46 protein-coding genes and 1 riboswitch (2 of these 47 cut by a window edge) are annotated in these 57,671 nt (G+C 40.7%); of the genes, 15 read left to right on the top strand and 31 right to left on the bottom strand.

From position 1 onward, the window contains the following. A protein-coding gene (locus CBW18_RS12410) for a glycoside hydrolase family 2 protein (RefSeq protein ID WP_088301659.1) crosses the window boundary here: on the bottom strand, positions 1 to 814 show its 5' end (the start). It extends 1,007 nt beyond the left edge of the window; only the first 814 of its 1,821 coding nucleotides appear in the window; the start codon lies at positions 812 to 814; its stop codon lies beyond the left edge, outside the window. A gap of 397 nt (positions 815 to 1,211) precedes the next feature. Between CBW18_RS12410 and CBW18_RS12405 the strand changes: the two genes are divergently transcribed. Continuing rightward, on the top strand, positions 1,212 to 2,231 hold the full coding sequence (locus CBW18_RS12405; protein ID WP_088301658.1) for a LacI family DNA-binding transcriptional regulator: 1,020 nt from the start codon (positions 1,212 to 1,214) through the stop codon (positions 2,229 to 2,231). A gap of 29 nt (positions 2,232 to 2,260) precedes the next feature. On the opposite strand, the gene CBW18_RS12400 is transcribed toward CBW18_RS12405, so the two are convergent. The 6 genes from CBW18_RS12400 to CBW18_RS12375 all read right to left on the bottom strand — a co-directional run bounded on the left by CBW18_RS12400 (position 2,261) and on the right by CBW18_RS12375 (position 9,534). Further along, positions 2,261 to 4,051 carry a chloride channel protein gene (locus CBW18_RS12400; RefSeq protein WP_088301657.1) on the bottom strand — a complete coding sequence of 597 codons (1,791 nt, stop codon included), beginning with the start codon at positions 4,049 to 4,051 and terminating at the stop codon, positions 2,261 to 2,263. A 77-nt stretch (positions 4,052 to 4,128) separates the two neighbouring features. Beyond that, the gene (locus tag CBW18_RS12395; RefSeq protein ID WP_088301656.1) at positions 4,129 to 4,851 is read right to left on the bottom strand and encodes an RluA family pseudouridine synthase; all 723 of its coding nucleotides are present in this window, start codon (positions 4,849 to 4,851) and stop codon (positions 4,129 to 4,131) included. A gap of 837 nt (positions 4,852 to 5,688) precedes the next feature. Continuing rightward, positions 5,689 to 6,378, bottom strand: coding sequence for a response regulator transcription factor (locus CBW18_RS12390; RefSeq protein WP_088301655.1), 690 nt, complete (start codon positions 6,376 to 6,378; stop codon positions 5,689 to 5,691). Between the two features lie 103 nt (positions 6,379 to 6,481). Then, positions 6,482 to 7,594 (bottom strand): peroxiredoxin, encoded by a 1,113-nt coding sequence (locus CBW18_RS12385; RefSeq protein ID WP_088301654.1) that lies wholly within the window; start codon positions 7,592 to 7,594, stop codon positions 6,482 to 6,484. Next, positions 7,594 to 9,051, bottom strand: a complete 1,458-nt coding sequence (gene gatB / locus CBW18_RS12380) for an Asp-tRNA(Asn)/Glu-tRNA(Gln) amidotransferase subunit GatB (protein ID WP_088301653.1) — start codon at positions 9,049 to 9,051, stop codon at positions 7,594 to 7,596. The genes CBW18_RS12385 and gatB overlap by 1 nt, the downstream gene beginning before the upstream one ends. Positions 9,052 to 9,228: 177 nt before the next feature. After that, complete coding sequence (locus CBW18_RS12375; protein WP_088301652.1) at positions 9,229 to 9,534, bottom strand: hypothetical protein; 306 nt, start codon at positions 9,532 to 9,534, stop codon at positions 9,229 to 9,231. A gap of 162 nt (positions 9,535 to 9,696) precedes the next feature. On the opposite strand from CBW18_RS12375, the gene CBW18_RS12370 reads away from it, so the two are divergent. The 3 genes from CBW18_RS12370 to CBW18_RS12360 all read left to right on the top strand — a co-directional run bounded on the left by CBW18_RS12370 (position 9,697) and on the right by CBW18_RS12360 (position 12,208). Then, complete coding sequence (locus tag CBW18_RS12370; RefSeq protein WP_088301651.1) at positions 9,697 to 9,981, top strand: hypothetical protein; 285 nt, start codon at positions 9,697 to 9,699, stop codon at positions 9,979 to 9,981. A 200-nt stretch (positions 9,982 to 10,181) separates the two neighbouring features. Next, complete coding sequence (locus CBW18_RS12365) at positions 10,182 to 11,387, top strand: glycosyltransferase family 2 protein (protein ID WP_088301827.1); 1,206 nt, start codon at positions 10,182 to 10,184, stop codon at positions 11,385 to 11,387. 8 nt (positions 11,388 to 11,395) lie between these two features. Next, on the top strand, positions 11,396 to 12,208 hold the full coding sequence (locus CBW18_RS12360) for a glycosyltransferase family 2 protein (RefSeq protein WP_088301650.1): 813 nt from the start codon (positions 11,396 to 11,398) through the stop codon (positions 12,206 to 12,208). A 1-nt stretch (position 12,209) separates the two neighbouring features. Here CBW18_RS12360 and CBW18_RS12355 read toward each other — a convergent pair whose 3' ends face one another. The 11 genes from CBW18_RS12355 to CBW18_RS12305 form a co-directional block, all read right to left on the bottom strand. Further along, entirely contained in the window at positions 12,210 to 13,259 is a 1,050-nt protein-coding gene (locus CBW18_RS12355) for a glycosyltransferase (RefSeq protein ID WP_088301649.1), read from the bottom strand. A gap of 5 nt (positions 13,260 to 13,264) precedes the next feature. Next, positions 13,265 to 14,587, bottom strand: coding sequence for a bifunctional PIG-L family deacetylase/class I SAM-dependent methyltransferase (locus CBW18_RS12350; protein ID WP_088301648.1), 1,323 nt, complete (start codon positions 14,585 to 14,587; stop codon positions 13,265 to 13,267). After that, a complete protein-coding gene (locus CBW18_RS12345; RefSeq protein ID WP_088301647.1) occupies positions 14,577 to 15,722 on the bottom strand; it encodes an acyl-CoA dehydrogenase family protein in 1,146 nt (381 codons plus the stop codon). Before CBW18_RS12345 ends, CBW18_RS12350 begins: the two co-directional genes overlap by 11 nt. Then, a complete protein-coding gene (locus CBW18_RS12340; RefSeq protein WP_088301646.1) occupies positions 15,719 to 16,813 on the bottom strand; it encodes a glycosyltransferase in 1,095 nt (364 codons plus the stop codon). The genes CBW18_RS12345 and CBW18_RS12340 overlap by 4 nt, the downstream gene beginning before the upstream one ends. Before the next feature lie 678 nt (positions 16,814 to 17,491). Next, positions 17,492 to 18,007, bottom strand: coding sequence for a YMGG-like glycine zipper-containing protein (locus tag CBW18_RS12335; protein ID WP_088301645.1), 516 nt, complete (start codon positions 18,005 to 18,007; stop codon positions 17,492 to 17,494). 130 nt (positions 18,008 to 18,137) lie between these two features. Beyond that, positions 18,138 to 18,857, bottom strand: a complete 720-nt coding sequence (locus CBW18_RS12330; RefSeq protein ID WP_088301644.1) for a diphthine--ammonia ligase — start codon at positions 18,855 to 18,857, stop codon at positions 18,138 to 18,140. Beyond that, entirely contained in the window at positions 18,850 to 19,533 is a 684-nt protein-coding gene (locus tag CBW18_RS12325; RefSeq protein WP_088301643.1) for a Sir2 family NAD-dependent protein deacetylase, read from the bottom strand. The genes CBW18_RS12330 and CBW18_RS12325 overlap by 8 nt, the downstream gene beginning before the upstream one ends. An 8-nt stretch (positions 19,534 to 19,541) precedes the next feature. Further along, entirely contained in the window at positions 19,542 to 20,483 is a 942-nt protein-coding gene (locus CBW18_RS12320; protein WP_088301642.1) for an ABC transporter substrate-binding protein, read from the bottom strand. A gap of 140 nt (positions 20,484 to 20,623) precedes the next feature. Continuing rightward, positions 20,624 to 21,214 (bottom strand): DUF6580 family putative transport protein, encoded by a 591-nt coding sequence (locus CBW18_RS12315; protein WP_088301641.1) that lies wholly within the window; start codon positions 21,212 to 21,214, stop codon positions 20,624 to 20,626. A gap of 39 nt (positions 21,215 to 21,253) precedes the next feature. Next, the gene (locus CBW18_RS12310; RefSeq protein WP_088301640.1) at positions 21,254 to 23,131 is read right to left on the bottom strand and encodes a TonB-dependent siderophore receptor; all 1,878 of its coding nucleotides are present in this window, start codon (positions 23,129 to 23,131) and stop codon (positions 21,254 to 21,256) included. A 96-nt stretch (positions 23,132 to 23,227) separates the two neighbouring features. Next, positions 23,228 to 23,418, bottom strand: a riboswitch (cobalamin riboswitch). Positions 23,419 to 23,491: 73 nt separating this feature from the next. Then, on the bottom strand, positions 23,492 to 24,370 hold the full coding sequence (locus CBW18_RS12305) for a polyphosphate kinase 2 family protein (protein WP_088301639.1): 879 nt from the start codon (positions 24,368 to 24,370) through the stop codon (positions 23,492 to 23,494). A 143-nt stretch (positions 24,371 to 24,513) separates the two neighbouring features. On the opposite strand from CBW18_RS12305, the gene CBW18_RS12300 reads away from it, so the two are divergent. Together CBW18_RS12300 and CBW18_RS12295 are read left to right on the top strand one after the other, a co-directional pair. Then, complete coding sequence (locus tag CBW18_RS12300) at positions 24,514 to 26,961, top strand: transglycosylase domain-containing protein (protein WP_088301638.1); 2,448 nt, start codon at positions 24,514 to 24,516, stop codon at positions 26,959 to 26,961. 141 nt (positions 26,962 to 27,102) lie between these two features. Then, a complete protein-coding gene (locus CBW18_RS12295) occupies positions 27,103 to 30,276 on the top strand; it encodes a peptidase MA family metallohydrolase (protein ID WP_088301637.1) in 3,174 nt (1,057 codons plus the stop codon). 72 nt (positions 30,277 to 30,348) lie between these two features. On the opposite strand, the gene CBW18_RS12290 is transcribed toward CBW18_RS12295, so the two are convergent. After that, positions 30,349 to 30,699, bottom strand: coding sequence for a GIY-YIG nuclease family protein (locus CBW18_RS12290; RefSeq protein WP_088301636.1), 351 nt, complete (start codon positions 30,697 to 30,699; stop codon positions 30,349 to 30,351). A 131-nt stretch (positions 30,700 to 30,830) separates the two neighbouring features. On the opposite strand from CBW18_RS12290, the gene CBW18_RS12285 reads away from it, so the two are divergent. Together CBW18_RS12285 and CBW18_RS12280 are read left to right on the top strand one after the other, a co-directional pair. Next, a complete protein-coding gene (locus CBW18_RS12285; protein WP_088301635.1) occupies positions 30,831 to 31,607 on the top strand; it encodes a LexA family transcriptional regulator in 777 nt (258 codons plus the stop codon). A 76-nt stretch (positions 31,608 to 31,683) separates the two neighbouring features. Next, complete coding sequence (locus tag CBW18_RS12280) at positions 31,684 to 32,136, top strand: hypothetical protein (protein ID WP_088301634.1); 453 nt, start codon at positions 31,684 to 31,686, stop codon at positions 32,134 to 32,136. A 99-nt stretch (positions 32,137 to 32,235) separates the two neighbouring features. Here the strand turns inward: CBW18_RS12280 and CBW18_RS12275 are convergent, their stop codons facing one another. The 7 genes from CBW18_RS12275 to CBW18_RS12245 all read right to left on the bottom strand — a co-directional run bounded on the left by CBW18_RS12275 (position 32,236) and on the right by CBW18_RS12245 (position 43,491). Further along, a complete protein-coding gene (locus tag CBW18_RS12275; protein WP_088301633.1) occupies positions 32,236 to 32,928 on the bottom strand; it encodes a GDSL-type esterase/lipase family protein in 693 nt (230 codons plus the stop codon). Positions 32,929 to 32,951: 23 nt separating this feature from the next. Next, positions 32,952 to 33,857, bottom strand: coding sequence for a glycerophosphodiester phosphodiesterase family protein (locus CBW18_RS12270; RefSeq protein ID WP_088301632.1), 906 nt, complete (start codon positions 33,855 to 33,857; stop codon positions 32,952 to 32,954). Positions 33,858 to 33,916: 59 nt separating this feature from the next. Then, positions 33,917 to 35,326, bottom strand: coding sequence for a calcineurin-like phosphoesterase family protein (locus CBW18_RS12265; protein WP_088301631.1), 1,410 nt, complete (start codon positions 35,324 to 35,326; stop codon positions 33,917 to 33,919). A gap of 60 nt (positions 35,327 to 35,386) precedes the next feature. Further along, entirely contained in the window at positions 35,387 to 36,895 is a 1,509-nt protein-coding gene (locus CBW18_RS12260) for a DUF5689 domain-containing protein (protein ID WP_140418674.1), read from the bottom strand. A 13-nt stretch (positions 36,896 to 36,908) separates the two neighbouring features. Beyond that, a complete protein-coding gene (locus tag CBW18_RS12255; protein ID WP_088301629.1) occupies positions 36,909 to 38,477 on the bottom strand; it encodes a SusD/RagB family nutrient-binding outer membrane lipoprotein in 1,569 nt (522 codons plus the stop codon). Positions 38,478 to 38,488: 11 nt separating this feature from the next. Continuing rightward, complete coding sequence (locus CBW18_RS12250; RefSeq protein WP_088301826.1) at positions 38,489 to 41,662, bottom strand: SusC/RagA family TonB-linked outer membrane protein; 3,174 nt, start codon at positions 41,660 to 41,662, stop codon at positions 38,489 to 38,491. A 614-nt stretch (positions 41,663 to 42,276) separates the two neighbouring features. Then, positions 42,277 to 43,491 (bottom strand): sterol desaturase family protein, encoded by a 1,215-nt coding sequence (locus CBW18_RS12245; protein WP_088301628.1) that lies wholly within the window; start codon positions 43,489 to 43,491, stop codon positions 42,277 to 42,279. Between the two features lie 160 nt (positions 43,492 to 43,651). Between CBW18_RS12245 and CBW18_RS12240 the strand changes: the two genes are divergently transcribed. The 4 genes from CBW18_RS12240 (at position 43,652) to pgl (ending at position 48,280) form a co-directional block, all read left to right on the top strand. Further along, on the top strand, positions 43,652 to 44,410 hold the full coding sequence (locus CBW18_RS12240) for an ROK family protein (RefSeq protein ID WP_088301627.1): 759 nt from the start codon (positions 43,652 to 43,654) through the stop codon (positions 44,408 to 44,410). Positions 44,411 to 44,512: 102 nt separating this feature from the next. Next, the gene (gndA, locus tag CBW18_RS12235) at positions 44,513 to 45,928 is read left to right on the top strand and encodes an NADP-dependent phosphogluconate dehydrogenase (RefSeq protein WP_088301626.1); all 1,416 of its coding nucleotides are present in this window, start codon (positions 44,513 to 44,515) and stop codon (positions 45,926 to 45,928) included. A 28-nt stretch (positions 45,929 to 45,956) separates the two neighbouring features. Next, complete coding sequence (gene zwf / locus CBW18_RS12230; RefSeq protein WP_088301625.1) at positions 45,957 to 47,471, top strand: glucose-6-phosphate dehydrogenase; 1,515 nt, start codon at positions 45,957 to 45,959, stop codon at positions 47,469 to 47,471. An 83-nt stretch (positions 47,472 to 47,554) separates the two neighbouring features. Beyond that, complete coding sequence (gene pgl / locus CBW18_RS12225; RefSeq protein ID WP_088301624.1) at positions 47,555 to 48,280, top strand: 6-phosphogluconolactonase; 726 nt, start codon at positions 47,555 to 47,557, stop codon at positions 48,278 to 48,280. 78 nt (positions 48,281 to 48,358) lie between these two features. Here pgl and CBW18_RS12220 read toward each other — a convergent pair whose 3' ends face one another. The 3 genes from CBW18_RS12220 to CBW18_RS12210 all read right to left on the bottom strand — a co-directional run bounded on the left by CBW18_RS12220 (position 48,359) and on the right by CBW18_RS12210 (position 52,040). Beyond that, positions 48,359 to 49,249 (bottom strand): exopolyphosphatase, encoded by an 891-nt coding sequence (locus CBW18_RS12220; protein ID WP_088301623.1) that lies wholly within the window; start codon positions 49,247 to 49,249, stop codon positions 48,359 to 48,361. Next, positions 49,249 to 51,309 (bottom strand): polyphosphate kinase 1, encoded by a 2,061-nt coding sequence (gene ppk1 / locus CBW18_RS12215; protein ID WP_088301622.1) that lies wholly within the window; start codon positions 51,307 to 51,309, stop codon positions 49,249 to 49,251. The genes CBW18_RS12220 and ppk1 overlap by 1 nt, the downstream gene beginning before the upstream one ends. Positions 51,310 to 51,407: 98 nt before the next feature. Beyond that, a complete protein-coding gene (locus tag CBW18_RS12210) occupies positions 51,408 to 52,040 on the bottom strand; it encodes a hypothetical protein (RefSeq protein ID WP_088301621.1) in 633 nt (210 codons plus the stop codon). 75 nt (positions 52,041 to 52,115) lie between these two features. On the opposite strand from CBW18_RS12210, the gene CBW18_RS12205 reads away from it, so the two are divergent. From CBW18_RS12205 to CBW18_RS12195, 3 genes are all read left to right on the top strand, one after another. After that, positions 52,116 to 52,607 (top strand): YajQ family cyclic di-GMP-binding protein, encoded by a 492-nt coding sequence (locus CBW18_RS12205; RefSeq protein WP_088301825.1) that lies wholly within the window; start codon positions 52,116 to 52,118, stop codon positions 52,605 to 52,607. Positions 52,608 to 52,986: 379 nt separating this feature from the next. Then, a complete protein-coding gene (locus CBW18_RS12200; protein ID WP_088301620.1) occupies positions 52,987 to 53,583 on the top strand; it encodes a DUF4142 domain-containing protein in 597 nt (198 codons plus the stop codon). A 148-nt stretch (positions 53,584 to 53,731) separates the two neighbouring features. After that, complete coding sequence (locus CBW18_RS12195) at positions 53,732 to 55,345, top strand: S8 family peptidase (RefSeq protein WP_088301619.1); 1,614 nt, start codon at positions 53,732 to 53,734, stop codon at positions 55,343 to 55,345. A 95-nt stretch (positions 55,346 to 55,440) separates the two neighbouring features. On the opposite strand, the gene CBW18_RS12190 is transcribed toward CBW18_RS12195, so the two are convergent. Beyond that, on the bottom strand, positions 55,441 to 57,570 hold the full coding sequence (locus CBW18_RS12190; protein ID WP_088301618.1) for a xanthine dehydrogenase family protein molybdopterin-binding subunit: 2,130 nt from the start codon (positions 57,568 to 57,570) through the stop codon (positions 55,441 to 55,443). 2 nt (positions 57,571 to 57,572) lie between these two features. Beyond that, a protein-coding gene (locus tag CBW18_RS12185) for a xanthine dehydrogenase family protein subunit M (protein ID WP_088301617.1) crosses the window boundary here: on the bottom strand, positions 57,573 to 57,671 show its end. Its footprint extends 888 nt past the window's final position; 99 of the gene's 987 nt are visible here — the last part of the coding sequence; its start codon lies beyond the right edge, outside the window; the stop codon is at positions 57,573 to 57,575.

The following is a 57,671-nucleotide window of genomic DNA, read 5'->3' as shown; positions in this document are numbered from 1 at the left end:
AATTATTCCAGGTAAATTCATCATTGATTTTTCCTTCGGCATCAGTTTTATATTTCTTTTCAAGCTTTAATTCTGGGATAGACAGGGTAATGTCCTGCCCTGCTGTCGCGTCAGACAGTTTCATAGAGAAATTAAGCAGGTTATTATTTCCCTTTACAAGCTGGAGTTTATAGTCACTGATGAAATGATCCGGAAATTCGGCCAGATAAACATCGCGTGTAATTCCACCATAATTCCACCAGTCAGTATTCACCGTAGGGATTTCATCAGGCTTACGGATATTGTCAACTTTCAAAATTAGTGTATTTTCACCTGGCTTTAAACCAGCTGTAACATCAAACTGGAAAGGCGTAAAACCACCTTTATGGATGCCCAGCTTTTTACCATTCAGGTAAACATGTGCCTCATAGTTCACAGCTCCGAAGTACACATAATATTTTTTTCCCTTTTCTGGCTTAACATCAAATTTTCTGCGCAGCCAAACATTACCCTCGTAAAGGGATAATTGTTCTGATTGAGAATTCCAGTCTCCGGGAACATTCATCTGTGGCGAGAGGTCAAAATTATATTCTATTAATTCTGTTTTGTCTTTCTGTACCCGGTCATCATAATACCCTCCCGTTCCACTTTTAGATTCATCAAAAGGCTGATGACGGTAATCGTAATAACCGTTTTCATAGGGATCAACAATATAATTCCATTTACCATTTAAACTCTGGAATTTTCTGCCCTGGATGTTCTGGATAGCACTAACCTGGGCACTGGCGATAAATGAAAAGCAAACGAAAAGTATGATATAACCTGATCTAAGCATAATTATTTTTCTTTAATGTGTAATGAACTGATCCAAAACTAACAATTAATTAACAGACGGTGTTTCCAAAAGGCAGGTAATTTGAAGAAAATTTATGTTAAAAGACTTTAATCGATTATTTTTTCTGATATCACCATTCCACTTATTCCCCTGCAAATGATACATTATTATAGCTGATCAACTGCATGTATTACGTTGGAAAGATTCGGTTATGGATAAAGTTCCGGGCATAGAAAAGATAATGATCATAGGTTATTGTTTGCAGAACGAATTTAAAAAAGCTTCATACAGGATCTGATTAAAGTAGCATATAAATAAAGTAAATCGGTTTCCATCACCATTTCAAACGTTTGAAATAATTACAGATTTTGCTTAACTATGCGTAGAGATTTAAAAGATGATTCGCAACACACCCGTTACGCTGAAATTCCTGGCCGAAAAACTAAAAATGTCGGTATCTACCGTTTCTAAAGCACTGAACGATTATCCCACCATTAATGCCTATACCAAAAAGCGCGTTCAGGAAATGGCCAGGGAGCTGCACTTCACCCCAAACAAATCAGCCATTAATTTACAGGAAAGAAAATCACGGATCATTGGCATTATCCTGCCCAATCTTTTAGATCATTTTTTTACTAGAAGCATTTATGGTGTAGAGCAATTTGCCACCGCAAACGGCTATAACGTGATCATTAAACAAACCCACGATGAACTGGAAAAGGAAATTCAGGCTGCAGATATGCTGCTGAAAAGCCGGGTGGATGGATTAATTATTGCCATTTCTAAAAATACACAAGATTTTGCCCACCTGGGCCAGTTCGAAAACCTGGGTATACCTGTAGTTTATTATGCCAGAAATCCAAGTTTCAATTTAAGCTGTCATAAAGTGCTGGGCAATACTTTTCAGGGTTGTTATGAAGCCAGCCGTTTTTTAATCCAGCGGAAGCACCGGCAGATTGCCTACCTCGGCGGCCCTAAAATGATCAGTTTTACGCACGACCGCTTTAATGGATATATTCATGCCCTCAGAGATCATGACATCCCTTTTAATGCCGATCTGGTGGCCTATACGGATTTTGATCAGCAGAGTACGATAGCGGCTATACAGCAATTATTCTCGAATACCGATTATTTACCTACAGCCCTGGTGGCGTTTAAAGAATCCGTTTTGTTTGATGCAATTAAATACCTGCGCGCTGTAAATTATGCCCACCTTCGGAATATGGAATTTATAGGTTTTGGCAATCATGCCTTTATCAGTTACTTGGATATTCCGCCTGTTGCCTCTGTAGAAGAACAGCCGGAGGACGTGGGTGAAAATGCGGTGAAACTACTGCTTCAACTGATGAATAAAGAAATTGACCACTCAGAATACCAGAAGATCATGGTAGATTGCAGGTTGGTTGTTTATGAGTAGTAACAATAAGCCTGCCTGAAAACATTGAATTAACTCATGTAATCATTCTGCCGCATCAAGAGTGCCCTGTATTTATTAAAAATGGCGGTTTTAGAAACAAATCCCTTATAATGATTGGCCTCATCCGTTACCGGTAAAACCCACACATTATCTTGCTCCATTTTCTGTAAAACCACTTTTAAATCGTCATTTTCAATCACAGTATTTGGCGCTGCCTGCACCAGGTTGGTAGCCAGCAGATTTTCCTGATCCGGATGGTTAACCATTTGACTGAAAAGCTCTTCTATATAGATAATTCCTTTAAAATCTCCGGTTTCATCCGTCACTGCACAAATATTTTTATGCGACTGCACAATCTCGTTCATCTTTAAAGCAATCTGATCGTTCATCTGTAACTGGGGATACGTTTTTTCAATAAGGTATTTGAGTTTCATCTGGTTCAAAACCGTAGTGTCTTTATCCTCATGAGACAATAGTTCGCCTTTATCCGCCAGTACCTTAGTGTAAATAGAATGTTTTTGTGAACTGCGGTTTATGGCATAAGAAATGGCCGTAGTAATCATTAAAGGAACCATCAGGATGTATCCACCGGTAATTTCTGCAATCAGAAAAATGCCCGTTAACGGCGCATGCATAATAGAACCTAATGCAGCAGCCATACCCGCTACAATAAAATTAGATACATTTAAATGTGCCAGGCCCGAAAGATTTACCACGTAGGCGAAGATAAAACCGATTAATCCGCCCATAATTAAACTGGGCGCGAAGGTACCACCATTACCGCCGGCACCCAGCGTGATGAGGGTAGCCAGTGATTTCATAAAGATCGTAACCACCGTAAACAACACCACCATGGGCGGAATGGAATTGTAACTTTCAAAAATACTGTTGTTAATGACAGCCAGATAATCCCCCCTCAGCAGATTCTTCATCGTGATATATCCTTCTCCATACAAGGTGGGAAAAAGAAATACCAGAAAGCCAAGCATTAAACCACCCACCACTACTTTGGTGTAGGGGTGCTTAATTTTATAAAACAATCCCTTTACCGCATAATTCGCTTTTGTAAAATAGATGGAAAAAAGGCCAATTAAACCAGCCAGTAGCACATAATAAAATAATGCATTGATCTGCCAGCCTTCGGTTACCAGGAAAAATAATTGCTGGGTGTAAAAGATCCGGGCCACTACCGCTGCTGTAGCTGCTGAAAGTAAAAGCGGAATAAAAGCTGGGATGGTAAATTCTGGCAATAAAATTTCAATGGCGAAAACGATTCCGGCTACCGGACTGTTAAAAGCACCGGCAATACCTGCCGCGGCACCACAGGCTACCAGCATGGTGATCTCCCGGTAAGATAAGCCCAGAAAGCGACCAAGATTAGACCCTATTGATGCACCACTGGTTACAATGGGCGCTTCCAGACCTGTAGAACCTCCAAAACCCACTGTGATGGCCGCCGTGATAATTTGTGAATAAATATTATGTGCTTCTACCCGGCTTGATTTTTTGGAGATGGCGTAAAGTAAAGGGGTTAAACCCGTTTCAAATTTACTTTTACGAATGAAATATTTGATGTATAAAACCGTCAGAAAAATACCAATCATCGGAAAAATAAAATACAAGTAATATTTGTATTTCCAATGCCAGTCTGACTGGAGAAATTCTTCAATATGATGGGTTAAACTTTTAATTGCCGCTGCCGCAAGTCCGGCGAGAACACCAACAATTACGGCCAGTATAATGAGGAAGTTACGGTTTGATATTTTTGATTTTCGGTACTGATTAATGTTATCAAGGTAATTGACAAAGCGGATATACATTCTATTGAATTTTAATATAGAGCGAATGTTCCAAATGTAGGTAAAAGTGATTATCAGGTCAACTTTTAATGCATTATTTAAGCGTCAAATTTATCCAAAAGCTTGATAAGGGTAGCAAAATCTTTCGGATAGGGTGCCTCGATGGTAATATCCTGATCATCCAGGCCTTTAAATACCAGATGCCTCGCGTGTAAAGCAAAACGTTTCATTACCGGCTGCTCTTCTTCTCCTTTAGTGAGCTTATATCCGCGTTTGATGGAAGAGAGAAAAACAGGTTTTCCTTTGTACATCTCGTCACCTACAATGGCAGCCCTTTGCGTAGCCAGGTGAATCCTGATCTGGTGCATTCTTCCGGTAATGGGCTTGCATTCTACCAGGGTGTAGTGTTTATAATATTTTAAAGAATCAAATATGGTTTCTGCCCTTTTGCCTTCAGCCCGATCGATGGTTACGTTTTTGTTTCCATCATTCAGAATTGGTAAATCAACCAATAACTGATCGAAGATTACATGGCCATCTACTACTGCATGATACGTTTTATTGACTTTCCGTCTTTCAAACTGCATGGAAGCATGGCGGTACGCTTCCGGATTTTTCGCAATAATCAAAGCACCAGAGGTTTCCTTATCCAACCGGTGACAAACCTGTGCATCATCACTGTATTGTTTGGCCAGGCGTAAAACATTGGTTTCTCCTGAACCGCCCCTTTCATCAAGTGAAGCCAGGAATGGAGGTTTATTGATCACGATAAAATTATCGTCTTCGAATAGGATAAGGTCTTTAAAATTGGGATACTTCAAATTGTGTATTGGTTAATGCGCCGCAAAAATACAATTTTATTTTTTAATGCTTTAAACTCGTGAAAAGAAAGATTGCTTCACGCCATCGCTCAGCCCGCAACTTCAGTTCGCAATGACGGTTTACGGTGAATTCGTCATCGCGAGGCGGCTTTTTCAGCCGGCGAAGCAATCTGTTTTGTCGTTTTTACGATAGAGATTGCTTCACACCATCGCTCAGCCCGCAACTTCAGTTCGCAATGACGGTTTACGGTGATCGTCATTTTGAGACGGCTTTTTCAGCCGGCGAATCAATCTGTTTTGTCGTTTTACGATAAAGATTGCTTCACACCATCGCTCAGCCCGCAACTTCAGTTCGCAATGACGGTTTACGGTGAATTCGTCATCGCGAGGTGGCTTTTTCAGCCGGCGAAGCAATCTGTTTTGTCGTTTTTACGATAGAGATTGCTTCACACTACAGCTTAGTTCGCAATTACGAACTCCGTTGAATTCGTCATTGCGAGGCGGCTTTTTCAGCCGGCGAAGCAATCTGTTTTGTCAGTTTTACGATAAAGATTGCTTCACACCATCGCTCAGCCCGCAACTTCAGTTCGCAATGACGGTTTACGGTGATCGTCATTGCGAGACGGCTTTTTCAGCCGGCGAAGCAATCTGTTTTGTCGATTTACGATAGAGATTGCTTCACACTACCGCTTAGTTCGCAATGACGATAGCACTTGCCGTCATGTCCTATATATAAAAAACAGAAGCCGCAAACGCGCTGAATGTCATCTGCGAATTTGCGGCTTTTAATTTCGTTGTGGTCAGTCCCTGTTGCTGACTTCAGACGTGAATAACTATCTAAGAAAGTTCGAACTTGTAGCCCACGCCTTTTACGGTTGACACATAGGTTTCACCCAGTTTTTCCCTGAGTTTACGGATATGCACATCAATGGTTCTGTTGGTTACCACTACTGAATCTTCCCAGATATTTTTAAGGATAGATTCTCGGGTATACACTTTTCCCGGTTTAGAAGCCAGCAGATATAACAATTCAAATTCTTTCTTTGCCAGCACCACCTTGTTACCACCCTGAAATACCAGATAAGCTTCACGGTCGATTACTAGATCACCAATTTCCAGTTTGTTCTCTGAAATTTCTTCTGTGCCTGAATTTCTTCTGAGGATGGCATTAATGCGGCTGACTAAAGCACGTGGTTTAATCGGTTTGGCGATGTAATCATCTGCGCCAACATTAAAACCGGCTATTTCTGAGTACTCTTCACTCCTGGCGGTTAAAAACACCATAAATGTATTTTTAAATTCAGGAATAGCACGCATCAGGCGGCAGGCTTCAATGCCGTCCATCTTAGGCATCATGATATCCAGGATAATCAAATCAGGATGAACTTTCTTGGCTACCGTAATTCCTTCCTGACCATTTGAAGCTGTAAAAACCTGATAGCCTTCCTTTTTCAGGTTATATTCAATCAGTTCTACAATGTCTGGTTCATCATCAACAATTAATATTTTCTGACCTGGATTATTCATAGTTAAATATTTGTTACGAAAGTAGTATCTCTGATGTAACTCTTCGTTAAGCCTAAGTTAATAAATTGTTAACGACTTAAATTAGTTTAACATTGAATTTCTTTTAACGTAATGTTTTTCCTAAAAAAGCATCCAGTTCCTCTCCACGCAAGTTTTTAGCTGCAATTTTTCCTGAAGGATCAATTAAAAAGGAAGCCGGAATGGCCTGAACCTGGTATTTTTTGACCGTTTCGCCGTTAAAATCTTTCAATTCTGATACATGTGTCCACATTAAACCATCCGCTTTAACCGCACCCAGCCAGGCTGCTTTATCGGTATCCAGAGAAATGCCCAGGATGTCGAAATTTTTACCTTTGTATTTATTATACACCTTTACCACATTCGGGTTTTCCTGACGGCAAGGCTGGCACCATGAAGCCCAGAAATCCACCAACACGTATTTCCCCTTATAATCAGCTAAACTCACTGGTTTTCCATCAGCGGTATTAATGGTAAATGCCGGAGCAACCTGGCCAACCTGAACGGCCTTTAACAAAGCCATTTGTTTGATAAAGGCATCTACTGTAGCATTTCCTTTAATCTGGTCTTTAATTTCATCAGCGAAAGTAACCAGTTCTGCTTCAAATTCCTGCGGACTTAACGTATTCATGGCATAAAAACTGGCCAGCGTGCCTTTGTTATCCTTTGCAAATTTAAGGATGGAAGTATTTAGCTGGTTGATGTAAGATTCATACTGGGGTTTCATTTCTTCCAGTACAGCCGCCCTGTTTTGTGGTTGTTTGGCAACTTTTGCTTCAAAATCTGCCTGCAGCTTTTCTACCTGTTTCGCAAAATTATTCCGAAGTGCATTCAGTTCAGATAATTTTTCAACTTCATTGGCTCCTGAAATTTTGTAGGCCATTGTTTTATCAGCAAGGTCTGCTTCCAGTTTGATGTCATCTCCGTTTTTGGCAATCAGCATAAATTCATGATTGCCTATAGAAACCCTGAAAAAATCAACAGATGGTGTTTTTCTGATAAATTTGAATTCGCCTTTTTCTGATAGATTGGTTGAATCTATGGCCACCATCTGGCTGTTTTGCATGCCAAAGAGAAACACTTTTTTCTCAGTTCCGGGGTTCTTGAAGATACCATCAATAGTAAAACTATCCTTGGGTTTACATGCTGTGAAAGCAATTGCGATCAATATGATCAGGCTTAAGTTTTTCAATTTCATTATTTCAGTTTTTCTAATATTAATTCGTTGAGTTTTTTGGCATCCGCCCTGCCTTTTGCCAGTTTCATGACGTCGCCAACAAAAAGGCCCAAAACACCCTTTTTACCTTTTTTATAAGCTTCTACCTGTTGCGGGTATTTGTTCAATACTTCATCAATAAATCCATCAAGTTCGTTGCTGTTTTCACTGATCAGTAAGTTCAGGCGTTCTGCTAAAACAGCAACATCAACACCAGTACTTTCTTCAGCTGCCGGTAATAACTGCTGAATGGCAATTTGCTGGGTTAATTTTTTATCATCAACCAGATTGATGGCTTTCGCGAGCTGATCCGGCTTAATTTTATAGGCTCCAATGGCAATGCCCTTTTCACTTAAAACTGCTCTGATAGGGCCAATTAACCAATTAATCAGTGTTTTTTTGACCTTTACTTCGGGTAAGGTTTGATTAAAGTAATGAAGCAAATCCGTATCTTCTGCAAATAAAGTCGCATCAGCCTTGCTGATACCAAATTCAGCAATTAACTGAGTGGAGATCTCATTTGGCAAAGCTGGCATGGCGGCCTTAATTTCGGAAAGCCATTCATCAGAAATATAAATGGGTGACAGATCCGGATCAGCAAAATACCGGTAATCATTGGCTTCTTCTTTGGTGCGCATGGGTGATGTGGTACCTTTATCGGCATCAAAATTCAAAGTGCTCTGGATAATTTTTCCACCCTCACTGATCACCTCAACCTGTCTTCCAAATTCAAATTCCATGGCCCTGCGTACGTTTCGCATAGAATTCAGGTTTTTAACTTCACAACGTGTGCCAAAGCTACTGGTACCCTTTTCACGGATGGAAATATTCGCATCGCAACGCAGGCTGCCTTCTTCCATATTGCCGTCACTCACATTTAAATGCCGAACCAGTTTCCTGATTTCGCTCAGTAATGCAGATGCTTCTTCCGCACTGCGGATATCGGGCTCGGTGACAATTTCAATTAAAGGTACACCTGCACGGTTTAAATCAACCAGTGAATACTGGTCATCCTGATCGTGGATGCTTTTGCCTGCATCTTCTTCCAGATGAATGCGGTTAATACCAATTTTCTTTTTTGAACCATCATTTAATTCCACCTCCAAAAATCCGTTGATGCAAATGGGCTGATTATCCTGCGTAATCTGGTATCCCTTTGGCAAATCGGCATAGAAGTAGTTTTTACGGTCGAAATGATTCAGCTGGTTAACGGTACAGTTTAAGGCCAGGCCAATGCGTACAGCCTTTGCCACAACTTCTTTATTCAGCTTTGGCAAAGCACCTGGTAAAGCCAGGGATACGGTAGAAATATGTTGATTCGGTAAAGCCCCGAAAGATGCACTGTCAGCAGAAAATATCTTGGTATTGGTATTTAACTGAACATGTATTTCCAATCCTGAAACAAGCTCGTATCTGCTTTCGGGTGTCCCTAAACTCATATAAAATGATGCCTTTTAAATGTATGGTGATTGCAAATATAGCAAACAATGTGAAATAGAATGACCACAATTTAACTGAACCTCCTTTTAATCTTGACAGGAAAAACGGGTGAAGTGTTTTCTGTTTTGGCTTCTGGTTAAAAGCGTTTTAAAGATGTTATGCCGGGAAGGGTAAATTTACTGATCAGTATTAATCAGATTGGTTCGCCAGAGCATATAGCCGAGGCGACCACAACATGCCGCCACAAAATATTCCACATCGGTAGGCACATCATTTACGATGCGGTAACGTATTTTAAATTTAGGGTTATAACTGATATAAATTACCAGGTCATCCTTTGAGAAGCCACTTCCGGTTAATGCTTTAAGGTGTACTTCAGCAAGTTCCTTTGCGGCACGCTTTAAATGCTCATTCATGAGTTTAGCCAGGTGTTTAGCCGGAACAAAATCAGTCTCCGGGATGGCCAGCACAGTCACAGTCATGCCGCAAATTTATAGGGATAATCGACTTTTGCAAATGGCTGATGCTAAATTATTGAAATTGAGAGCTATTAATTTTGACACCCGGAAAGCAGATTACCCTTGACCATGGTCATCATTTTTACACTTCCAAAACTTTTTACTTTTAAAATTTGTTGCCTAAATATGAAATCTTTCAACCTTGAAGTCATTCTGGATGGTGAAAATACAAGTATCACCGTCAGCGAAGCAGATGGTATTTTTGAGATTATCCATGAGGGGCATATTGTTGCGGCATTGAGGCCTCCGGGCGAAGACTGGCAATTGCTTCCACTGGATGAATTGATTGAAAAGGTTTCTTTGTTCGAAAGTGATCTCGCCCCGCAAAGCCACCACATTGCCCTGCATTCGCCTGTTATCAATCAGATTATTGCCGAAATTGAAACCCGCTCACACCACAGCCTTCTATAACACAACCGGTCTATTCCAACTCAATCATCAGTGCACTTTCTGCATAACCAGGCTGAGCAATTTAATTTATTTTATTCCTGACAAGTTCATTTCCAGGCTTTAAGCACTACTTTGTTTATATACATGATGCGGGCGGACATAATTATAGAACTTTTGTTTCAATAATACTGTTCTCCTTGAAACATGTCTTAACCAGCATTATGATTCTATCCTTATCTAAAAAAAACGTTATTCTTTTCTCCACATCACCAGATCCCTTTTTGCGTTTATCAGTTATTGTTCCGGTTAAAAATGAGGAAGCTTGTATTGCCCATACATTGGATGCCATCCGTATGCAGGTTGATCCATCTGGAATTCCTGTTCCACCCGAATATTTTGAAGTTTTGGTGCTGGCCAATAATTGTACTGACCGTACTTTTGAAATCTGCCGGAATTATCAGCTTCAATACCCTGAACTGAGGTTGCATGTGGCAGCAATCACGCTGGAAGGTAAAGCGGCTCATATTGGCACAGCCAGGAGATTACTAATGGATGCCGCCTATCAACGGCTAACAGAAGTGGCCGGATACCGTGGCATCATTGTTTCTACAGATGGTGATAGCCAGGCTGATCCTCAGTGGCTATACCACATTATGGACGAAATGGAAAACGGTGCTGATGTTGTGGGCGGCAGAATTTTACCCAGAGATACACCACTTCAATCTAAATTGCACCACCTGCGTGATGTGACGTACCGCTTGTTTACAAGCCGGCTGGAATCCGTTCTTGATCCATGTATATCCAATCCATGGCCAAGGCACTTCCAATGCTATGGCCCAAGCCTGGCGGTTACTTGTGAAATGTATGATCGTTCGGGAAGGTTACCAGCCATCCCATACCTCGAAGATGAAGAATTCAGAAAACGTTTAAAAAGAATAGATGCCAAAATCAGGCATTCTCCAAAAGTGAAAATCTATACTTCCTCGAGGCTTAATGGCAGGGTGGAATTTGGATTTTCGGTACAATTACAACAATGGCAGGATATGAGTACCAAGGGAGAGCAACAGTTAGTGGAATCACTGGAAACACTGATTTTTAAACTAAGCACTAAAAATTCACTCCGGAAACTCTGGACAAGCCGCAAACAATGTCCTGCCTTCTATACGGAACTCAAGGAGATGGCTGCTGCACTGGCCATTGATTTTCATGCACTTAAAATGGCTGTACAAAACAATCAGTATTTTGAAAGCTTGTGGGAACAGATGGAGGAACATCTTTTATCTTCCGGACATCAGCAGATTATCATGGAACCTATTTCTAAGGCCATCAGTTCGGTGAGACAGTATTTTTCAAAAACCATTCTACAACCTATGCCTGCCCCTATGATCATCACTGAAGCAGATGATTTGCAGGGTATCGCCGTTTAAAGTGTTTTATGATATCTGTTTTAACCATTGTAAAAGGTCGGGCAAATGCATTGATCAACTTGCTTAAAGGATTGGAAATGAATACCGTTCTACCTGATGAAGTGGTAATTGTTTTTATGAACGAGCCGATCAGGAACATCCCGGCACTGCCCTTCCCGGTGCATTGCCATACTATCCTCAAAAATGGACAACTTCCCCTTGCTGCAGCCCGGAATTTGGCGGCAGAGAAAGCAAATGGCGATTTCCTCATCTTTTTAGATGTTGATTGTATTCCGGGTGCCACACTTATTGCCGACTATCAGCGACATCAAAACGCAACAACATTGTGGAGTGGAACAGTCAGGTATCTTCGTAAAGACGCTACTGAACAAGATGGTTTTTTAACGTCTATGGATTTTTGGAGCGATCCTGATCCGATTCGGGGTGAAATGAATGAGATACCTTATGCACTTTTCTGGTCTTTAAATTTTGCCTGTTCCAGATCCGTTTACCATCACATTGGCGGATTCGATGAAGGCTATGAAGGCTACGGTGCAGAGGATACTGATTTTTCCTTTACAGCCTCAGAAATGCATGTTCCGCTAAAACATATCCCTGCGATCGCCTACCACCAGTACCATGAAAGCTTTTCACCGCCGCTTAACCACCTCAAAGACATCGTTGGCAATGCTAACCGTTTCTATCAGAAATGGAAAAAATGGCCCATGGAAGGCTGGTTGAAGGCCTTCAGCGATTTAGGTTTAATAGAATGGCATCCAACCCGGATTATCCTGAAGCGGCAACCTGCTGAGCAGGAAATCATTGCTGCCTTAAAAAAATAAGTTAACCATATATTTTTTGGCCTACAGCCACAATTGCTTCTGCGGTACTTGCCAGTGCATTTTCCGCTATTATACCATCCCACTCAGGCTGTTGAGCCTGCAGCTGGTGCAAAACCTCGTTCCAGTTGGTTTCATAAAGCGATTCGGGTAAAATCATTATTACGCCGGGAACGGACTGGATGGCCCTGGCCTTATCCAATTGTTCATCAAACGGACGTGATTCCGGAATGGCAATAAAACGTTTATTCAGGCTGGCCATTTCCATTACGGTATTGTGACCGGTATTGCCAATTACCATGCTGCACTGCTCTAACAGCATTCCCGGTTCATCCTGATGTCCGTAATAGGTGACATGAGGCTGTAATATAGCTTTCCCGTCAATTTTTCCGATAATGTAAAAATTAAAATCATGGGCAGCATTGGTAAGGAATCCTATAAAATCCGCATCGATGGAGGTACCACCACTTCCTACAATGACAGCAACATGACGCGGCTTTTCTGCTGCAGAATTGCCTTTATCAAACCGCGAGAAACCACCAACATATTTGGTTTTATCTGTGATCCATTTTGCAGATTTGGGGGATATGGCAGCAGGAAAAGGAGCAATCAGTAGTTCAGCGCTCTGATAGGCCATCAGGTGTGGCAGGTCATCGCGAAGCCCGTGCTGACGCATCACAATGGTTGGAATACCTGCTAACCGGGCCAGCAGGGTCACCTCTACCGATACATCAACCACCAGCAATAAGGGATGGGCCGATTGAAAAAAGTTGGTCATCATGGCTGCCCGTTCGCTGATTCCTTTTATATTCAATGGCGCATAGTGAAAGGCATCAACTGCATTTCCATTACTATGGTATACATCATTTTGATCCGGCGTATCCATAGGAAGATGGATGACATTAGTCTCTTTAGGGAGTAAATGCTGGTAGGGTTTCAAATTACTACCAAGCAAAGTAATATGGAAACCATGGAGATGCCTGATGATTTGTGCGGTTCGGGTGAAGTGACCGGCACCATGATGGTGAACATAAAAAGCAAGGTTAAATTTCATAAAATCTATTCCTGCTTTTTGTACACATCCAGCCGGTAATCGGCAGTCCTGCTACCTTTCAAATGTCTGAGGTTAGCCTGGTCAAAACAATGGTGCACTTCATCGCCACTCAATGGATAATCAGCTACAAAATGTGTCCAGTGTACCAGTACCAGAATACCATCAGGTAATAATGAATTAAAAATAAGTTCCCTGGTGGCTAGAAGATCTTCTTTGGAGAGGTAATAGCCCACTTCACTCATGACAATGAGATCAAAACTTTCATCCGGAAAATCGGCCGGAATTCCACCTTGAATAAAGGCGACTGCTTTTTGATCTTCCATACGTTTTCTGGCTTTTTCCAGCGCAACCTCACTGATATCCATTGCGGTCAAATGGTCACATTTGGAGCTTAACATTTGTGTTAACACGCCGATGGAACAGCCAATCTCCAACGCTTTCTTGTATTGTCCATCCGGGATGGCCGATATGGTAGTCGCATATTTATGGCTTTCATATGCACTGGTTTCGAATGACCATGGATCTGAATGCGTGCTGTAAAGTGTTTCGAAGTAGTCTTTAGAAAGCGTGCCGGCCGGATTGATTTTGTTGCGCTGCATAAAATATTCTTTCCCGTTTAAAAAATTTCCCATCATTTCTGCTGTTAACCTAAATCCGGATGGATCATCATCAATGAGTTGGGTGGTTTGAGATTGATGCGCCTGAATGGCTTTCTCTTTTTTATGCAGATAACCATGGATGTCTAAAAACTTAAGTTCTCCGGCTTCCAGTTTCGGAATGTCACTTTCACTGGCATTTTCATAAAGCCAGATGGGATATTCCCAAATCAGGGGCTTATAATTGGCTACATTTTTTAACGCGGATAACAGCAATTGAAAGGTAGCGCGATGATCGCGGTGTGGATCAAGTTCGTAAGGAACTAAAATAAGTTGCGGAAGAAAATGAGAAAGATCAGCATGAAGCCTTTCAGATAAGGTCTCAAAACCGGGTTCACCTTTAGCCGGCATGGCAGAATCTTTACTTTGGTAACCTTTAAGCTGTTGCGGATCTATACCTAAACAATCCAGTGCAGTAATCATTTCTCCATACCGCAATGCAGCCAGCTGATCAGGCGGATAGGTAGCTGACCGGTGTGACTGGCTTCCATCAGTGGTGAGGATCACCCGCACTTCGGTACCTTGCTGAAGCAGCAATTGAATTAAACCACCACAAGCCAAAGATTCATCATCAGGATGTGGTGCTAAAATCAGGCATCTTTTGATCGTGAGGAGAAATTTTTCCTCTACGCCTGTTGCTGATGACCTGAAGGCTTTTTTGTCAAATATCATCGTCAAAAGAAAAATCGTTTTGTATAAAAAAATCGGCAGCCTTCAGTCTGGTGGCATCTGGTGCGGGCTGGCGCAGGTAGAATGTCAGGTCGCGGTGCAGGCGTTCCAGTTCAAAAGGTTCCATTAATCCTCTTGCACCTACACAACGGTTGCTCTCATCCATTATCTTTAAGCAGATTTCTTCAATGATCGTACGGGTCATATTGGCAAAAGCAATCAATGCATCATCATGTGTACCTGCTGCAACCCATCGATCATAATACTTACCTGCACGGTTCAACCACAATTGTCCGGTGGTGAGTTCACTCATCATATGGTACATGCGCATCTGCTGGAAAGGATCATCTGTGCGCTTCAACTGTTTTAAATAAGAAAGGGTATGCGCTGCAATGGCTTCGGCACCACCCAGATGTACGGCTGCAAAGCGAATGGCTCCGGCATTAAAATACGGCTGGGTTAAATAAGTACCTGGGCGAGCCAGTAAGTCCTCATCGTAAATGAGGTAATCGCTAAAATTTACTTTATAACTGCCAGATGCCTTCATGCCCAAAGGTTTCCAGCTATCATAGTCAATTCTATCCTGTGGCAAATCTTCCATATTGATGACCAGCAATTGCCAGCCTTTTTCACCATCTCGGTGAATATCTCCCGAAATCAGTGCACGGTTGATGATGGCAGCACCCGAACAGAAGGTTTTGCTTCCATGAACGCGAAATCCCGAATCAACTGCTTCAAGCGAAATGCCATCTGCAGCCTGGGTATTCCATATGCCAAACAACAGGCCTGCTTCTGCTTCTTTGTACCACCGTTCACGCTGTGCTTGTGCGGCATATAAATGGATCAGGTAAAGGGTGTTAATATGCCCTTCATAGATTCTTCCTACAGCTAAATTGGCTTTGCCCACGTCTTTCAGAAGACGCAGCAACTGGGGTGTTTTAGGCAGATTAAAATCCAGTTCATGACCAGGAAGCACAATGGATAGTGCCCCGCATTCATGCAGCCATTTAAATTCTGCTGCCGGACCATCAGGCTGATGCTCTGTAGCCGCGGCACTTTCCGCAATTCTTTTCAACACCTCATCAATGGAAGGCTTGCTGATTGCTGTATGAAATACTTCGGTTGTATCTGTGATCATATGGCTACCAGATTTTTCTTGATTTTGCCCTCAGCTACCGCTGCCAGCATATCTTCATATTTTTCAACCATTTTTTCAATATCAAACCGCTGCCTGGCATAATCACTCACCGTCTTTCTGTCTAGTTTCATGGCGTCTTGTATAGCAGTGGCCAAATCATCAACGGCAGGATAATCAACCAGGATACCGGTTCCTGTGGCTATAATTTCGGATAAAGCACCCATTTTAAAACCAGCTACCGGCGTACCACAGCTCAATGCTTCTGCAACCACTAAGCCAAATGGCTCCTGCCAGCACGGACTCACAATACATACACTTGCTCCTCCGATCAGGGCGTTTAATGATTTTTGGTCCTGCAGGCCTAATAGCGTTGTGCTTTCATCCAGCAGTATGGCTACCTTTTCCTTAAAATATTTCTGGTCCGCAATTCCACCGGCAATTTTCAGCGGAATGCCGGCTAGCTTTGCAGCCTGTATAGCCAAATGGAGGCCTTTATCCGGATGGATTCTTCCAAACCAAACGGCATATTTTTCTTCATTTGCTTCCGCATAAACCTTCCACTGATCCAGATCAATTCCGTTTTCAATCACCTCACAACTGGAAACAATATTGCTCCAGTTCGCTGCACTCTGCTTAGACACAGTAACGTATTGAATCACAGGATTTTTTTGTTCTGCCTTAATGGCCAGTTGCAGTTCGTAAAATGGTGGGGTATGCAAAACGGTTAACATCGGTGTGTTTAACAGATTGGCCATGGTAATCGGGATATAGTGCAGGCTGTTATTGAAAATGATGTCCAGGTTATAATCATCAATTTTCGACATCAAACCAAAATAGGCATGATGCTCAGCGATATATTCTGAAGGCAAATCCCTTTTTTTGATCCGCATCCCTGTTTGCTGATCATAATGTTCATCAGATAGAATCGGATCAACAGGAAGATTTTCATCAGAACTTGAACTGGCAAATAGGATCACATCGTGACCGCGAGATACCAGTCTACGGGTTATTTCATGTGTAAATACCTCCAGTCCACCTGCAAACGGGGCAATAATGGGGTGTTTTAAGTGAGCGATAATTCCGATCCTCATATGTTTTGGCAATGGTTAATGATATAGTTTCATTCATTAGACATTTTTTTAGGCATGAAGGTTTTATATTTCTGATACGGCACAACGGGTATTCGTAAAAAAATACTGTTAAATTTTCCCAGATCGTACTGCTTTTGGCAGAAAGAAGGTATCCGATCACTGAAAGAGGCGGTATTGACGGTTGGTACAAAGATGGAATCGGTAAGCAAGCCTATAGCTGCAATGGTTAAAAAACATACGCATTATGCAACAGTCACGCCAATACTCAAACTAAAATACGCGTGCCCATCCCCTACTTCAAAAATGCCATTTTCGGGGCATAATACAGTGGAAAATAAAAAAGCGACTTTAAGACACTTATAATTGATTTTGAATGATAAAATTTTCAGCCACTCAGGATATACTTATTTTCCATAACATAAAAGTTAAGGATGGGTTTTCTCCGATACTGCTTCGACTATCCTTCGGGAAAACGGCCTTTAAAGCATTTTGAAGAGAACAAACCTCGAACAAAGCACCATTTAACCGGACAATGTCAGACAATTCCAGACAAATACCAACAGGTTTGATAGCAATGAAGGGCGATAAGTACTTTTGCCTGGGCAGTAAAGCCAAAAAAAATGGGTGCAAAAAAAAGCGGTTATTAAAAATAACCGCTTCCTTTATTCATAATGCTATCTAGTTTTTAGGTTGCACACGACCAGATTTTCTGTCTTCGCCTCTGCCGATTAAATAACCGCCACCAGCACCAACTAAACCACCGATAATGGCACCTCTACCTTTTTTCTTATCAATTAAGGCACCACCCACGGCACCTGCTGCACCACCGATTACTGTACCTTTTGCGGCATCACTCCAGCCTTTTTTCTTTGCTGTAGGCTGAGTACCACCATAAGAGCTGGAGCTTCCACCTGAACTGCTGCCGGTACTTGCATATGACCTTGTAGATCTTGATGATCTGGCACCTGCAGCTCTTGCTGCAGCCAATTCTGCCTGATGTTTAGCTTCTTTTTCTGCTTCAACCTTGGCAACTTCAGCCCTTTTAAAACTATCCAAACGTAAACTGTCTTTCACGGCTTTTACCGCCAGTTGTTTTTCAGCTTCCTTTTGTTTTAATTCAGCTTCTTCTTTTGCCTTATTGTTGCAAGCAAACATTACTGAACTTAATGCGATAACTACAAATATCTTTTTCATAACGTTTTCCTTTAAATGAATCTACTCTGGTACCCTAACCATACAAGCAGGTTTCATTGATGTGTGTGATTTAGTTAATTACCAGTACTTAAGAAAAAATGATGCCAAAAATTTTGCATACACCAATTTACTATACTAAATCAATATACCAGAAGCCAGAAACGGTAGGCTTGGCCTTTGATGCGTGGGCAGCATCATCTTTCTGCACTGGTACAGGATAAGTTCTGAATACTTTATCTCCAATGCTAAAACTGATTTTATGGTGAAAGATTGGACCCTCAAAAGCAAAAGTGTGGAACTCCCCATTTTCTCCGCAAGGATCAACGGCTGGCGGAAGTGCATCAATTAAGCTACCGGTGATTACTGCTCCACAGATCTTTTCAAGATCGCTTTGTGTACAAACAATGATGGTTTTATAGGTCAGCTGTAAGAATTCTGCAATCAACTCGCTTGTATTTCTCTTCCAGAGTGGAAAGATGGCGTGCAGGCCAACTTCCCTTAGCTTGTTTTCACGGTAAGTACGAAGGTCTTCCAGAAAGATATCGCCATAAATAGCATGTGTAATGCCTTCTCCTTTAAATTTTTTGAGGTGAATTGCCATGGTGGTATCGTAGGTTTCCATATCCGGCATCTCTCCTAAGCGAATTTGATACAGCGGAATACCAATGCTTTTTGCCTGGGCGATCAGCAAAGCTTCCCTCACCCCATGCATGGAAACCCGGTTATATTTTTCGGTTAGTGTAGTCACCAGGTAACGGATTTCGATGGAAGGATCCTGCAAAGCATAATGCAAGGCCAGTGTGCTGTCTTTGCCACCACTCCAGTTAAAAATACAGACTTTCTTATCCACCGGCTAATATGGCGTTAAGCATATTCATTCCTGCTACGGCACCTTTCTCAATGGTGACCACATTTTGATAGCGACTTACATCAGGTATCTTAGGATCAATAATGTATTTAGTGGTACCGGCAGGAACAAAATCAATTAATCCGGCTGCTGGATAAACGGCCAGGGATGTTCCAATCAGGACAAAAATATCAGCCTGCCGGCAAATTTCGGCCGCAACTTCAATCATGGGTACAGGCTCGCCAAACCATACCACATGCGGACGCAGCTGAGCCCCGTGTTCACAAAGTTCGCCCATTTTTATTTCAACACCCCGAATGGGATACGTAAGGTGGGGTACCCGATCAGACTGAGACCTGGTGATCACGCCATGCAGATGCGTCACTTTGGTCGCACCTGCCCTTTCATGCAGATCATCGATATTTTGGGTAATGATTTCCACATCATAGTGGCGCTCCAAGGCAGCCAAAGCCAAATGAGCGGCGTTAGGCTGTGCCGCAAGTACCTGACGCCTACGCTCATTATAAAATTGCTGTACCAGTTCAGGATTTCGCTTCCAGGCTTCGGGTGTGGCTACATCATATATGTTATATCCTTCCCATAGGCCATCACTATCCCGGAAGGTTTTTAATCCGCTTTCTGCACTGATCCCTGCTCCCGTTAACACGACTAATTTCATAAATAAATTTAAACTGGCTGATGAAGAAACACAGCACTGCTGAGGTTAATGAATTTACGGCTGATTTGTTCATTGGGAACAAACAAATCAGGATAAAACATACACGCTAAAGCCTCAATGCCTTCAACCAGTGTACCTATACTGGGTTGGGTGAACATATCAAAATCAGCAAGGTAAACCTGATTTCGTTTTACAGCTTCGAGGTTTTCCCATCCGTTTTTGGAGGTTAATAAATCCATTTCTTCCCGACTTCTATTGATATCAAAACCACATGGTGCAATAACCAAAACTTCAGGATTATATTTTAAGATCTTATCCCAGGGGGTCACAATAGAATCTCCCGCCGGGTTGGAAAGCATATCCACGCCACCTGCAGCTGCAATCTGAAATGGAATCCAATGTCCGCAATTGTACACAGGCTCAATCCATTCCATCAGCATCACCCTTTTCAGTGGTGCTCTGTTTGCCCTTAAGGTGTCCAGAATGGCATCGGTTTTTTGCTGAAGATTAGCCAGGTAATGTAAAGCCACCTCTTCTTTACCAAGCGCTTTGGCAATGGTTATGGCACATTCATAAACGTCTTGCAGGTTGTTCGGTGATAATGGAACCAGCGCAGGTTGCTTACTGAGTTTCATCACTGCTGTTTCTGTACAAACGGTATCGATATTACAGACCTCACAGATATCCTGAGTGAACACAATATCTGGTGCAATGCTTGCTAACAGCTCATCATCTACCCAATACAAACTTTTGCCCTGGGCTTTGGACGCCGAAAAAATCCGGTCGATCTCGATACTGGTATAATTTTTACCTTCCAGGATGCACCGCACAATTTTGGGCTGATCAGCAGCTTCTTTCGGACACTCGAAGGTGACGCCGTAAAGATACTCCTGTAAACCCATATCATAAATCATTTTAGTGGCAGCAGGTAAAAAAGAAACAACTTTCATGGTGCAGTATGTTTAGCGTTAGGATGATGATGGAATTGCTTTTTACAGTTGATCAAAATTCAAAAAGCGAAAAGTAAAGATAAAAAAAATCCTCTTCTGACCGGAATCAAAAGAGGATTTATCAATAAAAATAGGTTTAATTATAACTTTTGCGTTTGTAATCTTAATACCGGGAATTTTGATTTTAATATTTCATAGGCACCAAAAAGAAGCACGCCATAAATTAATGTACCTTCTAAAAACCTGATTTCGAAAGGAATGGCTCTTTCTAAGCATAACCAAAAACCGGCAACATCTTGTGTATAGGATGGGTTTTTAAACCAAACACCAAAATCGGTGACGATCCAGTGAATTAAAGTAATGGCAAGGGTAGAACCTAGTAAGGATACCGCATTTATTTTACGTAATAATACACGGCCAACCAATACCATTAAAGCGAAGGCAATGTACGTCCAGTACCAACCTTCGTAAAGAAATCCATTACTGTATTGTTTAAAAATCGTATTCGCCAAAATGAAATCACTTAAAAATAAACTCAGCAATGGAAATGCAAATGCTTTTACATGGTCTTTAAAGTACGCACCCCCAAACAAAGCCACAGCGCCTATAGAAGAGAAGTTGGCAAACTGAAGTGCGTCAGAATTAAAGGTGATCAGCAAACGCAAGGCCGTAATGACCAATATCATGAGCAATAGGATAACGTTGCGGGGATTAAATTTTAAGTTAGACATTTCGTTTATGGTAAATTAACAATACAAAGTTATATTTTCTTATCGGATATTAAAAGTTACCCCGGTATTAAAGTTGAAACCTAAGGTGTTATAACCGATAATTTCATTGTATTTTTCGTTTAAGATGTTTTTGGCATCAAAGAAAATTTTCACCCTTCTTTTGGCTAAGGCATATTCAGCATAAGCACTCAGTAATTTATAACCCGGTAAATGCTCTACCGCATAGGTGGCGAAATTTCCATCGGTACGGGTGCCAAAATACCTAAAGTTAGCATTTACATACAGGTTTGAAGTGGCCTGAATGCCTGTTGTTAGCCCAAAAGTATGTTTAGGTCTTCTGAACAAGAAGTCTTCAACTTTGCTGTTAATGCTATTGAACTCGTTCCCCTCCACATAGGAATAATAACCATTGATGTCAAGTTTCCAGACCTTCACGGCTGGTTCAATTTCAAAACCTTTAACCTTTTGACTTTCCTGGTTGATGTATTGAGCAGGCGTATAAATAATGGCATCAGTTAAGTCTCTTTTAAAGCCAGCTACACGTAAAGAAAATTGATCATCGGCAAAGCTGAAGTTTGCGCCTGCTTCGTAATTCTGTGATTTTTCAGGTTTCAGGTCTAAATTTGCGCTATACTGCCCGAACAGCATATTGAGCGTTGGAATTTTAAATGCCGTTGAAACGGTTCCGAATAATTTAATTTCTTTGATGATGTTGATGCTCGGTGTAATGGTATAGGTATAGTTTTCGCCATATTGTTCATGTTTATTGTAACGTCCGCCAACTTCCAGGTTAAAAACACTCAAATCATGTAAAAACAAAGAGCCATACGCGGCAAAAATGTTAGTTTCAGGGCGGTTGGCACCAGAGGTTAAATGCATTTCCCTGTTTTCGATTCCGGCCAACAGATTTAATTTCTCACCCAGCTTCTGGTTGTAAAATAAATCAATCAGGCTGATACTGCCGGAACCCATGCTGGTGTAAGGAAACCCACTAAAGCTGCTTAAAGTATTATTGGAGGTGTTCTGATAGCTGTAGTTCAGGTTAATTTTACCGGAGCCAAAATCGTATTTAGTATTCAGTCCGCCGCTGAAGTTTTTAAGGGTGGTGTTATTTGCGGCTAATCCGTCAGCAAAAGCACCCTCGTCAATTTTGTAATTTCCTCTGTAATAACGTATAAAAGGATTAACGGAGAAATGTTTATCCAGCTGTATTCCGAAATTGGCACTTACACCATCCGTTTTATAACCATCCTTGTCAAATTCAGCATTGTTTCCTGCAGGGTTAGCCGCTTCTGAGATGCCATCACTTTTTTGGTGTGTATAATTTACATTATAAGTAAACCCGTCAACGGCACCGTTTAAACCAATCGTTCCTTTATAGGTTTCATAACTTCCGGCACTGGCCACGCCATAAACCGTATTTCCTTTGGGGCCACCTTTTTTGGTTACAATATTGATGACTCCGGCAATGGCGTCAGAACCGTAAATTGTAGACTGGCCACCTCTTAAAATTTCAATATGATCGATCTGATCAATGGAAAATAAACGTAAATCAAAGGCACCGCCGTTTCCTGAAGGATCATTCTGCACGATACCATCAATCAGCACTACCGCATAGGCACTTCCTGCCCCTCTGAAAAATACCGATTTGTTTAATCCCGGGTTACTTCCTGAACCGGCTACAATGATACCTGCCTGTTCGCTGATTAATTCAGGGAGTGATTTGCCATTGCTGCGGTCTAAAGTTTCGCGACTGATAATGCTGACCACTTTACCTGTTTGTGATTGTTTCTGATCGTTTTTAGTTGCAGAAATAACCACATCCTTTAGTTTTAAGGTGTCCTGGGCATTGGCTTGGCCAATACCAAATTGCACAAGGCCAATGCCTGCTGCAATTAAGAATTTTGTTTTGTTCATTTGATTGTGAGTTTTGCCCACAGCCAACAGATAGAAAAGGAAATGAAAATACGAAACCGTTAAGTACTCCAATCCTAGCTTCAATCCCCGAAAGCTATGAAATTATATACATGTGGCAGGTCTTCTGACTTACTCCCGGTTATTTAGCCTTCCCATTCAGTTAAAAACAGTGGCATAGAATTAAAAACCGTTACAGAGCTTACAGCTGCGGGACAGTTGCAGAATTACACTGCATTCCCTTTTAATTCCGGCACAAAACGCCGGAAACCAAAAGCGCTGCAAAAGTAGTAAAATAAAGCTATTCGTAAAACAGTAAAATTGAGGCTGATTAATTCTTATAAGTGTTCAATGGTTAGTTCACTATTCAGCCATTAAAATCGATTTCGTTTCAGCTAATTTAGCTTTTTCTTCTTCGCTCACTGTTGGGAAATCAAGATGTAGTTTTTTCAGCTTGTCTAAAATGATTTCGCTGATGGCTAAGCGGGCAAACCATTTTTTATCAGCCGGAATAATATGCCAGGGCGCAATTTCCGTACTGGTTTCATTAATGGCTTCCTGGTAAGCAGACATGTAATCATCCCAGTGCCCTCTTTCTTTAATATCGCCGGATGAAAATTTCCAGTTCTTAGTCGGGTCTTCAATCCTTTCGAGGAAGCGTTGTTTCTGCTCGGCTTTACCTACGTTTAAGAAAAATTTCAAGATGACTGTTCCGTTGGCACAAAGGTGTGACTCGAAATTCCGGATACTTTCATAACGTTTTTTCCAGAAGTCTTTATTTACTTTTTTCACCTCTTCCATGCCAGGGATTTTCTCATTCAGGATATACTCCGGATGGACTTTACAAGCCAGTACATTTTCGTAATGAGAGCGGTTATGGATCCCAATCCTACCCCTTTCGGGCAAAGCCAGGTAATGCCGCCATAAAAAGTCATGCTCATATTCTTTAGCGGTAGGTACTTTGAAACTAAATACCTGGCAGCCCTGAGGATTTAGCCCGCTCATGACATGTGCAATGGCACTGTCTTTTCCTGCCGCATCCATGGCCTGAAAAATGATTAAAACGGAGTGTGTGCCGGCTGCATACAGTTTTTCCTGCAGGTGGCTGATTTCAATTTTAGTTTTAACCAGTTCATCTTTTGCCTTTTCTTTATTAAATGTGCCTGTATAATCGGTTTCTACCTTCTTTAAAGAAAATTTTTTATCTCCCTGTACAATTAGCGCTTTAAATTCGTTTTTCATTCTTATGTATGTTTAAGATAATTCAGTGTATCCATTTTTTTAAATATAGAACTAAAAAATAAGTAAATTAAAAACGTTAATTTGCATATAGAGTTTTTTATATTTAACGCCCATAGCATTTATCAAATACCATCTTAGCCAATATGTTTAAAGAGATAAAAAACAAGTACTTACGTTATTCTGCAATATTTGTATTCTTTATAATAATTTTCTTTTCTGCGCTTCAACTTAATTTTTTATGGCTATTTGGTTATTCTCCAAGTACAAAGGATATAAAAATGCCTACCCTGCGTGTAGGATCTGAACTGTATACCGCAGATGGTAAACTCATCGGCAGGTACTTTAAAGAAAACCGGACACCGGTCAATTTCAATGAAATAGCACCCAGTGTGATTAATGCCCTGGTGGCCACGGAAGATGTTCGCTTTTATAAGCATTGGGGGGTAGATGCACAGGCGGTTGGCCGTGCGGTGATCGGCTTAGGCGAAAAAGGTGGTGCCAGTACCATCACCCAGCAGCTGGCGAAAAATCTTTACCGCACCAGGTACAATAAATCGCAGGGGCTGCTTGCAAAAGTCCCGGTTGTCCGGACCGTGATCTTTAAATTGAAAGAATGGATGACTGCGGTTAAGATTGAATCGAATTACTCTAAAAATGATATCATCACCATGTATCTGAATACGGTTTCGTTCGGTAACAATGCTTATGGCATTAAAACTGCCAGCAGGATCTATTTTGATAAGGATGCCAAAGACCTGGGGATTACGGATGCAGCCATGCTGGTGGGCATGCTGAAAGGGACCACCATGTATAACCCAACTAAAAATCCGGAACGGGCACTGGAACGGAGAAATGTAGTGTTAAGGCAAATGAACAAGTATAAATACTTAAGTAATGATAGCTTAACAGCATTGTCAAAGGAACCGGTTAAACTAAAGGCAGGTGAACTGGAAGATGGCAGTGATGGTGATTCATACCTGAGGGCCGCAGTAGCCAAATACCTGGAAAAATGGTGTACAGACAATGGATATGATTTATATGAGGATGGGTTAAAAATATATACTACCATTGATTCTAAGCTTCAAAAATATGCGGAAGAAGCTGTTGCAGAACAAATGAAAACCCTGCAACGCAGGTTTTATAGTGTTTGGGGAAATGAAGACCCATGGTATGACTCTGAAAAGAATAAAGTAGATTATCCGGAAAGGGCCATGAAAAACTTACCGGTATACAGCATGCTGATGAAGAAATTCTCCAGTCAGCCTGATTCGGTTAAGGCTTATTTCAACAAGAAAAAGCGCATGAAGATTTTCACCTACAAAGGTGATCGTGATACTTCCTTCTCAACTTTGGATTCGATCCGTTATTATGGAAAGATTTTAAATACCGGAATGATGACCATGGAGCCAGCCAGTGGGAAAATTAAAGTATGGGTGGGTGGCATTGACCATAAATTCTTTAAGTATGATCACGTTAACCAGGCAAAACGCCAGGCCGGATCTACTTTTAAACCCTTTGCATACCTGACTGCTTTAGAGCAAGGCATGAGCCCGTGTGATAAATTTACTGATAAACCGGTTAAAATTAAATACCAGGATAAGGGAGAAACCAAATACTGGGAACCTAAAAATGCCGATTACAGTGTGACTTATCAAGACATGAGCCTGCGCTGGGCGATGGCCAGATCTGTGAATACCATTACGGCGCAGGTGACGGAAAAAGTGGGTTGGGATAATGTGGTTAAGTCTGCACATGAATGCGGCATTGACAGTCACCTGGAATCAGTTCCTTCAGTGAGCTTAGGTTCAAATGATGTAACCGTTTATGAAATGGTAAAGGCATACAGTACTTTTATGAATAAAGGGGTTAAAACTGATCCTATCCTGGTTGAAAAAATTACCGATCAGGATAATAATGTGATTGATGAGTTTAAGCCAAAAACAAAGCGTGTACTCACCGAAGAAATTGCCTGGTTAATGACGTATATGTTTCGTGGTGGTATGGAAGAGCCAAGAGGAACCTCTCAGGCCTTATGGGAGTGGCCAGATTTATTTAAAAAGAACAACCAGATTGGTGGTAAAACAGGTACTTCATCTGATTATGTAGATGCCTGGTATATGGGTTTAACAAAGGATTTGGTTACCGGTGTTTGGGTGGGTTGTGATGAAAGAACTGCGCACTTTAAAAATGGAGAACAAGGCGAAGGATCGAGAACAGCTTTGCCAATCTTTGCTAAATTTATGGAAAAAGTATATTTAGATCCATCCAGTGGATATTCTTACGGACCATTTCCAAAAGCAACTGTAGAAATTACCAGAAGTTATAACTGTCCGAGCCCGCAATATGTAAGAGATACCACCTCAGTAGATACTGCCGCGGTAGATTCTACTCAATTTGATGTACCCGAAACAGCCGATCCTGTTAATCCGGTAACGCCGACTGAACAGGAAGTGAAAAAAGAAGAGAAGAAACAAGATCCGGATCCTGCTCAGCCTGTACAAACGGTTCCCTTAACCCGAAAAGAAGAACGTGAATTGAAAAGAAAACAGCGCCAGGAAGAAAGAGAAAAGAAAAAAAACGAGAATAATTAAGACCAGCCTTGCCTAATCAAGCCTGATAAATTGCTGAAATGTTAAATAAGAAATAATATTTTAAAGATTAACTATTTTTGATGCCGGAATTTTGATAGATCAATTTTCTGCATGTTAAACCGACATTCACTAAATATATATATGAAAAAAGGCTCTACTTTAATAAGGAGGTACCTTCCCCTGTTGTTCTTACTTGTAATTTCTTTTTCGGTTCAGGCACAGTATTTCGGGCAAAATAAAGTAAGGTATAAAAAGCTTGATTTCAAGGTTTTGCAGACACCGCATTTTGAAATTTATTATTACATAAAAAATGAAGCCTTACTAAAGAAATTTTCTCAGGAGGCAGAAACCTGGTATAAGATGCATCAGGAAGTATTCAGGGATACTTTCTTAAAGAAAAATCCAATCATCCTGTATAACAATCATTCTGATTTTCAGCAAACGACTGCCCTTCAGGGTGAAATCGGCATTGGTACCGGTGGTGTGACAGAAGCACTTAAAAACAGGGTAATTATGCCGGTAATGGAACTAAACAGTCAAACACGACATGTATTGGGGCATGAACTGGTACACGCTTTTCAATACCATACGCTGCTGGAAAAAGATTCGATCAGTCTTGAAAATGTGGGTCAGACGCCGCTCTGGATGGTTGAAGGAATGGCAGAGTATCTTTCTATCGGGAAAAAGGACGCCTTTACTTCCATGTGGATGCGCGATGCCATGCTGAACCGGGATATCCCTTCATTGAAAGACCTAACCAATTCCAATAAATACTTTCCTTATCGGTATGGTCAGGCATTCTGGACGTATATTGGATCTCAATATGGTGACACGACCATTGTTCCCTTATTTAAGAATACGGCAAAATATGGCTATGAAAATGCCATTCGATATACTTTTGGTTATGATGACAAGACGCTATCCGGCTTATGGAAAAATGCAATTGATGCACACTATAAACCCATGTTAAAGGCAGATAGTTCACAGATCAAAATTACAGGAACCAAAATTATAGATAATAAAAATGCGGGAAATATGAACGTTGCGCCTGCCCTGAGCCCGGATGGGAAATATCTGGCTTTCATGTCTGAAAAAGATCTTTTTGGCATTGATCTTTTTTTGGCTGATGCCAAAACCGGAAGAATAATCAGGAAGCTCAGCAGCCAGATCAGTAACGGCCACATTGACGATTTTAATTTTATTGAATCTGCCGGTGCCTGGTCGCCAGACAGTAAGCAGTTTGCCTTCAGTATTTTCAGTCATGGCAGAAACCAGATGATGATTATTAATGTATCAAACGGAGCAACCACATCCCAGACATCCATGCAGCAGGTGCAACAATTCGGCAATCTTACCTGGTCTCCAAATGGAAAGGATATTGCATTTTCAGGAATGGTAGAAGGACAGAGTGATATTTTCTCTTACAATTTAGATACGAAGCAAATCACTCAGATAACCAATGATGTTTATTCTGATTACGCACCCAATTATTCTCCGGATGGTAAAAAGATTGTATTCTCTTCTGATCGGGCAGCCATTCAAAGCAATAATATCACGGCCGTAAACCCGATCAATTTAGCCATTTACGATATTGAAAATAAAACCGTCAGCAATTTAAATGTATTTCCGGGCGCCAATAACTTAAACGCACAATTTTCAGGAAATAGCCAGAATATCTATTTCTTATCCAACAGAGATGGCTTCAGAAACCTTTATAAATACAATTTCTCTGATAACAGCGTTGATCAGCTTACGGATTATTTTACAGGGATTAGCGGTATTACAGAGTTCTCACCTGCAATTTCCGTTTCCACTACCGATGACATTGTATACAGCTATTACCGCTATCAGCGGTACACACTATACAATGCAAAGTTAAATAGCTTCAAACCCAAAAGAATAGGGAATCAGGATGAAAATTTTGATGCAGCCATACTGCCGCCTATGGAAAATATAGGTGTAAACATTGTAAACTCCAATTTAAACAATTTCGACAGGTTTGAAAAGGTGGTGGCAGATTCTTTAAAAACGGTAGCTTACAAACCAAAATTCAGGTTAGACTATCTGGCCAATAGTGGTGTTGGTGTTTCATCAAGCCGTTTTGGCACCGGCGTTGCAGGTGGAATTGTGGGCATGTTCAGTGATATTTTAGGAACAAATCAAATCATTGCCAATATCTCTGTTAACGGGCAGATTTATGATGCCGGTGGTTTGGTAGGATACATTAACCAGAAAAGCAGAATTAACTGGGGTGCCGCCATTTCTCACATTCCTTATGTTTCAGGATTTAATTCCGTTAGCTATGAAAAACTGCCGGCAGATAATAACACCACTGTTGATGCGGTAGCACAAAATACCGATATCATCAGAACTTTCGAAGATCAGGTACAGCTTTTTGCGGCATACCCATTCAGTAAAATTCATCGTTTTGAATTAGGTGGCGCATTTTCGCGTTACAGTTACAGGATTGACAGATACAGCAATTATTATAATACAGCAGGTAGCTATATTGGTGCTGACCGGAAAAGGATTTCCAATGAATTGGCTTCACAGGATTATGGTATTCCGTTTAATTCCTTTACGCTTTACCAATTGAATGCAGGCTTTGTTGGCGATAATTCTATTTTTGGTCTTACTGGTCCTTTAGATGGTTTCAGATACCGGGTAAGTGCAGAAAAATATTTTGGGACGTATAATTTTTCGGGCGTAACTGCAGATTTAAGAAAGTACTGGAGATTAAAACCAGTAACCATAGCGGCCAGAACTTATAATACCTTAAGAATTGGCAAAGATGCAGATCGACTTTACCCTATGTATGTGGGTTACCCCTATTTAGTAAGGGGCTATGAATCAAATTCGATTTATAAAACCACTTCCGCTCAATCTTCAGAATCTTTTGATATCAATCAGTTAACAGGTAGCAAAATTGCTGTTTTTAATTTCGAACTCCGGTTACCATTTACAGGACCTAAGAAATTGGCTGCAATACCATCTAAATTCCTTTTCAGCGATTTAAATCTATTCTTTGATGCCGGTTTAGCCTGGACAAATGATACGCAGGTAAAATTTAAAAGCGAACCTACATATGTAACGGAGACTTTAAAAGATGTTAATGGAAATCCGGTTTTAGATAGCAGTGGAAAACAACTTACATTTCAGTCAACCACTGAGCGGGTGCCTGTTATGAGCGTAGGGATCTCTTTACGGGTAAACGTTTTCGGGTATTTTGTACTTGAACCTTATTATGCCATTCCGTTTCAGCGTAAAGATGTAAAAGGCGGCGTATTTGGTTTAACCTTTGCCCCTGGTTGGTAATCTGTATCTGACCTCACTCAAAAGCGTTCCACTTCAATTGGAGCGCTTTTTTTGTGCACGAAGGATTTGAATTTAAGATAAGCTGGTAAAGGCCAGGTTAATCTGATTGGTTACATTTCTATGCAACAATATGTTTTCAAAGTCTAAGCCTATCGTTAAATCTATCCAATCCGGATTGCAGGATCTGACCAAACGCTCTTTCTGCATTTTGGTGAACCGGCTTATGATTTTGAAACGTGCCAATGCTTGTGCTTCGCTTTTAAATTCTTCAAAGTATACCAAACGTGTTAACTGTTGCCCGTTATCAAAAAACAAATTTGGCATCTGTTTATAGAAATCCAATGTTTTAATTAAATCAGAACTCATGCCTACGTGCATGCTGGTGCGATTTCTGTCGGTAACGATGTAAACAAACTTTTTCATAATCTTCAAAATATTAATTAACTAAACTAATTAGTATACCTTCTTGCAATTCAAAATAATATTACTAACTTTATGAGCATAAAATTACTAACTATTTTAGTAATTCCAAATTTATTTCAAATTTTATTTTTATGTCGAATATTTCAAATAACTTAAAGTATCTCAGAAAGAAAAAGGGCCATACACAGCAGAATTTTGCTGATATTATGGAAATTAAGAGATCACTGATTGGGGCCTATGAGGAAGATAGAGCCGAGCCAAAATATGATTTGCTAAAAAAAATAGCAGAATATTTTGACTTAACCATTGATGAGTTTATTAACGAAAAGATAAGCGACAGCTGGAAACCTAAGCCTAAAAGTTCCGGATCTAATTTAAGGGTATTGAGTATTTCGGTAGACCAGAATGACAGGGAGAATATTGAACTGGTACCTGTTAAGGCCAGTGCCGGTTACCTTAATGGCTTTTCTGATCCGCAATACATCAGCGATCTTCCAAAGTTTCAGTTACCCATACCTGCGCTTCGCCAGGGTACATTCAGGGCTTTTGAAATTATGGGCGACAGTATGTTACCCGTTCAGCCCGGTAGTGTAATTATTGGCGAATACCTGGACAACTGGAATGAAGTGAAAACTGGTGAAACCTATGTGATCATCAGCAAAAACGAAGGCGTAGTATATAAAAGAGCCGGAAATCGTTTCAAAGAAAATAAAGATTTGAAACTCATTTCTGATAATAAAGTATATGATGCCTACACGATAGCAGCAGACGATATCCTGGAAATCTGGAAGGCCAAAGCCTATATATCCACTTCCTTACCTGAACCTGCACCAGACCCAACCATGGAAACTTTAACCCAGATGATGGCACAAATGCAAAAATCTATTTCACAGCTGAATAAAAATTAACACTTTTTAACTTATGCCCGATTAAACTGTATGATGCTTTTCAGCTCTATTATACCAACACATAAATAATCAGAACATGAAAAAAGCAATTTTAACCATCGCAATAGCAGTAATGGGTTTTACTGCCGCATTTGCGCAAGACAGTACCAAAAAGATAAGAAGACAAATGCCTACAATGACTGCAGAACAAAGGGCAGAAAAGGTAACTTCCAGGCTGGAAAAACAATTGGCGCTTACGCCTGATCAAAAAACTAAGGTGTATGCCGTAGAATTGGAAAACGCTAAAAAAATGGAGGCCTGGAGAAAAGCCGATCATAGCGATAGGAAAGATAAAATGGCTGAACGTAAAACAGCAATGAGTGAACAAAAGGCAAAAATTGATGCCATCTTAACCGCAGATCAAAAAACCAAAATGGAAGCTTTCCGCACAGAGGCAAGAGAAAAAGGTGAAAAGATGCGTAAAGGATTTCGTCGCGGCGACCGCTCAGACAAAGCGCCTGTAGTATCCAATCCGCCTGCTCAAGGATAAAGGCAGCAAAATAATATTCGATAAAAAAAGTACGGAAATTCAATTCCGTACTTTTTTTGTGTCAAATTGAATGGTGAAAGCTAATACGAATGAACCTTTTTAATTTAAATAGCCACTTCTTTTTAAAAAATCTGCCCACACTTGGTATCCCGCAGGCAATAAATGTAAACCATCCTTAGTTAATGCTGCCCTCAGATGCTGATTTTCATCAGTGAAATTTGGATAAAGGTCAACCACGGTAACGTTTTTTGATGTAAACTTTCTGATCTCTTCATTGAGATAAAGAATATGTTCATCCTTACCATAATGATTTTTAAATTTTTCAAATGAACTGTTTACCGGCAACAGGGTGTTGAAATAAATTTGTGTTTTTCTTGATCCCTTCCTGATGCTTGCAATCATCTTTTTATAATTTCTCAGAATGATGCTGTCGGGAATATTTCTGGAAATATCGTTTATCCCGATCAAAATAAAAATTTTAGCGGGCTTTCCGTCAATCACATCCTGCAGCCTTTCTAAAACACCGAATGTAATATCACCGGAGATGCCACGGTTTTTAGCTTGTGGTAAATCCAGTAGTTTTGCCCAGTCTGTTCCGGCTGTAATGCTGTTGCCTAAAAAAACAATATCCTTTTTTGACTTTGGATCATCTTTAAACTTTTTTACCAGTTCTACATATTTACCAGGCCGGTAAGTACTGTCCCAGGCAACAGTCTGGGCATTGGCAGCAACCGTTATGAAGAATAATAAACTGAACGCAGTAAAGCATTTACGGAATGGAAATAATTTCATGACAACCTTTTTTTCAAACTTAATTATTTTGCCTGAACTAATACATCCGGATAATCAGAAATAATACCATCAACATCCAGTGCTTTTAATTTTTGAATGTCTTCTGGTTTATTGGCTGTCCATGGAATAATTTTAACGCCATCAGCATGTGCTTTAGTCACCATTTCTGCAGAGACCATTTGCCATACCGGACTCAAAATAAAAGGTTTAAAGCCTAAATCTGCGATGTTTTCTTCGTAAGATTTTTTATTGGCCACGAGAAAGGATGTTTTGATTTTCGGGTATTTCTCGTGAATGATTTGAATGGTCCTTTTATCAAAAGACTGGATCACCACAAAAGGCGAAATTTTCTTCTTTTCAATCACATCCATCAATAATTTCACAAACACTTCAGGTGTTGGGTTGGTTAGGCCATCACCTTGCGGACTACACTTGGTTTCGATATTATAAAAAAACTGCTGGCGTTTATTTTTCTTAATATCGTATTGTACTGAGTCAATTAAATCTGCCAGTAAAGGAATATAAGCTTTCACTTTCTGCTGTGTCGGAAACAAATCGTAGTATTTCGTCCCCAAATCAAACTGCTTTAATGCTGCATAATTCATCCCGAAGACCGGATATTTCTTTGCATCAGTGGCAGGGATATCTTGTCCATCAGGAGTAAGCATAAATGCGGGACTCAAATAATCATCATGCGTAACCACCACCTGTCCATCTTTCGTAATGTGTGTATCCATTTCCAAAGTGGTGATGCCTTTTATGTTCAACGTATTGATCATGGCCTTAATTGTATTTTCGGGCATCAGCCCTCTCCCGCCCCGATGTGCCTCTGCACTAAATGCCGGAAATGAGATGGTTTTTTGTCCGTAAGAATGTAGCGTACAAAAGGATACTGCCGTAATTACGATTGCTGACCTAACTAATTTCATTTGCTATGAATTAATGTTTATTGAATTGTTTAATGTTCTGATGATTTTACAAATGGTGATCAGGCAGTTACTTCCGCTTCGAATTGCTCTCCGAACCGGTCAGTGGCTACTACTTTCACTTTTTGCACTGTAGGATCAAAATGTGCCATAAATAAGTGATCTGTTGAACAAGCTTCCACAAAAGATCTTGGGTTAGGCAGTTTATCACCTTTATATAACTTCACAGCCAGGGGATCAAATCCATCTTGTTGGGCCAGTGTACCCATTGCTTTCCCATCCAGAAAATATTCTACCTTCCATTCCGGATCATAATTCCATACGTTGGCTATCAACCTTTTCTGGTTGGTTAAAGTCTCCACATAAACCGCAAGCTGTTCTTTTCTATCACGACCAGTAGATTTATAATGCCATTTCAGTTTTGTTCCATCCACTTCATAAACACCATAACCACGGGGTGTTCCATCTTCACAGATTGGCCCCGTCCACCAGCCACCACAAACGGTACCATGGTTATGCTCGAAAACACCATTTTTAATTACATTTTTATTAAAGTGGGTATGGCCAGACATGATGTGAACATTTGGATAATCCTTAATTACGGCATAAAAATCATCATTGTTTTTTACAGCGTTATGTACCGGGATATGCAGACAGATAATCAATAAGGCATCTTTTGGTACAAATTGCAAATCTTTAGCCAGCCAATCCAATTGTGTTGGGGTGATGTAGCCATCATAATTTCGCTCAGTACCTAAGTACCTGACATCATCCAGCACCACGTAATGTGCCTTGCCCCTGTTGAAAGAATAATAAGTAGGGCCGTAATGTGCTTGAAAAGTCCTGTCGGATGTTTCATCACCACCTTGTCTGTAATCCTGATCATGGTTGCCCAATGCCTGGAAAAAAGGAATCCCAATTTGTGCGATTGCTTCATCATAAGCCGGGAATAAATCAAAATTGTCCCAAACTAAATCACCAACCCCGATACCATGAACAGGTATTTTACCCATTCCCTGAACTACTTTTTTAGTATCAGGAACTGAAGTTTCCATCATTTGCTGCACATCATTTTTATTTTTAACCTGAGGATCAGCCCAGATAATGAAATTGTGCCTGTTATCATTTTGCTTCAGGGCCTTAAGGTCAAAATTCAATTTTCCGGCGGTATCCGGCTTATAATAATGCCTGGCAATACTGCTTTCTGTTTTAAACTCATAGCCAGCCGGCGTACTGATCCAGACAAATCGGGCCAGATCATTCAATTTAATTTCGTAATGGCCGGTTTTGTCGGTTTGAACAACCTGGTACCCGTCTGAAATGACGGCACCAGCTACGGCTTTGCCTTTACTGGTAACGAAACCGCTTACCACGCCATCAACGGTAAAAAGGGAAGAAGGGAAAGATTTTAGACTAACAAAAAGGGTTGTGGTTAACAGGCTTGTTTTTTGGATGAAAGATCTTCTGTTCATAATAGGAGGATTTAAATTCATCAACCAAGCCACCAATAACGAATGGCTTGATTGAATATATTAATTAACGATAACTGTAAAACCAGTGGCCTGTTGAATTTCTGAAAGTTGTGAGGTCGACTTTAGTTCGACATTTTTGGCTACTCTTCCGGTGCTCCATAAGCCGGTTGTGGCATCATAAATACCACCAAGCATGGTAAAGTTACTGGTAGCCGGAAATGCATACTTACTGGTGTTGGTACCACCGCCGTAAAAGTTAACACGTTTTCTATTCTGGATGACACTGTATTTATCGGTATTGGTGATGCGGTAACCTACCTCGGGTGGTCCGGCTGTATAGACGCTGCCACCTCCACCAAACATGACCACATCTAATGGAACCGAACTTGCACTTACCGTTGTGCCATCAAACACAGCAATACCTGCAACGTTACCACTGTTTGCCAGTAAATTAGTGGTAGCTGTACCAAAATCATCTCCGTTTAATGTAGAATAGGCTTTGGCGGCAATCCAGACAGCATTGCTGATGTCAGTTGATGCGGAGCCCCAAATTTTCTTATTGCTTCCGCCAACGTAACAAAACTGTCCCTTTTTAACTGAACCGGTGGTGATGTTAAACTTATACGTCCGCACGCCGCCCATTGCCCATCCTAAGGTTGGGGCAGCCGTAATCCCGGCATTATTAGACGTTACAATTGACATCGGCGTAACGGCAAAATTTATATCCCTGGTGGCTTTAAACTGTATATATTCATTGTTGGCATCAGATCCATCGGGATCCGTCAGGTATCCGGTCACTACCAATGGCGATACTTTGATGACATCCAGTTCGTAAATATCTTCTAAAGTTCTTGGCCATAACTGCAAACCGTCTGAATTTCTGAAAACAATTCCGGTAAAATCAGCAAAAGGAACCATGGCAGATTTAGCCAGCTGAGCAGTAGCTTCGGTATGAATGGTCGCTTTTCCAAAACCATCATTAATCACTTTGTTTCCTGAAAAGGTATCACCGGTAACCGGCTCGGGTGCTGTTACACCTTTGCTGATCGTGATCAGCGTGCTTTCGTAAAAATCAGGACGGCTGATCAGTATGGCAGTATTCACTGCCTGCGTTCTTACATTTCTGCCTGAGGAGATTTTTTTAATTTCACCTGCATTAACGCCGGTAAGCTGCAAAATCCCATCAACCCTTTTCATGGTGCTTCCGTCTATTTTAACATGAACCGAATCACCAGGAACATAATTTGCAGAGGCTGTACCAATATTAATGGCGATTCCCCTTAAAGAATCAATACCACTTCCGGTAATCCGGCTATTTTGAACAATCAATAATCCTGCAGGAATATTTCCGCTGGCCTGATCGGAAATGACCACACCCCTGATGCTGCTTGCACCCGATAAGTTGGTGGTATTTAATTGTATTTCTGTATTCTTATAAAGTTTGCGTAAATCAAAGTTCGCAATAAAGGGACTTGGATTCACTGATACATAATCACTGTCGCGCTTGCAGCTCATGAAAGTGCTCCCCAAAAGAAGAAGCGCAGTCATGTAATATATTATTTTTTTCATCTTATTTTAAGGATTAGGGTTTTTGCCACCAAACGAGTGTATTGATATCATCAACGCCCTGAGCGGCAACGGCATTTCGATAAGAAGTTGGATTGGTAGATTGTGTTACCAGTGGATAATTTAACCTTGCCGGCATTTTTCCACCGTTGGCCAGACCTGTACCCACCTGTAAAAAAGGATGTTTGGTTCTGCGGTATTCCAGCCATTGCTGAAAATCAACCATAAACAGGGCATAATATTTCTGAATGTGGATCAACTGCATCTTACTTGGTGCGTTGCGCACCTGATTTTCCAATGGCAGAGCATTGCTCCAGGCAATATCGGCAGCATTAACATAACTGATCACCTCCGGACTGCTCGCACTGGTAAATCTTTCAGGCATCCAGTAATTTACGGCATCAGCTATTCCTTTTAAATAATAGGCTTCACCCGTGCCGCTAATCCAGCCTTTTGCTGCTGCTTCGGCTAAAATAAAATCAACCTCGGCACAATTCATAATGATTCCCGTATAGCGGTCCGTTTGTAAAGTATATGGAGCATTGGTGGCATCAGAATAAAAATAAGATTGTTTTTTGATTGAATTACCTGCATCATACCCACTGGGTACGCCCACATATCCATCTGGTCCGGGTGCAATTCCAAACCTGCTTACATTATTTTTACCCAGTTGGGGATTAATGCGCGGATCGGCCCAAGCACTCAGGTTGCTCAGGAAAAAATCGGTAATGGCCGGTGTTCTGAAATCGACGGCCCTTACATTGATCATAAATGGAGAAGAATAAACGGCTGTACTGCTATTGGTTCCATTCCATAGAATTTTGGCCGTATGGCTATTATTTTCCATAACCGGATAATTGGCCTTATTGGTATCTGCAATTTCCTTGATTTTAGCAATTACCCGGGCACTTACATCAGACTTTCCTGAAATGCGAAGCAGTAACCTTAAGTAAAGTGAGTTGCCAAATCTGCGCCATTTATTGATATCGCCCTGATAAACCGGATCTGCATTGGCTGAAATCGTTGTGCCTGTGGCTAACAGCTTATTGGCCTCTTCCAATTTATCTAACAAATCCAGGTAAATGTCTTTTTGTTTATCAAAAGCAGGTTCTATTATGCCTTCTTTACCCTTATTGGCTTCAGAATAAGGCACATCACCATAAACATCTGTCAACAGCTGGAAAACCCAGGCCTGTGTGATTAAAGATATCCCTTTATAGGATGCATTCAGAGATTCCGGACGGTTTGCAATGGTATAAATATCCCTCAGGTTGGTTAATTCCAGATACCAATTGTTCCAGGTGTAATCTGCCCAGTTCCGGCGAACATCATACCTGAAAACTTTTCCTTCTGCATCACTGATATCGACCGTAACCTGCATCAACTCATTGTTGAAATTCCGGTTACGCACCATATTGGTTGATAATACATTAACGAGCGCGGGCGCCAGTAACTGCCCTGCTGTAGTATTGGTACGACCGATCGGATCGGTATTGACCTCATTAAAATCTTTCTTGCAGGAAAGGGCTGATAAACAGAGTGCTGATAATAATATATAACTGGTTATTTTATTTTTTGTCTTCATTATCTATAATTTTATAAACCCACCACTAAACGTACACCATAACTTCTGGTAGAAGGCAACTGACCTGTTTCAAAGCCCTGCACAATGTCGCTACCGGATAATGTGCCGAATTCCGGGTCAAATGCCGGCCATGGCGACCATATAAATAAATTTCTGCCGTAAGCACCAATGGTAAGTCTGGTAAAACCGATTCTTTTTAAGAAAGCCGGACCAAAGGCATAGGTGATATTTGCTTCCCTGAATTTCAGGTAGTCGGTTCTGAATACACTGCCTTCGGCCTGATCTGAACCATAAAGTGAGGTATAGAAACTTTCCAGATTGGTGGCCACCACATCATTCTTGCGGTAAGTACCATCTGCATTTTGCACTACCCCATCACCCACAACGCCATTATAACGTCCGGGTAAGGTAAGGTCTAATTTCCCCAGGGAAGCCATTCGTGAAAATGTTAAAGAGTGGGCTACTGCGCCTAACTGAGCATCAAACAAACCATTGATACTGAAATGATCATAAGTAAAGGTAGAGCCAAAACTAAACCTGAATTTAGGCATGGTATTTCCCAGGTAAATGAGATCAGAAGTACTGATTTTGGCATTACCTGTAGCAGAATCATAAATAATTTGTCCATCCGGCGATCTCATGTAGCCTCGTCCGTATAAATCACCCATGCTGCCGCCTACATTTGCAACGATTTGTCCGCCGCCTAATGCACCTGTGCGCAGCACTACTGAACTATCAGCCAGTTCTTCAATCCGGTTTCGGTTAGCTGTAAACGTTCCGGTAAGTTCCCATTTAAATTTCTTGGTTTGAACAGGTGTACCATTTACCGCAATTTCAATTCCCTTATTCTGCACGCGGCCGACATTGAAAACGGCCACATTATAACCTGTAGACCTGTCGATAATCCGGTTTAAAATCTGGTTTTTGGTATTGCCCAGATAAGTGGCAAAATCAAAATTAAGTCGGTTTTTAAATAAGCGTAATTCTGTACCCACTTCAATAGTGTTTGTTTTCAGTGGTTTCAAATTCGGATTCGGCAACACATTGGGGTTGGTCATGGCATTATCGGGATATATACCATTTGAAGCCAGACCATAATTATAAGCCGTACGATATGGTGTAGTCCCACCACTTCCCACCTGAGAAACCGATGCCCTTAATTTAAAGAAGCTGATCACTTTGGGAAGAGATAACAAATCGGACACGATTAATGAGGTACTGGCCGATGGATAGAAAAAACCCACGTTATCTGTTCTGGATGGCGTAGCTAAAGTACTGCTCCAATCCTGACGGCCTGTCAAATCTAAATACAGGTAATTTTTGAAACTGAAAGATAATGCTGCATAAAAACTGTTTATCCTGTATTTTGCTGTATCGGGTACAGAAACCAGCGGGCTCAAATTGTTATCCAGTTGGTAAATTCCCGGCACAACCAATCCATCTGCACGCAGTTCAGATTTTTTATATTCATTACGCATCTGGCTGCCACCTGCATTGGCATTCAGGTGCAGATTGTTACTGATTTTTTTATCATACCGCAACAGGAAGTCAAAATTGGTTTCATAGGAGTTAATGTCCTGTACGCGGTAAGATCCCTGGGCAAACTTATTTCCGGCCGCATCCCAGGGGCGTTGCGTTTCGCGGATATCTTTATTGTAATCAATTGAACCCCTTAATAATAAACTCAATTCTTTTGAAATCTTATAAGTAGCCTGAATATTACTCAAAATTCCGTTTCTCCGCTGCTTGTTGATATATTGCTCGGAGATGGCATAAGGACTTTCAGGATTGGTCGTGGTAATATTTACAAATTGTACATTTTCCTTCCCGGGTGCCCAGTAATCCCTGTACCAATCTGTATTCACGTTGGGTTGGGCAAACATAAACCAATACATCAATGACTGGTTTCCATAACCGGTTGCGGGCAGATTATCACTGTGCCTGTTGTTATAAGCGGCTTTAAAGGATACACTAAATTTTTTATTGACATCCGTACTGGCCGAATACGAAACTGAAGTCCGATCCAGTCCGGTGTTGGGTACAATCCACTCATTGTTGCCATGGCTGGCGGAGAACCTCATCCCTACACCTTTATATGATCCATCCAGGCTCAGGGAATTCAACGACTCAAAACCCGTTTGAAAAAAGGCATCTACCGGGTTTTGATAGGCCATCCATGGTGTGCGGGTGGTGCCCCGGGTCTTGGTAGCCGGGTCATATTGGTAAAAACTGGCGCCTGTGCCAAATGGTGCACCCCAGCTTGAACTGGTTCCATTGGTGCTTGGCCCATCTTCTGTTGCACCGTAAGAAAAGTAAGGTACACCAAACTGACCCTGACCAAGCTGATTTTGCGCTGCAGGGCTGTTATTCACCTGCTCCCAGGTACTATTTGACGTAAAGGTAATGTTCAACTTCTTATTGGCCCTGCCTGATTTGGTGGTGATAATGATGGCACCATTTGCACCACGCTGCCCGTATAATGCCGAAGCGCCCGGACCTTTCAAAACGGTAACGCTTTCAATATCATCAGGATTAAGGTCATTGAGTGCCGAACCAAAATCGGCCGGCATCACATCACCTGATGTTCCATAAACACCTCCTGATGAACCTGCTGTACGCCTTGCAGAACTGCTGGCTACTACCCCATCAATTACAATTAACGCTTCATTATCTCCGGTAAGGTTATTTTCACCACGTAAAATAATTTTATTAGAAGCTGCCGGACCACTGTTACGCACCAAATTTAAACCAGCTACTTTTCCAGAGAGTGATTCTGTCCAGTTGCTGGAAACGGCATTTGTCAAGGAAGTACTATCCACCTGCGTAACCGAGTAACCCAATGCCTTTTCATCACGTTTGATCCCTAAGGCTGTAACCACCACTTCATTCAGGTTACTTGCTGAAGAAGCTAAACGGATGACTACATTATTTTCGTTGTTGTTAAAAACGCGGCTGACAGCGGTGTAACCGACCATGTTATAGACTACCTTGGTGCCTTTAGCAACATTAATAACGTAGTTTCCTTTTTCATTGGTCACCCCTAAAACCTTTCTGTTATCATCCGTTATGGTAGTACCTATTAGAATCTGTCCGTCCTCATCATCCAGAACCGTTCCTTTTACAATGATGTTGGCAGGGTTAATTTGAGCAGACGCATGGCTAAAGCAGATCAGTTGTAAAACCATGATAGCAGCAAACAGTCTACATCCTGAATGAAAGCGGTTCCTCTTTTTTTCGAATTTGAGACCATTATTCGGATTACATTCCTTAAAATGTGCAAGACATTGCGGCAGGTAAAATTTTTGAGTAAATTTTTTAATCATATTCGTTATATTCGGTTAGTAAGTATCATCTAATTCGATTTACCCCTTCCCAATTCAGGAGCAAAGTAAGCCTGTTCACGTTAAAAATATGTTAACTGCACATTAAGGTATACCAATAGATCTTGATTAATTTCGAATTGTTTTATTTTGATTACATTATATTTCGAAATATTATCTTTAACGTAAAACGAAAGTAATAACGAATAACAGTAATTACAAACATTGACTGTCAATAACTACCGAAATCGAATGGAATTTTGCTTTAAAAAATATCGATCAGTAAGAAAAAAGAAAGGTGGTAATCAGAAGAGAAACAAAAAATATCGATGCACAGACATCTTTAAGGAACAATTGTAGGATTAAATTGTAGACTATTGGAAATTTACAGGCATGATCTACCAGTTCAAATTAATTCAACAATATTAAGTAACATTTTAATGATATAAAATATCGAAACATAAAGAAACCCAATTTAGTTAACCATTATAACTTAATATATACTTATTGTAAAGTTTTCTTAAAGAATAAGTTCTCTCTAAAACAACCAGCAGGATAATTGGTAAAATGACCCAGGTAAAAATCTGGAGCACATAAAAAATATAGGCAACTAATCCTATTAACCTGAAAGCCTCCAGGTAACAGATCCATCTTCTCTGTTCCAGTAAAGCGCCAATATTGATTAAAGTGATTAAAACGAAGACCAGGATAGCCCATTTGTCTAGAGCACTTAAATAAGGGAAAAACATCGTGGCAAGCGTTAGAGTGGCAACCACCGCAACCAACTGCATATTGAGGTATTTTTTAAATTTAAAAGTAGATCGTTTCTTTTGTTTATCCTGGAAATAGCGGGCTTCCAGAACCGGCCTGATGTTTTGATCCATCAATGCCGGACTTCCGAATAAGGCATTCCATTTTGCTTTAAAGCCATGTGCCAGCCGGTAAGCTGCTGCTATTTCGAGGTAATAATGAAAATGCTGCCACAGAAAACTATAGCTTTTAATGGGGTGCGTTAATCCGTATTGAGGTGGTTCTTCTTCCTGCTGAAAAGTACCAAAAAGCTTATCCCAGAAAACAAAAACATCACCATAATTTTTATCCAGATATTTTTCATCAGAAGCATGGTGAACACCATGGAGCGAGGGCGTGATCAACACCTTTTCCAGCCAGCTGATCTTTCCGATGAGTTGTGTATGGGTGAAAAAGGAATAAGCACCATGTGCCAGCAGAATGGTAATGATCATCGACGGCTGAAAGCCAATCAGTGGCAGGACGCACCAGAAAACATTCCTGAAAATGGCCTGAATGGTGGTAATCCGGGCGGCAGCCGTAAAATTAAATTCCTCACTTTGATGATGTACAATATGTGCAGCCCAGAGAAAGTTAATTTCATGCCCTAAACGGTGATACCAGTACCAGACAAAATCTGTAGCCAGTAATAAAAGCAGCCATACGTACCATTTATTAGGAATCTGAAATAAAGCATAATGCTGATAAACCCATTCATATACCTGGTAAAAGCTGGCCGCAATAAATAAATTCAATAACCGCTCGGCGATACCTACACTGAAATTAGCAACGGAACTTTCATACTTAAATACCGCTTTCCGCTTTCTTTGCTGCGCAACTTTATACTCAATGAACACAAAAACAAAAAAAGCAGGAATGGCAAATGCGAGGTAGTTTACAGTCATGATGATTACATTTCTTGAATATCAATACCGCAAACATATAAATAATCTACTAATTATATAGATTATATAGTTTACTATTTTAAATTAGTTGCCATTCTATTCGTTTAATATTTATTGTTTCTATTAATTTGCAGAAATCAGTTTATATAAAAACATTCATATGGCAGCAGAAAAAAAAGTCGGACAAACCAATATCCTATCCATTGACATCGGCGGAACAAGTATCAAAACAGTTTTACTGGACGAAGATGGAAATATGCTGTCAGAATATATGAAAAGTAAAACGCCTGCAGGTGCAACACCAAAAGATATTGTTTCCGGTATACAGGATCTGATTAAACCCATTCCTAAAACTTATAACCGCGTTTCTATCGGATTTCCGGGATATGTAAAGAACGGGATGGTGAAGACCGCACCAAACCTGGCTAAAAATAAATGGGCAGATGTAGACCTGGCCCAACGCGTAGCTGATGCTTTAAATCAGCCGGTAAGATTGGTAAATGATGCTGATCAGCAGGGATTGGGCGTGGTAGAAGGCAAGGGTTTTGAAATTGTGTTTACTGTAGGTACCGGATTTGGAACCGCATTGCTGTTTGACGGCGAACTGCTACCACACCTGGAACTGGCACACTTCCCGATCAACAAAGATGAAGACTACGACGATTACATCGGCAATAAGGCTTTTGAAGACATTGGTTCAGAACGATGGAACAAACGTTTAAAGAAAATCATCGAAATCTATAAAACTGTTTTTAATTACGATGCGCTTTATATTGGTGGCGGAAATTCAAAACAGATTGATTTTAAACTGGACAGCAACATTACATTGGTAACAAACAGAGATGGTATTAAAGGTGGTGCAAAACTTTGGAAACTAGCTGATAAGTACAATATTTTTACTGTTCATCCAAAAGTGTAAAACTTACACTATGTACTGTTGTTAATTATTACAATCTTTTAACATCAAAATCAACTATATTCATTTGTAAGTTCTAATTTTGAATACTATAAAAAATTAAAAATGTCAGATAACGAGTCAAAAAAATACAAATTGGGGATGATCGGTTTAGGAACCATGGGCCGCAACCTTTTATTAAACATGGCAGATAAGGGTTTCGCCGTAACCGGTTATGATAAAGATCAGAAAATGATTTCCAAGCTGGAAGAAGAAGGGCAGAAACACGAGCTAAAGGGTTTCAATGATATTGAAGCCTTCATTAACAGCTTGCAATCGCCAAGAACACTGATTCTGCTGGTACCCGCCGGCCCCATAGTAGATAGCGTTATTACAGAATTAAAACCCTTGCTCAGTAAAGGTGACATCATCATTGATAGCGGTAACTCACATTTTACCGATACCAACCGCAGGGTTTCTGAATTGGAAAAAGATGGTTTGCATTTCTTCGGAATGGGAATCTCCGGCGGAGAAGAAGGTGCCCGTTTCGGTCCGAGCATGATGCCGGGTGGTGATAAAAAAGCCTACGATGTGGTGAAGGAAGTTTTCGATGCAGTTGCGGCTAAAGTTGGCGCTGATCCATGTGTTACCTATATAGGTCCCGGAGCATCAGGTCACTTTGTCAAAATGGTGCACAACGGCATTGAATATGCCATTATGGAACTCATTGCAGAAGTATATGGTGTATTGAAAAATGGCCTCAATTACTCTAATGAAGAAATTTATAAGGTCTTTAAAAAATGGAATGAAGGCAGGCTGCAGTCTTTCCTGCTGGAAATTACAGCTGAAATCTTCTTGTTTAAAGATACCGATACCCAAAACGACCTGCTGGATCAGATTAAGGATGAAGCCCGTTCTAAAGGTACAGGAAAATGGACTTCAGAAGTTTCAATGGAATTACAATTACCTATCCCGACCATTAATGAGGCCGTTTCTAACCGCGATTTATCTAAATTTAAAAAATTAAGGGTATCACTGGAAGAGGCTTTTGGCAAAAAAGAAAGCCAGATTAATCTTACCGTTGATGAATTGGAAGATGCTTTTTATTTCTCTATGATCAGTGCTTATGCACAAGGCATGCATTTATTGGTTCAGGCCTCTACAGAATATGAGTATGATTTACAGTTACAGGAAATCGCTAAAATCTGGCGTGGTGGATGTATCATCAGGGCTAAGTTTCTGGAAGATATTTATCAGGCCTATGATAAAGATAACGCACTTGAACATTTATTCGGCGATGGCGGAATCCAGAACATCATTAAAGATACACTGACAGGAACCCGTAAAACCATTTCAGCATGCATCAACGCAGGTATAGGTATCCCGGCATTTGCCTCAACACTGACTTATTTTGATACCATTACAACGGCAAGGATGCCTTCTAACCTTATACAGGCACAACGGGACTTTTTTGGCGCACATACTTTCGAGCGTATTGATCAGGAAGGTGTTTTCCATGCCGACTGGAATAAACTATCATAAATTTTAATTACAAGAAGTCAAACATAAAATGAAGACTAAAGCCGCATTAAGCCCAACGATATTTGTCATATTTGGTGGTACAGGTGATTTAAATAAAAGAAAATTAGCTCCTGCCTTATATAATTTATTTATAGAAGGTTACATGCCTGAAAAGTTTGCCATTATTGGTACCGGCAGAACTGAATTTACAGATGATAGCTATAAAGCTGCTCTGGAAGATGCAGTAAATGAATTTTCTCGCTCCGGAAAGGTAAAAAAAGACAAATGGGATAACTTTGGAAATACCATCCACTACTGCCCTACTGATTTTGCTCAACCAAAGACTTTTGAAAACTTAAAGGATGCCGTTGAAAAATACCAAAAGGAATACGGTCCAGATACACAGATTATTTTCTACCTGGCTGTAGCACCTAATTTCTTTCCGGTTATTGCAGAATATCTGCACAAATATAAGCTGACGGAAGATGAAGACAATAGCCGGATTGTGATCGAAAAACCATTTGGTCATGATTTAGAATCTGCAAAAGAGTTAAATGCGCTATTAAGAACTATTTTTACCGAAAAACAAATCTATCGCATCGATCACTATTTGGGTAAAGAAACCGTTCAGAATATGATGGCTTTCCGTTTTGCCAATTCTTTATTTGAACCGCTTTGGAACAGGACATACATTGACCATGTACAGATTTCTGTAACCGAACAATTAGGTGTTCAGGATCGTGGTGGTTATTATGAAGGTTCGGGTGCGCTGCGTGATATGATCCAGAATCATTTATTACAATTGCTTTGTTTAATTGGAATGGAAGCACCGATCAACTTTGATGCGGATGAAATCAGAAACCGTAAGGTAGAAGTTTTAAAAGCCATGCGTCCGTTCTCTGCTGAAGATATCCGTTTTCATACCGTTCGGGGCCAATACAGCAAAGGCTGGGTAGAAGGAAAAGAGGTACCTGGTTACCGCCAGGAAAAAGGTGTAGATCCACATTCTAATACAGAAACTTTCGCCGCAGTAAAATTCCACATTGACAACTGGAGATGGCAGGGCATTCCGTTCTATTTAAGAACCGGAAAACGCTTAAATCAAACCTCTTCCTTGATTACCATTCAGTTCAGGGATGTACCCCATCAGATCTTTTCTTCGGGTGTAACCGAAAACTGGCAGCAAAACCGCCTGGTGATCAGCATTCAGCCAGAGATGAGCATCAGGTTACAGGTTCAGGCAAAAAGGCCTGGTTTGGATATGGTTTTAAATCCGGTTGATATGGTGTTTGACTATAAAGGCACTTATGATGGCGACACCCCAGAGGCTTACGAAACCTTGCTTTTGGATGCCATGATGGGTGACCAAACCCTATTTATGCGTGGCGATCAGGTAGAAGCGGCATGGGAATTGGTGATGCCGATTTTAAATACCTGGGAAAGTAAAAAATCAATTAATTTTCCTAATTATCCGGCAGACAGCTGGGGACCTGAAGAAGCCGAGGCCTTAATTGCCCGCGATGGTTTCCACTGGTTTAACCTGCCCTTAAAGAATAAAGAATAATATTTTTATCTCGTCCTTGCCAGGTATGATGCCTCTGTATATTGAATAGCATTATAACTCGCAAGGACGTCTATTTTAAAATAATGAACCTACTGATATACAAAACCCTCGAAGAATTAAATCAGGATTTAGCAGATTACGTGATCAAAATCGCCGAAATGTCAATTGAAGAAAACGATCGCTTTAATTTTGTTTTAACCGGTGGAAGTTCGCCGAAGGCACTTTACCACCTTCTGGCTACGGAATGTGAACATCGAATTGACTGGGAGAAGGTTTATTTCTTTTTTGGTGATGAGCGAAATGTTCCTTCAACAGATGAGAATTACAACGGCCTGATGGCAAAGAAGACTTTGCTTGATCCACTTGGAATTAAGGAAGACCATATTTTTTATGTAAATACCACACTGGCACCTGAAAAGGCAGCCATTGAATATAAAAAATCAATTGACAAGCACTTTAACGGAGAAGATCCGGCATTCGACCTTATCCTTTTAGGAATGGGTGATGATGCGCATACGGCATCCATTTTCCCTCATACCACTTTAGTGAAGGATCAGGAAGTTGATGTGGCCGCCGTGTTTGTTGAAAAATTAAATACCTACCGCATCAGTTTCACTGCTCCTTTAATTAATAAGGCAGATAATGTGGCTTTCTTGGTTTTTGGAGAAAATAAGGCAGAAGCTTTAAAACATGTGATTAATGATGAGGAGAAAAATTTCGATCTGTATCCTTCACAGTTAATTGATCCGATTGATGGAAAACTGACCTGGTTTACCGACGAAGCTGCAACCAGATTACTGGAAGAGTAATAACCATTTAATACTATTAACCCATAAGGTTTTGAAGACCTTATGGGTTGGTTAATTTATACTTGGCGTAAGTTGAACTTAAAGCGCCGGCTTTAAATTCTCTTCAATTAATAACTTAATAATTCCATCGGCCATTCCCACCTTTGGAACATAGAGTTGCTTGATACCTGTCCATTTCATCAGCGTTAAATAAATCTCACTCGCCGGGATAATCACATCAGCACGGTCAGGATTAAGGTGCAGGGTATTAATTCTTTCCTTTAAGGAATAACTGGTAAGTTTATTATAAAGCGCATTCAGCTTTTGCAGTGAAAGTGGTGCATGGTCTTTCTCTTCGCTCATCCTGAAAAGCTTATTGATATTGCCGCCGGTGCCAATTCCGGCAAGATGCTTATGGCCCTTGGTATGTTCTTTCACCCATTCCTTCATTTCTTCCCAGGTTTCTTCCTTATCCTGATTATCCAGCATTCGGATGGTACCAATATCAAAAGATCTGGAGATCTGCGGTGTTCCCTTCACAAAAACAGAAAGTTCTGTACTGCCTCCGCCCACATCAATATACAGATACGTTTTGCTGTCATCAAGGTCTGCCTCAATGTGGTTGGCGTAAATGATATTGGCTTCCCGCTGCCCTTCTATAATCTCCAGGTTAATTTCAGTTTTTTCCTTGATCCATTTAACGATTTCTGCACCGTTTTTGGCCTCGCGCATAGCTGAAGTAGCGCATGCCAGGTATTCAGATACGTGATAAACATCCATCAGGTTTTTGAAAGCTGCCATGGTTTTGATCAGGTCTCCGGTTTTTTTTTCTGAAATCTGTTTATCCAGAAAGGCGTCATCACCTAAACGAAGTGGCACACGGATTAAAGTGTTTTTTTTGTATTTGAATTCGCCATCGTGTTTGCTGATATCAGCAATGAGTAGCCTTACCGCGTTAGAACCGATATCTATAGCTGCGTATCTTAACATTATGATTGGTGCTTGGTTTTTAAGTAGTTATAAGTATCAACTTGTGCCCTGATTTTTTTACTTAACCTGTTTTTATGATACTTGTTATTGTTTAATGCATTAATCTGACGTGCCTTGGTATTGTCCTGCAGTTGCAAATCAATAATATCCTGAATTTCTTGTTTCACATCAGGATCCAGAACCGGAAAGCCAACTTCTACCCGATGCTCGAAATTCCTGCTCATCAGGTCGGCAGATGATAAATACATATCATTTTTACCGTTGTTACTGAAAATATATACGCGGGCATGTTCCAGAAATTTATCAATGATGCTAATGGCCGTAATGTTTTCGCTAAAGCCTTTCACCCCTGGTACCAGACAGCAAATTCCGCGGATAATCAGTTGTATTTTTACGCCTGCATTGCTGGCATCGTAAAGTTTGGAAATAATGCCCTCATCAGCCAGGCTGTTCACCTTGAGCATGATGTATGCAATTTTTCCGGCCTTTGCATTTCTGATCTCCCGGTTAATAAAATTCACCAGTTTAGATCTGCTTTCCATTGGAGATACAATTAAATGTTTATACCCCTTTATTACCGTGCGTTTGCTTAAAGCGTCAAACAACTTAACCAGATCATTGGTAATTTCTTTACGCGCAGTGAAAATACTGTGGTCGCAATACAACCCGGCTGTTTTTTCATTGAAATTACCCGTTGCCAGATTGGCGTAATAAACCGTTTTTTCTTTTTCAATCCTTTTCACCAGACAGATTTTAGAATGTACTTTATAATCTGTTAAGCCATAGTTCACCTTAACGCCCTCTTCCATTAAACGGGTTGTCCAGAAAATATTGGCCTGTTCATCAAAACGGGCTTTTAATTCCAGTAATACCGATACGGCCTTTCCGTTTTTTGCGGCATTGATCAGGGCATTAATTACTTTTGAATTTTCAGCCAGGCGGTATAAAGTAATCTGAATTTCGGTAACCTTCGGATCTATGGCCGCTTCACGGAGGAAAAGAATAATGTAGTCATAAGACTGGTATGGAAGATTAACCAGGTAATCGCGTTGCGCAACTTTATTGAACATACTCTGTGTGCGATGCAATTCATGCACCTTAAGCGGGACATTAGGCGCATATTCCAGTTCCTTTTTTCCCACATTGGGGAAAGCAATAAAATCACCAAACTTATGGTACCTGTTGCCGGGAATCAAACTTTCGGCTTCCAGCTTCAGCTTATTCACCAGGACTGTCAGCATATTGAGTGGCATGGCTGAATCATAGAGCAAGCGCATAGGTTTACCCTTTTTCCGTTTTTCCAGGCTACTTTTTAAATCTTCAATAAATTTATCGTTAATGTTTTTGTCGATATCCAATTCGGCATCCCTGGTGAGCTGAATGGAATAAGCCTCCAGGTTATCATATGTAAATACATAAAAAATATCATCTAGGCAGTACCTGATAATGTCCTCAGCCAGAATAATAAATTTCAGATCGTTGGTTTCAGGCAGTACCAGAAACCGGGGTAAATTAGGCGGAATCTCAATTAGGGCATACTTCTCTCTGATCTTGGTATCTTTTTTGGAAAGCTTGACAAAGAAATACAGATACCGGTCTTTCAGTTCCGGGAAAGGTTTGTCCATATCCAGCATAATGGGAACCACGTTCGACAGGATTTTATCACGAAAGTGATTCTTTACAAATTCACCTCGGCTTACGTTTAGCTGTGTATCGTTTAAGATAAAGATTCTGTTTTGTGCGAGCTCATTGATCAAAGTTGCCTGAAAAAGCTGATCGAATTTCCGCTCCTGTTTCACCACAATATTTTTGATTTCATTCAGGATTTTACGCGGATTAAAACCCAGAAGTGCTTTAGCTTTATCATTCAGATTGGTTAAGCGGGTCATTGTAGCTACCCTTACCCGGTAAAATTCTTCCAGATTGGATGAAAAGATGGATAAAAACTTTATTCTTTCGATAAGCGGCACAGTTTCATCGGCAGCTTCCTGTAATACGCGGTCATTAAAGTAAAGCCAGCTAATTTCACGATTTAAAAATGGTATCTTCTTCTTGCTCATTTAAAAAAATAAAAATCCCTGCCGAAACAGGGATGTTCAAAACTGCATATTAATTTGTTAAGTCCATGTTAATTCACACACAGGTTAACGTTAATTCATTATTTTTTTACCGGAGCCTTTACCACTTTTTTAACTACAGGTTCAACCTTCTCTTTTGCCTCACTTATTACATCTTTAGCCGTAACGGTTGCTTTTCTTATTGATTTTTTAACGGTGCCTGCTGCCTGCTCAGTAGCTTCAGCAACCGCTTCTTTAGCCGATTCAATTTTTGGCTGAACAACTTTCGCTATATTCTTTACCGTAGGTTTCACTGCTTTAACTGGTTTAGCAATGGCCTTTTCTGCTTTTTCTTCTGTAGCGATGGCTGCAACCTTAACACTTTGTACCACTGGTTTGGCTTTGGCGACGGCTTTTTTTACCACTTTCGCTACACTTTTTTCTGCTTTATTTGCTGCCTTTGTTACCGGTGTCTTAATTTCGGCTGCTGTTTCTTTAGATGAATGAAGGATGCCATCAATTTTATGCCCAACATCGGCTTTAATTACCGTAAATTTTTTGGTTAATTTTTTTGCCACACGTTTGCTTGCTTTGGCCACTTCGGTACTAATCTCTGATGCATCATGGCCGAGGCTCATAATCACCTCTAAAAATTGAGCGGTTAACGATTGTTCTAATTGTTTCTTTGCATCTTTTTTAGTTACTTTTTGAGACTTTGCTTTAGTGGTTTTCATATTATTTTTCGTTTTTTTGTGAAACCGATTTATTTCTTTTTAAATCTACTAATTTTTTACTTTAAAGCTAAAACCATGCCTTCTTTTGATATTGTAAGTAAAGTTGATGCGCAGACTCTTGACAACGCCATTAACAATGCTAAAAAAGAAATATTGAACCGTTTTGATTTCAACGGTTCAAAAAGTACTGTCGATCTGGATAAAAAAACGAATATTGTAACCATTGTGACCGAAGATGATATGCGTCTAAAAGCGATAGAAGGTTCAATTATTTCCAGGATGATGAAGCAGAATCTTGACCCTAAAAGTATGGATTTTGGTAAGGAAACCATCGCTTCCGGCAATATGATCCGAAAAGAAATTACCATTAAGGAAGGCTTAGATAAGGAAGCCGCCAAAAAGGTAGTGGCGAAGATTAAAGCTAGTGGCTTAAAGGTACAGCCGTCTATCATGGATGATCAGGTTAGGGTTACAGCAAAAAAGATAGATGACCTCCAGGCCGTAATTAGTTTATGCAGGTCTGAAGATTTCGATCAGCCTTTACAGTTTATCAATATGAGGAACTAATTTTAAACTGAGTACGTTTTCCGCTAATATCTGCGGGATAAATTGTGCTGATTAACGATCGTCATCGCGAAGCTGAAGCAATCTTACCCGAAGAGACCGTAAAAAAGATTGCTTCGTTAGCTGAGAAAGCCTTCCTCAGCAATGACGACGATTAAAGATATCTTCGTACAGTATGGCTCTAGCCGACTGATTCTTTATTAAAATCTTTTTTAAAAGAGATTGCTTCACTTCATTGCCAGGCCAACTGCTCTAGTCCGGAAGAGGATCTATCGAGTGTGATCATTTTTGTAAGAACGTTCCGCTACTGATCCTGTACCAGCATAGCAAACCTTTTCCTGCAACGCTTGTTAAGTTAAATATCAAAAACAAATAGATTAACATGAAAAAGATATTTATTTTATCAACGATAGTTGCAGCGTCCATGAGTTTTCAGGCTTGCCAAACCGCAGACAAGAAATCTTCTACCACAAAAGACAGCGTTAGCGGTGATACCACTATGGTTAATGGGAATCATGTTGCCGGATCGGAAGTGGTAGAATCCGGTATTGATGAGGCTGGTGCGAATTTCTTGAGAAAAGCCGCAGTGGGTGGTATTATGGAAGTGGAGGCCGCCAAAATTGCACAAAAAAATGCTTCAAGCCAGGAGGTAAAGGATTTCGCTGCAAAAATGCTGGAAGACCACACTAAAGCCAATAAAGAACTAAAAGAATTTGCGGTTAAGAAAAAAGTAATCACACCTGATGCCTTACCTGCAGATGATCAGATTCATCTTGATGAGATGAAAAAAATTAAAGGTATAGCATTTGATAAACATTATATGGGCATGATGGTTACCGATCATGAGAAAACCATTGCCTTATTTAAAGAAGGTATTTCCAATAAAGATTCTGGCCTGAAAACCTGGGCAACTAAAACACTGGCCACTATTGAACAACATGATGAGATGGCTAAAAAGATTGCCTTAGGTTTAAAATAGCATTTGCCAAATGGCATGTATCAGAAAAATCCCAATTTACTTGGGATTTTTTTTATTTATAAAGTTTGCAAAAAATCATTTTTAGCATAATTTATGTGAAAGAAAAAAATTAAAATTATCTTTCACCGTTTAAATCAAAAAAACACAAATGAATAAGAATAGAATTTTTAATGTGCTGTTAACCGGTGCATTTGTTATTGCGGTTCCTTTATTTGCCAGTGCGCAGAAGGCAAACTGGCAAAATCTTGATCTGAAAACCGATTCAACATTTGGAATCAGTACAGAGAAAGCGTATAAAGAATTGCTTAAAGGTAAAAAATCAACTAAAGTTATTGTTGCCGTAAATGATGGTGGTGTTGATGCAATGCATGAAGATCTAAAGCGCATCATGTGGGTAAATGCCAAAGAGATTGCCGGAAATGGTAAGGATGATGATAAGAATGGCTACATAGATGATATTCATGGCTGGAACTTTATTGGAGGTCCGAAAGAGTCTGTGAATTTTGAGACATTGGAACTCACCCGTTTAGTTCGCCGTGATCAGGCACGTTTTGCCAATACCACCGATGCTAACGTTGCAGAAAAAGATAAAAAAGACTGGGAAGCCTTTAAATCCATGAGGGCTGATCTGGAAAAACAACTGGCTGAAGCAAAACAAGGCCTGGCAGGGATTTCTGGTTTCAAAAATGCTTTGGATGGAGTGGTGAAGAAAATTGGCAAGGAAAACCCAACTGCCGAAGATTTCAAAAACTTTAAGCCTGCCAATGATATTGAAACACGTATCCAGGGAGTGATGCTACAGCAACTGGCAAGCGGCAGCTTTAAAGATTTTTATGAGAACCAGATTCAGGAAGGTGTGGATTATTACACCCGTCAGGCTAAATACAACCTGAATTTAGATTACAACCCAAGAGCGATTGTCGGCGATAATCCCGATAACCCTAAAGAAAAGTTCTATGGTAATAATGATGTAACCGGACCTGATGCCATGCACGGATCACACGTGGCCGGTATTATTGCGGCTGACAGAACCAATAATATCGGGATCATGGGTGTTGCCGATAATGTAGCCATTATGGGCGTAAGATGTACACCCAATGGTGATGAGCGTGATAAAGATGTAGCCAATGGGATCCGCTATGCAGTAGATAATGGTGCCAAGGTGATCAACATGAGTTTCGGCAAAGCTTATAGCTGGGATAAAGCTATTGTAAATGATGCGATGAAATATGCGGCTTCAAAAGATGTGTTGATTGTACAGGCTGCAGGTAATGAAAATAAAGACATCGATACGGAGAACAACTTCCCTAACCACAAGGATTTAGATGAGAAAACCATTGCCTCATGGATAACGGTTGGTGCATCTGGCCCGAAGGATGATGAAACATTAAAAGCAAGTTTCTCTAATTTTGGTAAAACGCAGGTGGATGTGTTTGCACCCGGCGTTAAAATCCATTCTACCGTTCCCGGGTCTAAATACAAGGATTTGGACGGAACCAGTATGGCCTCTCCTGTGGTTGCTGGTTTAGCCGGATTAATCCGTTCTTACTACCCAAAATTATCTGCTGCGCAGGTAAAGGAAATCATTGTAAAATCAGTAACAAAGGTTAACCACAATGTATCATACAAAAAAAGTGATGATGAAAATGCAGAAAATGTTTCTGTCCCTTTCTCCGATCTATGTATCAGTGGCGGTGTAGTAAATGCTTATGAAGCACTTAAATTAGCGGCAACATATAGTGGAAAATCATCTGCAAAATAAGTTCATCGCATAATAAAAGGGGCGGATTTTCTATTGAAATCCGCCCCTTTTTCCTTGAGGTTGCCCAATCAGAGCGGCACAACCATCAGTTACATTTAAGTGGAAGCCAGAATTTTATCAGGCGTAATCGGTAAGTTTCTGATTCTTTTCCCGGTGGCATTGAATACGGCATTGGCCACAGCGGCAGAAAAACCAATCAGTGCAATTTCACCCATTCCCTTAGCTCCCATCGGATTAATGTAAGGATCAGGTTTGTTTATAAAATGAACTTCAATTTCGGGAATATCTGCATTCACCGGCACATGATAGTCTGCAAAGTTATTATTAATATACCTTCCATAGCGGTGATCAATAACGGATTCTTCAGTTAAAGCCATTCCAACCCCACCCACAGCACCGCCCACCATTTGGCTACGGGCTGTTTTCGGACTTATAATGGTTCCGGAATCGCCAACAGATACGATTTTATCCACTTTCACTACACCGGTTAAGCCATGTACTTTTACCTTAACGAAATGAATGGAGAATGAATACATCGAATAAGCTTCCCTTTCTTTTCCTGCCTGGCTTTGCTTGGTCATTTCAACAGATGGCAAATTATTCTTTTTCAATACCTCCACAAAATTTGAGGTGGCATCCATATTCGCGTTAGCAGCTAACTCCGCTATAGTAGATTTCAAGGCTACACAAACATCATTCACGGCTGAACCTACAGTAGAAAGCGTAGCAGAACCACCCTGACTTGGTGCGGGAGGCAGAGAAGAGTCGCCCAGTTCAAAAGTAATTCTATCGGCCGGAATATTCATTAATTTACTGGCAATCAATGTCATGCCGGTTCCTGTACCAGGCCCGATATCGCTGGTTGCGCTTTGCAGTACCAAGGAACCATCAGCTTTTAAAATTCCTTTCACGCTGGCTCTTCCCCTGTTGGCGTTAAAAACGCCTATACTTACACCATAACCTGTTTTCCATTGACCTTCAATCAGGCTTCCAGGTTTATTTTTTCTTTCGTTCCAGCCAATTTTCTGTGCACCGATGCGATAGGCTTCCTTAATATTTTTATCGGAGAAGGGCAGATTTCTTTGCTGATCCCGCTCCGGATCATTTTTAATCCTGAATTCCAGCGGGTCCATATCCAGTGCATGTGCCATTTCATCTATTGCACTCTCCAATGCAAATGCACCTGTGGCTTCTCCAGGTCCGCGCATCCAGATGGGCACACCCAAATCCACCGGCACAACCGTGTACTGGGTATTCACATTATCGCACTGATACATAAATTTCGCCATATTCACCACCCCTTCAGTGAAATTCTCGTAAACGGAAGTTTCACCAAAAGCAAGGTGTGTAATTCCTGTAAGCGTTCCGTCTTTTTTAGCCCCCAGACCAATCGTTTGAATGGCTGCAGGGCGATTCCCTACCATCGTAAACATTTGCATTCTGGTCAGCATCAGTTTAACAGGCTTCCCAAGATATTTGGAGGCCATTATAGTTGCGATTTCTACTGGCCAGGTCCTCAATGCCATACCGAAGCCCCCACCTACAAATTCTGAATTCACCCGGATATTTTCATTGGGGATTTTAAAAACGTTGGCAATAGTGCCCTGAGTGGCCTTTACCCCCTGGGTTTTCGCATAAACGGTCAACTGATTGTTTGGTCGCCAATCGGCAATCATGCCATGCAATTCCATCGGGTTATGCGTTTCGATAGGCAAATGATATTTTTCCTCAATTTTAACTTCAGCAGTTTTATAGGCATCCTCTACACCACGTTTATAATCAGGCTGTCCCTGCAGTTTTTTGGCTTTAGCATCAGCCACAGCTTTATCAAAATCAGTATTAAATTGTTCTTTTGTATAGGTTGCCTCAACCAGTGATGCGGCGTAAGTAGCTCTTTCAAAAGTATTGGCAACCACCATGGCAATAGGTTGTCCGTTATAAAAGATTTTATCTGTATAAAAGATCTTCAGCGGAGAACCGCCATCTTGCTCATAACCTGGTGCCGATGGCTTATTTAAATGAGAAAGTACTGCCATTACCCCTGGGGCCTTCTCAGCAGCTTTTGTATTAAGCGTTGTGATCTTACCCTTGGTGATCGTACTGGTGACAAGTACACCATAGGTTAGCCCTGGAAGCGCGTACTCTGCAAAATATTTAGCTTTTCCCGTTACTTTGAATATTCCGTCGACACGGTCATTTTCATCTTTCAAAATTCTTTTTTCCATGATTAAGCCTTTGATGTTGCTACGGTTAACGCTTCTATAATTGAATTGGGTGCCATCCTGATTTTGAAATCATTTTCACCAAAGCCTTTTGCATCTTTCAT

The organism is Pedobacter sp. AJM, assembly GCF_002197755.1.
Lineage (GTDB): Bacteria > Bacteroidota > Bacteroidia > Sphingobacteriales > Sphingobacteriaceae > Pedobacter.
Note: the sequence above shows the minus strand (reverse complement) of the source record. Positions and strands in the feature narration are given on the sequence as shown.

Coding starts and splice junctions, on each gene's coding strand:
- CBW18_RS12405 (WP_088301658.1), top strand. CDS start 1,212: ATGATTCGCAACACACCCGTTACGCTGAAATTCCTGGCCGAAAAACTA.
- CBW18_RS12400 (WP_088301657.1), bottom strand. CDS start 4,051: ATGTATATCCGCTTTGTCAATTACCTTGATAACATTAATCAGTACCGA.
- CBW18_RS12390 (WP_088301655.1), bottom strand. CDS start 6,378: ATGAATAATCCAGGTCAGAAAATATTAATTGTTGATGATGAACCAGAC.
- CBW18_RS12385 (WP_088301654.1), bottom strand. CDS start 7,594: ATGAAATTGAAAAACTTAAGCCTGATCATATTGATCGCAATTGCTTTC.
- gatB (WP_088301653.1), bottom strand. CDS start 9,051: ATGAGTTTAGGGACACCCGAAAGCAGATACGAGCTTGTTTCAGGATTG.
- CBW18_RS12375 (WP_088301652.1), bottom strand. CDS start 9,534: ATGACTGTGACTGTGCTGGCCATCCCGGAGACTGATTTTGTTCCGGCT.
- CBW18_RS12370 (WP_088301651.1), top strand. CDS start 9,697: ATGAAATCTTTCAACCTTGAAGTCATTCTGGATGGTGAAAATACAAGT.
- CBW18_RS12365 (WP_088301827.1), top strand. CDS start 10,182: ATGATTCTATCCTTATCTAAAAAAAACGTTATTCTTTTCTCCACATCA.
- CBW18_RS12360 (WP_088301650.1), top strand. CDS start 11,396: ATGATATCTGTTTTAACCATTGTAAAAGGTCGGGCAAATGCATTGATC.
- CBW18_RS12355 (WP_088301649.1), bottom strand. CDS start 13,259: ATGAAATTTAACCTTGCTTTTTATGTTCACCATCATGGTGCCGGTCAC.
- CBW18_RS12350 (WP_088301648.1), bottom strand. CDS start 14,587: ATGATATTTGACAAAAAAGCCTTCAGGTCATCAGCAACAGGCGTAGAG.
- CBW18_RS12345 (WP_088301647.1), bottom strand. CDS start 15,722: ATGATCACAGATACAACCGAAGTATTTCATACAGCAATCAGCAAGCCT.
- CBW18_RS12340 (WP_088301646.1), bottom strand. CDS start 16,813: ATGAGGATCGGAATTATCGCTCACTTAAAACACCCCATTATTGCCCCG.
- CBW18_RS12335 (WP_088301645.1), bottom strand. CDS start 18,007: ATGAAAAAGATATTTGTAGTTATCGCATTAAGTTCAGTAATGTTTGCT.
- CBW18_RS12325 (WP_088301643.1), bottom strand. CDS start 19,533: ATGAAATTAGTCGTGTTAACGGGAGCAGGGATCAGTGCAGAAAGCGGA.
- CBW18_RS12320 (WP_088301642.1), bottom strand. CDS start 20,483: ATGAAAGTTGTTTCTTTTTTACCTGCTGCCACTAAAATGATTTATGAT.
- CBW18_RS12315 (WP_088301641.1), bottom strand. CDS start 21,214: ATGTCTAACTTAAAATTTAATCCCCGCAACGTTATCCTATTGCTCATG.
- CBW18_RS12310 (WP_088301640.1), bottom strand. CDS start 23,131: ATGAACAAAACAAAATTCTTAATTGCAGCAGGCATTGGCCTTGTGCAA.
- CBW18_RS12305 (WP_088301639.1), bottom strand. CDS start 24,370: ATGAAAAACGAATTTAAAGCGCTAATTGTACAGGGAGATAAAAAATTT.
- CBW18_RS12300 (WP_088301638.1), top strand. CDS start 24,514: ATGTTTAAAGAGATAAAAAACAAGTACTTACGTTATTCTGCAATATTT.
- CBW18_RS12295 (WP_088301637.1), top strand. CDS start 27,103: ATGAAAAAAGGCTCTACTTTAATAAGGAGGTACCTTCCCCTGTTGTTC.
- CBW18_RS12290 (WP_088301636.1), bottom strand. CDS start 30,699: ATGAAAAAGTTTGTTTACATCGTTACCGACAGAAATCGCACCAGCATG.
- CBW18_RS12285 (WP_088301635.1), top strand. CDS start 30,831: ATGTCGAATATTTCAAATAACTTAAAGTATCTCAGAAAGAAAAAGGGC.
- CBW18_RS12280 (WP_088301634.1), top strand. CDS start 31,684: ATGAAAAAAGCAATTTTAACCATCGCAATAGCAGTAATGGGTTTTACT.
- CBW18_RS12275 (WP_088301633.1), bottom strand. CDS start 32,928: ATGAAATTATTTCCATTCCGTAAATGCTTTACTGCGTTCAGTTTATTA.
- CBW18_RS12270 (WP_088301632.1), bottom strand. CDS start 33,857: ATGAAATTAGTTAGGTCAGCAATCGTAATTACGGCAGTATCCTTTTGT.
- CBW18_RS12265 (WP_088301631.1), bottom strand. CDS start 35,326: ATGAACAGAAGATCTTTCATCCAAAAAACAAGCCTGTTAACCACAACC.
- CBW18_RS12260 (WP_140418674.1), bottom strand. CDS start 36,895: ATGAAAAAAATAATATATTACATGACTGCGCTTCTTCTTTTGGGGAGC.
- CBW18_RS12255 (WP_088301629.1), bottom strand. CDS start 38,477: ATGAAGACAAAAAATAAAATAACCAGTTATATATTATTATCAGCACTC.
- CBW18_RS12250 (WP_088301826.1), bottom strand. CDS start 41,662: ATGGTTTTACAACTGATCTGCTTTAGCCATGCGTCTGCTCAAATTAAC.
- CBW18_RS12245 (WP_088301628.1), bottom strand. CDS start 43,491: ATGACTGTAAACTACCTCGCATTTGCCATTCCTGCTTTTTTTGTTTTT.
- CBW18_RS12240 (WP_088301627.1), top strand. CDS start 43,652: ATGGCAGCAGAAAAAAAAGTCGGACAAACCAATATCCTATCCATTGAC.
- gndA (WP_088301626.1), top strand. CDS start 44,513: ATGTCAGATAACGAGTCAAAAAAATACAAATTGGGGATGATCGGTTTA.
- zwf (WP_088301625.1), top strand. CDS start 45,957: ATGAAGACTAAAGCCGCATTAAGCCCAACGATATTTGTCATATTTGGT.
- pgl (WP_088301624.1), top strand. CDS start 47,555: ATGAACCTACTGATATACAAAACCCTCGAAGAATTAAATCAGGATTTA.
- CBW18_RS12220 (WP_088301623.1), bottom strand. CDS start 49,249: ATGTTAAGATACGCAGCTATAGATATCGGTTCTAACGCGGTAAGGCTA.
- ppk1 (WP_088301622.1), bottom strand. CDS start 51,309: ATGAGCAAGAAGAAGATACCATTTTTAAATCGTGAAATTAGCTGGCTT.
- CBW18_RS12210 (WP_088301621.1), bottom strand. CDS start 52,040: ATGAAAACCACTAAAGCAAAGTCTCAAAAAGTAACTAAAAAAGATGCA.
- CBW18_RS12205 (WP_088301825.1), top strand. CDS start 52,116: ATGCCTTCTTTTGATATTGTAAGTAAAGTTGATGCGCAGACTCTTGAC.
- CBW18_RS12200 (WP_088301620.1), top strand. CDS start 52,987: ATGAAAAAGATATTTATTTTATCAACGATAGTTGCAGCGTCCATGAGT.
- CBW18_RS12195 (WP_088301619.1), top strand. CDS start 53,732: ATGAATAAGAATAGAATTTTTAATGTGCTGTTAACCGGTGCATTTGTT.
- CBW18_RS12190 (WP_088301618.1), bottom strand. CDS start 57,570: ATGGAAAAAAGAATTTTGAAAGATGAAAATGACCGTGTCGACGGAATA.